Below are 45,653 nucleotides of genomic sequence, written 5' to 3' on the forward strand. Positions count from 1 at the left end.
AATATCGGAACTACGGAATATGACAGACTCGGAGTTAAAGGAATTAGCCAAGCAAAAGAGGATCACCAAAAAGGGAAAATGTAGTCCTACGTCAGATGCTTATCAAGCCCAAAATATATTATGGATCAGGGCAGGTCGACCGTTTGACAGAAAAGAACAGCCAAATGATGATCCATGGGGATTAATTGACAGCGAATAGTAGGAGGTAGAAAAATGATATTTGGGATCATTGTTAATACCAAAATGCGAGATTGTTGTTTTGGGTGGACTTGTAGAGATAAGGCGTGTTTGTTATCTCTTGGTGTGGTGCAAATATTCTTGGCTGTTAAACACCATATTAATTTCCCAATTGATAAGGACGGTGAATAAAATGAAAAATTTAGAATTGACGGTATGCATCAAAGTTGATGATGAAACTGTGATTATAGACAAAAAGAAATTAGACGATAATATTTTGGGGAAAGACATCCAGGAGGCCGCTCAGCACATATTTGATGAGCATTGTTATTTTGAGTATAAAGTAACTGATTCCCAAGGGAAAGATGTTACCGATGTTGTCGAATGATAAATAGAATGCCAAAGCTTAATGAATTTCATTTTGTTGAAACGGAAAAGGGAGGAATTTACTATGGGAAGACCACGAAAAAATAATGACAGCGCATTAACACAGAAGGATATTGATAAGATTTTTACGCCAAGTGAAGTAAAAACAACGAAAGTCAGTCCAGCAGAATTGGAGGCAGTTGTTGCGGCTCAGGGATATAATCGGGCACCGCAAACAATATATCCAAAACTAGACGGCCTTACTTTTGACTACAATATTATTGCTCAACAGACAGATCCCATTTTGTCTTTAACCAATCGGACTGGTAAATACGCTACATTACAGATAAATAAAGCTGCATTTATGCTGCTACATGGCAAAGACCATGCGTTTGTTGGTATAGATTTTACACATCGTTGTTTCATTATTGCCCCTTGTTATGCCGGAGACACCAATTCGATCGAGTTAAAAGAGACCAGAAGCAAAAAATATACAATCCGCATCCGAAAGGACATCAAAATGAAGATGCTGGAAAGCGGATTTGTAAGAGCTGTTGCAGAAGTAAAATGCGGTAATTTACTGTTTAGATGGTAAGGCGGGTGGTCGTATGTATTACATGGGTTATGTGTTTTGTAATCGTAAAGACTGCCGTAAATACCGTATATGTGGAGTATCCGTAGCGGCAGCGGAGATGTGGAAAAAAGACAGCAAAAGGACGGCTGATGACTCACCGATCCAGAGCGAGCCGATTAATTGTGAAAGATATGAAAAGGGGGCGTGGATATGAAATTAGCGAGTAAAGCCAGAGAGGAATCACTAGATCACATGACACAAGGAGATAAAAATATGCTGGACGTAAGCATGGAAAATATACGTAAATCGATCGATACAGCCTGCCTAATGGGACTTAGGTATGCTGTGTTGGATAAGACAGGGATAGATGCAGTAGACGCTGAAATATGCGCCACAGTAGAAGAATCAGGATATAAGATAGCGTCTAATACAAGCAAGATTATTATTCAATGGTAAGGAGTAATTAATATGAAATGCCCGAAATGCGGAAAAGAATTAGAGGTAGTAGATGATATTGGAACCACAGCAACCAATGTTATCAGATTAAAATGTGACGAATGTAAAACAAGTATATTACTTATTGGGCCCATCAAATATTTACGTGATTTAATATTAGATGTAGGAGGACAAGATGATGCGTGATATAAAATTTAGAGCATGGGATAGAAATAAAAAAATGATGGAAAAGGTTGTCTGCATTGAAATGTTGAGCCCCTATGTATATACTAATGTCATTGTTGAATTTAAAGAGCACGGAAGGGTAATAAATGATAATCATCTTATAGGTGGGACGGATGGATGCGATACCGCAATTTTGATGCAGTATGTAGGATTAAAGGACAGTAACGGGAAGGAAATATACGAAGGGGACATAGTTAAATGCACGGGTGACGAGTGGCCAAATGGAATGAATGTCATATATGAAGTTATATATGGAGCAGATAACGATTACCCTGCATTTGACTTAATTGATGAGTACGGGAATAACATCTATATAGCTAACGGGATATTACATTTTAAAAGCAAAGGGACTATTGAGGTCGTCGGGAATCGGTATGAGAATCCTGAGCTACTGAAGGAGCATGAGGATGATAAATAATGGATGAATTGCCAAAAGATTGTGAGAATTGCCGACACTATGACAAACCTTTAAAATTCAGCCCATGCCCGATGTGTAATTGGCAGGCAGCGCCGCCCAGCGTCTGGGAGCCAAAGGATGAGGAGGATGCGGATGACGGCTAAAGAATATTTAAATCAATTGCGGACTATAGATTTAAGGCTGCGAACAATGGAAAGCGAATTAAAAAAGCTGCGCAGTGATATATGTAATTTGCGGGCTACGGATTACAGCAAGGATAAGATAAGTGGCGGTCAGCCCATGGATATATCAGATAAGGTCATTCGTGTCATCGATGAAAAAGACAAGATTACGGCAGAATGGAATGCCTTACTCCTATTACGGAACGAAGCCAGGGGATATATCAACACAATACAAGATTATAGGGTGCGCCATGTACTCATTGAGCGGTATATTGATTGCAGGGCATGGGATTACATACTGGATAGTATGAACATTAGAAATTCAGATGGAGAGTATATAGAGAAATATACTCTCCGGCAAATGTACAGATACCACTCTTTAGGATTAAAAGAAATTCAGGAGATATTAGATAAAAAACAGGGAAATGTCAGTAAATGTCATTGAATGTCAGTGGCTTGACATGGTATGATATAAAATATGAAATGATACACAAAGGACACCGGATATTTCCGATGTCCTTTTTTGCTACCCTAAATCAGGTGAAACCGATGATTCAATGTGATAATCATAAATGTAAATATAATCAGCGCGGGCACTGCGTCAATATGCATCTCACGGTTGAGCGGGAGCGGTGTGTCTGCTTTGAGCTGCGGCAATCACAGCGGCAGAAATATACGCATGAGACAGATATCAACCATGAGCCGGTAAAATATACAAAGCGGAATAGAATTTTGAAATAAATACACTTATTTTGTAAAAAGTGGGGAATTATAGCGCCATTTACAGGGTAAAAGGTACTTCTGGTGGGGGAGTGATCGCACAGGGGTCGGCTGCCCCGCGCGGGTTTTTTAGGTGTGATTTTTTTTTAACCCTTGTTTGTAGTTTTGGAGGAAAAGCATGCGGATAACAAAGAACTTAAATTCATTGACAACAACACAAACTGAAATGGCTAAAATCCTAGGTATTACGCAACAGCGCGTAAGTCAGTTGGTGAAAAATGAAACCCTAATCCGTGATGAAAATGGGAGCGTATTTGTCGTAAAAAGTTTACATAATTTCTACAAGTCACAAACTGAAAACACAGAAAATGCAGATGTTTCGTTTGCGAGAGAAAAAGCACTTCATGAAAAAGCGAATAGGGAGTTAGCCGAACTGGAACTGGCAGAAAAACGGGGTGATATGCACTGTACCGCAGACATTGAACTCACGGTGGGCGGGCTGATTACTGTTTTCAAGAAAAATGTACTGGCCATTCCTTCAAAAATGGCACCTATCTTAGTAGGCAAGACGGCAGAAGATATCAAAGAACTGCTGACACAAGAAGGGATACGGTGCCTTACAGAATTATCTCGATTTGATGCAAATAAATTAGGTGAAGTAAATGACGATGAGGAAGAGGAGCCCTGATATAGACAACAATATACCGGATAAGACAATCCAGCTATTGACGCGGTTGCTTAACATGGTTGCACCGCCACCGGATATGGCCGTATCAGAATGGGCAGAAACCTATCGGTACATTCCAGATGAATACGGCGCCCATCCGGGGAAGTGGAATTCGGATGCGGTCCCGTATCAAAAAGAACCGATGCGGGCGTTTACCCAAAAGGGCATTCATAAGGTAGTTATGATGTGTGCCGCCCAGTTGGGGAAATCGGAAATCATGTTTAATGTGATCGGCCGGTTTATTCATTTGGATCCCTGTCCTATGCTGCTGGTACAACCAACGCTGGGCGATGCTCAGGACTGGTCCAAAGAACGATTGTCGCCGACGATCAGCAAAACGCCTGTATTGGCTCGCCTGGTTCATGAACAAAAATCACGGAACAGTGATAACACTATTCTCAAGAAACTCTTTCCCGGCGGCTATTTGGCCCTGGTAGGATCCAATGCGCCGTCCGGATTGGCTAAACGGTCTATCCGGGTGCTGTTATTTGATGAAGTAGACCGGTTTGAAAAATCAGCCGGTTCTGAAGGAGATCCAGTTGATCTGGGAATTAAACGAACCTCTAACTTCTGGAATCATATCATTGGCCTGTTTTCTACACCGACAGACGTTACCAGTCGAATTTATCGGGAATATCAGTTAGGGACGCAGGAAGAATGGATGTATCAGTGCCCAAACTGCGGTGAATGGCACTGGATCAGTCTGGATCATATGGAATGGGAAGCGGATACCTTTGACGTTAACGGGGCGATATCCTATCAGGTCAAAGATGTGGTGTGGCGATGCCCGGACTGCGGGTTCGCGTTTTCAGAACAGGAGATGCGCAATGCACCGCAGCAGTATATCGCCAAGAATCCCCATGTGCAAGAAACCCGGTCCTTTCATGTCAATGCCTTTGCCAGCCCATGGTTGACCTGGAAACAGATCATTGCCGAATACCTGACGGCCAAAGAAGATGAAGAAACGCTGAAAACATTTGTCAACACCCGCCTGGCGGACATATATAATCCAGCCAGTAATGTGAAAGATGTGGATGCGTTGCTGGCCCGCAGAGAGCCGTATGATGCGGAAGTTCCGGAGGGAGTGTTGCTGCTGACGGCGGCTGTCGATACGCAGGATAACCGACTGGAATATGAAGTTGCCGGATGGGGGAAAGGAGAGGAACGATGGGGAATTCAGAAAGGAACGATTCTCGGTGTACCAGATCAAGACAGCACATGGGACCAGTTGGATGAAATACTGGATCATGTGTACTTTTTTAAAAATGGTATAGGGCAAAAAATATCCCGTACGTTTATCGATCATGGCGGCCATTACTCCGATGCCGTATATAAATATTGTCAGGCAAATGCTATTAAAGGACGATTTGCTATTCAAGGATCCCATTCCTGGGGTGTTCCCGTCGTAGAGCGATTGGTAAAGGCGAAAGGATATCCCGATTTAACGGTAATTCTGCTGGGAGTCAATGATGGTAAACAGTATATCTATCAACGATTGATAGATATCACGGAACCCGGGCCTAAATATATGCATTTCCCAGATCGGGAAGGATGTGGGTATGACCGGGTATATTATAAGGGGCTGCTGTCGGAACGACTGGTGACCAAAATGGAAAAGGGGAAGCTGGTTCAAAAATGGGTTAATATTGCAGCCGATCATCGTAATGAACCGCTGGATTTACAAGTATACAATTTCGCCTGTATGCGTAGTACGACTCGCGAATGGGATAAATGGGAACATGATTTAAAAGAATCTGTATACGTTGCAGAAAAACCATCACCGCCGACGTATGGCTGTTTTAAGAAAGGGGTGTCCGTATAAATGGCAGACGAAAGCATTCAGCAACAGCGCTTACAGCATTATGTAGATGCCGAACAAAAAGCACTGGAAAGCCAGGAGTGGCAAAAAAAAGATTTTAAAAATAGGCGTGCGAATCTTACAGATATTAGTGCCGGCATCAATCAATTATTGGCCGGGACGGGAAGCGGCAGCCGGGTCCGGGCGAAGCGGATTGTGCTAAGGGATGAGTAAATGAAAAGAAACAATCGTAAGATAAAAACAAAAAATAAAGCCCGTATGCCGACAAGTAGTCCTGCTATTCAGCGCCGTATTACCAATACCGGATATTCAGAGACGGGTGCCAGTCACCGGAAAGGCAGCCTGGCAGCATGGAATCCAATCCGCAGCAGTCCGCAATCAGATATTGACGTCAACCTGTCTACCTTGCGGGCGCGATCGGCTGAGTTATATATGGGAACGCCGGTGGCTACGGGTGCTATTCGCACGTCCCGCACCAATGTGATTGGTTCCGGACTGCGTGTGAGCCCACGGCCCAAATACGGCTTATTGGGAATATCCTCTGCAGAAGCGGCGACATGGGCCAAACGGACACAGGAAGAATTTGACCTATGGGCATCATCTAAACTGTGCGATATCTATCGCAAAAACAATTTCTATGATATGCAGGATATGGCCTATATTGATTATTTGGTAGATGGTGACGCCTTTGCTGTGCTTCGGTATCAACCGCCTCGACCCAATATGCCGTATCTGTTGCGCCTGCAGTTGATTGAAGGAACGCGCGTCTGCAACCCTGGAGTACAGGCTTTGATTGGAGCTGTCGTGCCCTGGACCGTGGTGGTTCAAAATCCAGATAATGGCAATCGCATTGTTAATGGCGTGGAAATTGACAGTGATGGCGGTGTGGTAGCCTATCATATCTGCAACCGCTATCCCTATGATCCTACGAATTTATCCCAGAATCCCGATTGGGCCCGGGTAGAGGCGTTCGGCGCAGCAACCGGGCTTCCTAACATCTTGCAGATCAGCCACGATGAACGGCCGGAACAATACCGGGGCGTCCCGTATTTGGCACCGGTGATCGAAGTGATTAAGCAGGTAAGCCGGTATAGCAATGCAGAATTGACGGCGGCCATTATTAAGGCCTTTTTTACGTTATTTTTTACTGAATCCATGCCCCATGCCGATGGCGTGGAGCCGGTGGAAGCGGTGGTCCAGCAATTAAATGGGATACCCCGGCAACCCTTGGACCCGAATTCGATGGAATTGGGACCGGGTACGATGAATACGCTGCCCATGGGATATGATGTCAAAACGGTCGATTCACAGCGCAGTTTATCAACGTTCGAACCCTTTACCAGGGAATTGATTAAGCAAATCGGGGCCGCCATTGGACAGCCATATGAAGTGTTAATCAAATCGTTCAATTCGTCGTATACAGCCAGCCGGGCAGCTCTGCTGCAGGCGTGGTCTGAATTTAAAATGCGAAGGGAATGGTTTGCCCGTGATTTCTGTCAGCCGACCTATGAGGCCTGGATGGCAGAAGCCGTATTCCTGGGCCGGATTGAGGCCCCAGGCTTTTTTGACGATCCGCTGCTGCACAAAGCATGGTGCAATACCGAATGGTATGGCCCGGTAATGGGCGTATTGGATCCAGTAAAAGAAGCGCAGGCCGCCAGTGCCCGGGTGTTGTACGGGTTTAGTACCCGGGAAAAAGAATCCATGGAAATGACTGGAACCAGCTGGGATGAAAACGTGGAACGGCTGTCCATTGAAAAGGCGAAGCTGGAACAGGAAGACCTGCCCGTATATCCCAGCGTACAGCAGGGAGAATCGGCTCAGAACAGCGATCCGGATGATGATGACGAAACAAAAACTAAGGGGGCTACGATATGAAAAAATTCTGGAATTTCCAGGAAAAAAACAAAGATGAACCCGTTGAATTACGGTTGGACGGAAATATTGTCGATGATGACGATACGTGGATCTATGAATGGTTAGGCATGGCGTGTGCGTCGCCCAATGCGTTCCGGACGCAGCTGGAAGGCTATGCCGGGCGGGATATATCCGTCTGGATTGATAGTTACGGCGGCAGCGTGTTTGCGGCGACAGGCCTCTATAACGCGCTGATGAAACATAAAAGTACAGGTGCGAAGGTTGTTACCAATATTGATGGAAAAGCCATGAGTGCGGCAACCGTGCCCTTTATGGCAGGAGATGAACGCAACATATCGCCAGGGGCCATTTTTATGGTACATAATCCGTTAATGGGAATTGACGCCGGCTATGCCAGCGATTTCAGAAAATATGCTGATGTGCTGGACACGGTAAAAGCAGGCATCTTAAATGCGTATCAGTTGGGGACGGGGCTGGATATGAAAACGTTATCCGATTTTATGGACAACGAAACCTATATGGACGCAAAAACAGCGGTAGAAAATCACTTTGCTACGGCTGTTTTATTTATGGGACAAGATCCCACACCAGAAACGGTGCTCAATTTTAGCCGTATGCCTATATACAATGCGGCCCGTACGTCGATGAAAGAGTTTTTTACTATTATGCAAAACCAAACAAGTCAGACACAGAAACAGGAGGATACCAACATGGAAGTCATTAAAAATGCGGAAGAGTTACAAGCCAAGTACCCGGAATTCGTACATACCCTGGTGCAGGATGCCGTTACCAACGAGCGGAAGCGAATTGCGGCATTACAGGCGATGGATGATCCAGAAAATGGGGCCATTCATACGATTGTACAAAATGCTGTCGCACAGGGGGGCACGGCAGAGAGTATTCAATTTGTGGTGGATACAATTCAAACGAATACGCCGAAAAAAGAAGAACCAGTACCGCCGGCGAATACGGGTGCGCAGATGATGGCGCAAATGATCAAAGACAACATAGCATCCGGCGCAGCAGGCGTAGCGGCGACCGGGGGTGCCCAGCAGACCGAGCAGAATGAAAACGCGCAGGCTATCCAGATGATGGCGGCAGTCATTAATCGAAAGAATGGGAGGGCTCAATAATGGCAGAATTAGTGAATGCAATCAACACGTTTACGTATGATAACTTGATCGGTAGTACTGAACCGGCCGCGATCCTGCACAACGAAACCATTGTAAGTGGCTCCGGGAAACTATCTCGCGGCAGTGTGCTAGGGAAAATCACGGCATCAGGTAAGCTTACTTTGGCAAACAGTACCAAGACAGATGGCAGTCAGACCGGAAATTGTATCTTAGCAGAAGACGTCGACGCTACCAGTGCCGACGTGGTAGCGCCGGTTTATGTAACAGGCACCTTCAACCGGGAAGCACTTACTTTTGGCGGTACCGATACCGCAGCTGCTCATGAAGATGCCTTGCGCAATCTCAACATCTATTTGACGTCTATTCAATAAGGAGAGTGACTTACGATGGCTTTAGACTTAAATAACACCTATTTGCTGCTGCAGGCATTGGAACAATCCTATCCGCCGCAGACCTTATTCCGGGATACCTTCTTTCCCAATACCGTGACCTTTCCTACTAAAAGCGTATTGATGGATTACCGCAAGGGATCGCGAGTATTGGCACCGTTTGTGTCGAACGGCTCCGGCAGTGTCAATGTAGACCGGAACGGCTTTCATACCAAAGAATACGAACCGCCCATGATGGCACCGTCCCGGTTGATTACGGTACAGCATATTGACAAACGGGGATTCGGGGAAGCAATGTTTTCCACACAGACACCCGAACAGCGGGCCTTGGCACTGCGGGCACAGGATATGGCAGAACTGCAGGACATGACGACCCGTACGATTGAATGGATGTGTGCCCAGCTCATGATTTATGGAGAATTTGAGGTCTCCGGGTATGCAGAAGATGGGAAAAACAAGATTCAGGATACCGTAACCTATGCTGATTGGACGCAGAAAGCCACCATGTCCGGCAATGATAAATGGGATACTGTAGACAGTAATGGAGCGTATACGGCAGATATTTACGATCAAATCAAGACCGTGGCGCAGACGGTTTCTCGCAATAGCGGCCGCGTACCGAACATTGCCCTTGGGAGTTGGAAAACGTGCCAGTATTTGCTGAAAAACAAAAGTATGCTGGATATTCTCATGATTCCCAGCCGGGATAATGTGGCATTGATGCAATTCCAGCCCAAAATCACCTCTCCGGGCGTGATTCGATACGGGTATTTGTCTGAATTAAACCTGGACATTTACGCCTATGACGGCGTGTATGATGACGGCTCCGGTACGCTGCAGCAATATCTGCCGGACGGCTATTTTATTGTGGCTAATTCCGGCCGGGGTTCGCAGCTCTTCGGATCTATCACCCAGTTAGAAGATGACGGCGAATTTCGTACGTACGAAGGCAAAACAGTGCCAAAAATCTGGAAGGATACAGGGGCTGACTCACTGAAAATCAGGGTGGCCAGTAAATGCGTACCGAAACCAGAATTTATTGACGATTGGTACACGATTAAAGCATTTTAAGGGAGGCATATACCGTGCAAATTTTAGTAGAACGATTTTGTGTCCGGCATAACGGCAAACAATACCAGGCAGGCGATATCATTCCGGACGTAGACGCTGCCGAAGCGAAGAAATTGGTCGCCGCCAGTCACGGAGAACTGCGGCTGTTGCAGCCTGCAGCAGAAACGCCGCGTGAAGAAACAGTTCAGGATGATCCGGACTCCATTGCAGATGATATAGGACTGCAGCTTCCTCCGGTGGAACCGGTGCGGGTTGCCAAACGGGGTACCCGAAAATGAGCCTGCAGGATGACATGGGAACCGAAATGGCCGAATTGCTGTTTAATGCGGACGAATTTGCAGAAGAAGCCGCCTATGTCTCCAAAGGAGTTGAGCAAACCATTTCTGTATTGGCTGATATCGGTACGGCGACAGGCACGAAAAGAAATCCCAAAGAGGTTGATAAAAGTTATGGGGAGGCTACCTTCACTATACGGGAAGCGGACGTACCCCAACCTCATGCCGGGGACTTCATCCTGTATCACGGTATCAAGTATACGTTTGTGGCGGTAGAAGCGTACATGAACGGCGTTTATGACGTTCGGTTTACGTCCGGATTGTCCGGCGTATCGGTGAGGAGGCTGCAGTAATGCAATTACAAATCACATACGAGGATATGGCGACGCCCTATTTGAAGCAGCTGGTTGCAAACAATCCCAAATGGATTGCCAGCGCGCTCAAGTCGGCGGCGTGGAAGTCCCAAAAGGTTATTAAATCGGGCATTCAGTCAGGGGCGCCGGGTGGACAAGCCTATGCCCCAATGATGCCGGACAAGATGCGCAGAGCCCTGGATATCGCCCTTGGGAATACGGGGAAAACTCGGTATCCCCCCATGGGGCGCCTGCAGCGAGCCGTGGGGTACGACAGCAGCCGTGCTAATCAAGGGAGCGTAACGGTTGGGTGGCTTAGCCATTCAGCCGTGTATCTTGGAAGCAAACAACAGGAAGGTTTTTCGACAGAGGTAACGGATAAGTTACGGCGGGCTTTTGCGGCGGCAGGTATTAAATTATCAGCTGATAAGAACCAGTTACACACGGCATCCCGTCCGACGTTCCCGCCTGTGCTGCCAGATGTTTCTGCCGTGGCGGCGCAAGCCATGCAGGATAAATTATTGTCTTACATTATGGGGAATACGCAGCGCTCTGCGGCAAGCAGTGGGCGTACGTATAAGGTATACAGGTAAACCAAATGGAAATGACACTATCGTTATATAAGATTGCCGATGCCTGGATGCAGGCTCTTCAGGGATCGACGGTTATTCAAAATTTTTGTCAGGAGAAATATGGCAAATCGCCCACGTTTTTAATGGGAACAACGCCGCGGCAGCTTCCGGACGAAGACAACTGCCCGTTTATTTTGATAATGCCGGGACATAAAGTAGAAGGAATCGACGAGGGGACGTTTTCGTATATATTGGGGATTGCGTGGGTTATATCCAATGATAAGGTCGCTGCCGATGGTAACATTGTCCCGTTCGATTCGTATCCCAATGCGTCTTTGACAGACATGCTGGGTATGCGGGAGTGTAATGCCTTCGGGCAGCTGATCTATGAAGAATTGCAAGCCTGTGCGGAATCCAAGGGCTGGCCTATATCGCATATAGATTTTGATATTTCACCCTCAGAAGCTATTTTCCCACAGTGGAACGGCGTATTGGTAGCGACGACGAATATCACGCCGTCTATGGGTGAAGAAATAACATATTAGGAGGTAACATATGGCAATGCAAGCAAAAGGCATTAAAACGATTACAAACCTGATGTTTGAATCGACCTATGGTGTACAGCCCTCAACAGGGACGACGTATCGCCATCCGATTAATAAAAATGCCTTAACAAGTAAACAAAATTTAATTGAATCCAACACGATTACGGGCCGCAGGGATGCTACGGCACCGGCTCTGGGACAAATTGATGTGTCCGGGCAAATTGAATCGCCACTGGACGTCCGTAATATTGGAAATGTGTTAAAAGCCGTATTTGGGGCACCCACAACGACGTCTCTTAGTGCAGCTGGAAAGATTGTATCGAGTTCTGCGGTCGGCACGGATATTGCAACATGGAAGGCGATCACCACGGGCTCTTTTTCGGTGTCGATCGATGGCACAGCAAAATCTGTTACCGGAATTACGTTTGCATCCGCAACTACCATGACTAATGTGGCATCGCTGATTCAGACGGCACTACGTGCGGCAGGGACGACGACTGGATTTACTGGCGCGACAGTAACGTTTGATGCAGGAACAAATAAATTTACGATAACATCTGGCACGACAGGGGCATCTTCGGCAGTGAGTGTCCTAACTGCGGCAGGATCCGGGGCAGATATTAGCGGGATGATGAATATGACCGCTGGCGTTATCACGGCAGGGGCGGCGTTGTATCAGCATGTATTTAAAGTCGGCGATACCGTACCGTCTATGACCATTGAAAAAGGTTTTACAGATATTGGCAAATATTTCCGGTATGTTGGGTCTAAAGTGAATAAGTTTTCTGTTACCGGTCAGGTAGGGAACAATGAACAGGCCTATACCATGGATATGATGGCCGCCAATGAAATCGAACAAACAGCGCCAATTACAGCGTCTCCGACGATACTGGAGATTCTACGGTTTAATAATATCGATGCCACCGTTAAGGAAGGCGGGAATATACTAGCTACCTGCCGAAAAATGCAGCTGGATGTAGATAATGGCTTAGAAGGAGATACGTACTGCCTGAACGGCGGCGCTACGCGGCCCAGTATTAACGAAGGTATTGCCAAAGTATCCGGGTCCGTCGAAGTATTATTCACGGACACGGCGTTACTGGATAAAGCAATTAATGGTACGGAAACGTCGTTGGAAATGGTATTTTCCAAAGGTCCGCATAGTTTGAGTTTTAAAATACCGGAAGTATTGCTGGAACGAGCGACACCTACCGTGGATGGGCCTAAAGGTGTGATGGCCACGTTAAGTTATAACGGCTACTATGCCAATAACAGTGATAATTCGGCAATCGTCGTTACCTTAATTAATGATGTTTCGTCGTATGCGGCGTAATGACAGGAGGAATGAGAGAACTATGGCAAATGAATTGACAAAAGAAGAAAAAGCGCAGGAAGTATATGCCAAGCAGCAGGAATATGTGGAAACGTTGATTGCGGACGGTACATTGCCCAAAATCCGTATGATTACCCGCAAACAGCGGAAGGCATTGGATAAAGCGAATTTGAATTATCTGAAGCTTCCGATCACAGATAAACGAAATCCCTTTGCGGTACAGGAAGATTGCTACGATTGGATTTTAGATACGGTGTATAAAGAGCACGATTTTTCCAATCTCCCTAATAATGTATGCCTTGTTTTTGCACGGATGACGTTTGCCTCTACCTATCAGGATGAGTTAGCTGAAAAAAACTAATTAAGGTTTGGCAGTGGGTGTCGGAATGGTCTGCCTATTGTGAAATGTGTCGGGACGAGCATCTGAACACAGATTGTAGTACCTGTGAAGCCCGACCGCCACAGTTGATGCCTGTGAATCGCCGGGTATATCACCTGTGGCTGCACTGCCAAACGCAATGGAATTGGAGCGGCGGGATGGAACCGCTGCTGACGGGATTAGACTATCCTGGCATATATCGGATAGCAGAGATGATGGATGTTGAAATTACGCCCAGCGACCTATATAAATTGCAGGCGTTGGAATGGGATACGATTCAGCGGACTCGTGAGAAAATGAAAAGGAAGTGAGCGTCATGGCAGCAAATGATGTGCAGATTAATATTATTGGAAAAGATCAGGCAACCGGCGCCTTTCAGTCCGTATTACAATCCGCTGAAAAAACGTCCCGGGGCGTCCAGGGATTAGGAACGGGTGTCGGTTCCTTAAATACTAGTTTTAGAGATGCGCAATCCAGTGCCTTGTCCTTTGATTCTGTATTGGCGAGTGCGGGCGGGTATGCGATGGCCATTGCTGGTGTACAGGGATTAGGAGAAGCTTTGCATGCCACCGTCGGTGAAGCCATTGACTTTTATACCACCATGCAAACAGGAAGCATTTCCTTAGCCGGTTCATTAATTTCTATGGGACAATTGAATGGACAGGATTTGACATGGAACCAGTCGTTACTGATGTCTAAAAAACTGATGTCTGATTTAAGTGATCAGGCGTTGGTAACCGGTGCGTCAACAAAAGAAATATCTGACGTGTTCCGCGGCATGATTCCCAACGCATTAAATGCGGGTATGACCTTAGACCAGACTTTAAAATTAGCCGGCACGCTTACCACCACAGGGAAGGCTATGGGGTTAAATGGCAATATTTTAATGCGGGACGTACAGGACTTAATCAGCGGAAAAAATGTGGAACGTACCAAATTGGGGGCGCTCTTAGGCATTACAGGTGAAGATATAGCACAGGCAAAGCAATCAGCCGGTGGCTTATTTGATTTTTTATCCAAGCGGTTACAAGGCGAAATGCAAGCCAATCAGAAGTATTTGGAATCATTCGAAGGACGCTGGAATCACCTGAAAGAATCCATTGCTCGTGTCGGAGGTGTGGGATTAGATACCACATTCAAAGCGGCAACAGATGAAATGGCGGCAATTGCCAATCAGTTTGTGAAGGTGAACAACGAAACCCATCAAGTAGAATTTGTGAATCCGGATATGATTGAAAAGGTTCAAGCTGCCGGTCAAGTTGTCATGAATTTTGGCGGTCAAGTGAAAGAATTTGCCAATGACATCAAGGGAATTGCAATCCCGGCCCTAACTGGATTGGGCGTAGGAATAGATTTCGTATCCCAGCATGCGGCAATAATGGGCGAAGTGCTGATCGGCACATGGGTGGCTCGTAAATTAAATACATACGTGGTAGATTACCAAAATGCGATTCATGGAGCGGCAGAAGCGCAAACATTCCTGGGGCGGGCGGTTATTGATACCCGGAACAAGGTAATGGAAGAAACGGCTGCTATGCAAGCGCAAAGAGCCGCCTATTTACAAAAAGCGCAAGAATCTATGGCGTCTATTGCGGTTGCATCTACCCCTGTGTATGGAAATACAAAAAATATTGCCAATGAAATTGCCCTGGAAGCGCAGCTAGGACGGCAAGTGACGAATACGGCAGCAGCAGAAGCCGGTAAAATGGTGGCTATTAATACCGCCCGCAATGCTTTTGAAGGGGCCAATGCTGCTCTTTTAGCTGGCGAACGTGAACTGGCTATCAAAATACTGGAATCCAATACAACGATGGAAGCTAGAGGTATTGCTGCTGGGACTATGTCGGCTCGGGCAACACAGGCAATCCAGCTTATTCAGATGGGTGAAACAGAACTAGCTCAAAAAATATTGGTAACCAATGCGGCGTTGGATTGGCAGGGAAATGCTGCGGTGTCTTCTGCGGCTAAAGTAACAGAAGGTGCTACTGCAGGGAAACTGGCGCAGGCCGAACTGGCGGCGGTGACCAATACTACGACGGGGGCTACCATTGGCGCCGGCATACAAGCGGAAACCATGGGCAATAAAATGGTGACTGCTGGGAATGTAGCGAAAACCGCAGTGGGGAAATTAGGGACAGCCATATTTGCCTTATCAGGCGGTTGGATTGGTGTTGCTATTGCAACAACTTTGGCGGCGGTAGAGCTGGATAAGTATATGAGTCGCCTAAAAGATTATAACAAAAATCATACTTTTCAAGGCATTGATGGTAAATATTATACGTACACGCAAGATGGACAAGTTGCACCAGCTATGGATCCTAACGGAAGTATATTTGGGGATGGGCACGGTAATGGATATGCAACCTGGAATCCGGGAGCTAGTGGCATGGGGGCCGCAGGTCCTACAGATATTCCCGGTGACGACGTAAAACAAAGCATTTTAGACCAAGAATTGGCGTATGAAGAGCAGAAACATCAGGAAGAAATACAGAAAGCGGCAGATGAACAAAAGCAGCAACAAGAAAAATGGCTGGAAATTCAAAAAAATTTAGCGAATGACCCGCAATATCAAAAAACGCAACAAGAGATAGAAGATATGATGCGGCAGGTTACAGGTAAATATGATGGCGAAGGCTCCGGTAAAAAAACGGCCGCGGAAAAAGCTGCCGAAAAGGCGGCGAAGGAAGCGGCGCATCAGGCACAGCAAATTGCGGAAGCCAATCACCAATACGCCGAAACGATCAAACAAAATGCACAAAAAATTCAGCAGGCCAATGAAAAAATAGCCGGTATTTTAGCGTCTGAAGATGAGAAGTTATTACAATACAACGGGACTCAGCTGGATATCGACTTAGCTAAGAACAAAAAAGACTGGATGGATCTGGCTAAACAGATACATGGTGCGGCGGTAAATCTCAAAACACTCAGCTTCTCCACGGCTTCGCATACGACAATGGGCGGCGGTCTGGGTGCACAGCTCTATTCCCTTGCGGCATCCAAGGACGGTATGCCTTATTTATTGGGTGGCGATGGTATTTCCGCAACGGATTGCGGGAAGTTGTTTGTTGATGGCGTAGCACAAGCGACAGGTGTGACCATTGGACGTACAGTAGACAACATCGAAGACTACGCTAAAAGTAATGGCGCATGGCATCCGGCAGGAGATGGGTATGTCCCGCAAGTCGGAGACGGTGTAGTAGTACTCGACGGGGGCCATATTGTCATGAGCAACGGCCGCGGCGGATATGTGGGCGCCAATAGCTCAACGGGGGTCGTGGAAAAGGACAGTGTAACCGATGATTTTGGACAACCTGTTGGCTATGTGTCGGTATCTCAACTGTTCCCAAACTATGACAACAGCAGTGCTCCGGTACAACCTTCTATTTCGCAGGATACGGCCATGTTGCAGGGACAAAGCCCGGAAGTACAGGCATTGGTACATGCGGCGCAGGAAACCAGTTCCGATATAGGACTTATTCTTGCCATTGCTATGAGGGAATCCGGTGGTGATACCTTAAGCGGCATTAATATGGCTCCTAACGGCGGCATGATGCAAGTTACCGAACAATCCGCAAGCGACTACGGAATTAATGATATATACCCACAATGGCGTGATGATATGGAACAGAACGCATTGGCAGGTATTTACATTTTAAGCCACAAAATAGCCGAACAGGGCGGCGATGTATGGGCTGGCGTAAAAGCCTACAACGGTTCCGGACCTGCAGCAGATGAATACGAATCACAAGTACAGGGAAATTACAATTCCTTGGGAGCCGATGATGCGATAAATTTAGCGCCAACGTCTTTTACCCGGTACGCACCTCCTGGTACACAGGAAGGGTTGGATAAAAATAATAGAATAAAAACATTGGCGGATCAAAAAGCATATCAGGATTGGGCGATCCGATACCGTAAGCAGCAAGAAGAAACCAGTGTTATGATGAATAATCTGGAACTGACGGATGCGCCAGACGGCCGAGAAGCGGCAATACAGACACAGGGACAGGCTGAAATCAATGCGAATAATGATAAATGGAAAGACTATTACAAGGCCAGTGGCGATGAGCAAGCGTCACGGGCCTATTTAAATGCGTTGAATCTAAAATCAGTAGATGAAACGAATACTAAACTCCGTGATAATCGCAGTGCAGAATATGATGAACAGAAACAACACCTTACTAGTTTGGGATATCTACAACGTTCTTACCAGCGGGATATAGATGAACAGCAGCAAGCGGCACTGCAGAATTTTATCAGTACGCAAAAACAGGAATTAGCCGAGATGCAGCTGACTACAGCAGAAAAAACAAAGCTGGAACAGTCGCTGTATGAAAATCAGAAGAGCCTGGACACATTAATGGCGAAAACCTCGTGGAGCGGTGGGCTGGCATCTTTACAACAGGAAATGCGGAGTTATTCGCAGGATATTGGTTCTGCTATGACGGAAGGCTGGAACAATATCACGGGTAGTATGGAAGGTGCGTTTTCTAATTTGCTGACGGAAAATAAATCCTTTGCCGAACGAATGAAAAATCTGTATATATCTATTGGCAATGAAATTCTGAATACAACCATGAAAATTATCATGCAGGGATTAATTATGAACTCTGTCATGAAGGCCATGGGAAGCGGTACCAGTTTTAATTTTGGCAGTGTATTATCTTCCATGGGAATTTCGGGAAATGTAGGCGGAACGTCCTTAGGATTAGATACCGAGTGGAGTTCGGGGCTATCAATGGTCGGAAGTTTTGCTTCCGGTGGTACCGTTCCCAGTGGCTATGCGCTGGTAGGCGAAAACGGTGCCGAATTAATTTACAACAAGACACCCGGGTATGTATACAACGCACGGGAAACGTCTGATATTCTAGGCAAAGTGGCAAATGGGCAGGACGCGGGATCATCCAGTGGGGCGCATTCTGTGAACATGACTTTGGTCAATAAATCTGGCCAAAATTTGCAGGTGTCAAACCCTTCCGTTTCATTCAATGGAACAAAACTGGTGGCTTCTGCTGTAATTGATATTGTTAAAAACAATCGGTATGGCGTACGTACCATGTTGAAAGGAATGGTGTAATTTGGCAGATACAATCACATTTCCCGATAGCCTTATGCAGCCGTCTTTTGGAACAACAGTTGATGTGGAGGACACCTCCATCGTCTCGAAAATGGAAGACGGCTCGGTCATTGGACGACGTAAATTTACTAAAAGCCGGAAAACATGGAAGTTGGTATGGAATGCCATGCCGACGGCACAATACAATACGCTGATGAATTTTTTGCAGAATACTGTATATTTTGCAGCGCTTACTTTTCAATTTACGTCTCCCTTAGATGAGGTAACGTATACCGTGCGGTATGCATCCAAGGAAGAATTTACCACGAAAGAAGTAAATCAAGTGAGCGGCAGTATTACCCTGACGGAGGTGTAACGATGCTATCCTTATCTTCTATTACAAAAGCAGAAAAAAATAAAATGAATACGGATTCTGTGATGCTGATTTTATTGGAACTACAAGTTCCGATTGACGGCGTAGATCCCATACGCGTGTGTTATAACACGGAAGATATTACCTGGAATGGCCAGCAATGGCTTGCTTTCCCTATGGATATTGCGGAATGCGAGGAAGATTCCACAGGAAGCTATCCATCGTTTGACATCAAGCTGGATAATACGGGGCGGGCACTGACATATTATGTGGAGCAATCCAATGGAGCTAACGGCGGGCTGGTAATTCTGCGGGTCGTGAATAGCAAGAATTTAGACAGCACAACACCGGAAATCGAAGAAAAATATGAAGTATCGGAATGTCATGTGGATCAGAATTTTGTCACACTAACGGTGGGCCCGTCGTATTTACCGGATTCCAGACGGCCCATTTACCGGTATTTAAAAAATGGCTGCCGCTTTGAGTATAAAGATAAACGCTGCCAGTGCACGTCCAGTCTAGCAGATTGTCCGCATACGCTGGCAGGCTGCCGGGCTCGCGGAAACAGTGCGCGATTCGGTGGGTTTCCGGGGATTGACCAGGGAGGCATTTATGTGTGATGTCACGTATGCCGATTTAATCGGTGTGCCATTCAAAAATAGAGGACGGGATATCCGTACGGGGTTTGATTGTTACGGACTGGTGATGGAGATATACCGGCGGCACGGCATGATACTGCCGGAATTCACTGCGGATTATGATGACTGCGACAAGGTCAGTCATATTATTCATGGGCAGACGCAAAGTGATACGTGGCAACCCGTATCTGCACCGCTGCCCGTCCCGTGTGTTGTTGCCATTCGATTCGGCGTGCCGGCTCCGCTGGTCAATCATACCGGTGTATATATCGGAGACGGAAAGTTTATTCATATTCGAGAAAAAACAGGTGTTTGTATTGAATCCATTCACAGCATCGCATGGAAACATGTCATTGCTGGTTTTTTTATGTATAAAGGATCTGCTGTATGATTACCATCATTTGCATTAAAAATCCATTCGCTCCCTATGAAGGGCGTGAAATACACAAAATAGCATATCAGGAAGGCAAGCCGGTATCCTGGTACATCGATCCATATCTTACGCAGTATGTTCCGCTGGATAAACTGGTTATAGCGGTTAATTCCGATGAAGTAACTGGCGACAATATTCTCCAAGATGGGGATTTTGTCGTCATATCGCCGTATATCGGCAAGGGCGGACACAAGAACCCACTATTAATAGTTGCCTCAGTAGCATTAAGTGTTGCATCTATGGGGCTCGGTGCCACTGTTGCAGGAGTGTCTTCTCTAGCATCTGCTACAGGGTGGGCCGCTATTGGCGGATATTTGACAGCGGCAGCGGTTATGTATTTGGGTGGGACCTTAATCAACAGGGTATTTGGCACTACAAAGGAAAACAGCACATCGAACCCCACCTATAGTTGGGATGGGATTACGACGACCAGCGGACAAGGCAATGCGATCCCAATCACGTATGGGACAGTCAAGACCGGTGGTCAAACGCTCAATAAATTTGTCATGATCGACGATGATGATCAATATTTATTCTGGCTGCTAGCAGCGGGGGAAGGCTATTTGGATATCAGCGATGTGCAGATTAATGCAAACCCAATTAGCTATTATGAACATATTTACTGCGATATTCGAAACGGACTGTATAATCAGGTGCGCATTCAGAATTTTAATGATACGGTTTCTACGGTGTCCTTAAATCAGGAATTATTGGATTCCGGATGGCGCACCTATGAATTAACAGGGAATGCCAATCAAGGGATTGTAGTGCAGGTAGAATGTACGAGCGGACTATATTATGCCAATGACAACGGCAGCCTGGGTGAAGAATGGGTCAAAATCAAGGCCCAGTATTGTGTAACCGGAACCACCAACTGGGTGACCTTTATTGATTCGGGTGGGGAAGCTCATTTTGATAAAAATAAGTGGTGGGAGGGAGAAACAAGCGATCCTAGCAGTAGTGGCCTATACAATGGAAAAATATCGGCAGCTCAAACCAGTGCCGTCCGCCGGCAATTCCGTATTGATGGATTACCTTCCGGCGCATATACCGTTCGCGTCATGGTCATTGGCCGTGGAGCGGATGTTGGGTCTACGCGCGCCGAAACGCGGATTTGGTGGAGCAGTGTGGCGGGTGTGGTGTACGATGACTTTTCCTATCCGGGTATGGGATTGGTAGGCATTAAAGGATTAGCAACGAACCAATTATCTGGTTCCCCCAGTATTACATTTATAAAAAAGCGTACGACCATTTTGGCATATAATCCGGATACACAGGTCTACGAAACAAAGGATGCGACCAACCCAGCATGGGCGGCATATGATATGCTGCATCGAGCCATTGATATCAACGGAGATCAGAATGAAATTGTTGTGACAGGTGTGCCCGCTGATTTGATCCTCTATGACCGCTTTGCTGCGTGGGCTGCGTTCTGTGACAGTAAAAATCTAAAAATTAACATTGAAATCAATACGGCAGAAAAGATGATGGAAAGCATCAATAAAAACATAGCCGCTGTCGGGTATGGCATTGTATTGATGTTTGGCGTTAAGTTCGGCTGCGTGTGGGATGCTGTTGTCGATACGCCGGTGCAGATGTTCGGTATGGGAAATATCATTGCTGGCACCTTTGAAGAAAAGTTTTTGCAAACCTCTGATCGGGCCAATGCAGTAGAAGTCACCTTTACCAATAAAGATAAAAACTATGAACGAGATACAGTTACCGTGTATGCGGACGACTACGACGACGCAGATGCCTATAACCAATCTACGTCCATAACGATGGATGGCATTACCAGCTATAAGCAGGCGTATCGGTATGGTAAATTCCAACTGTATTGCAATAAGTATCTGATCCGTACGTGCGTTTTTGATGCCGCGATTGACGCCATTGCCTGCAATGTAGGTGATGTAATCGCCGTATCACACGATGTGCCGGAATGGGCGTGCAGCGGAAGAATTACAGCAGTCAATGGCAGTCAAGTGACCGTCGGCGCGCTGTTTGATAACTATGACAGCACGGCGTCCTATCAGTTCCAGTACCGGGCTTCGGCCAGCGATAGTATTCATTTGGTGCCTATATCGGATATGGTGATTCATGATACGGGCGTTACAGTGACCTTGTCGTCTGTTCCGGAAGATGTCCCGTCAGTTGGCGATGTATGCGATATTGCCAAAATAACGATCGGCTCCAAGCTGTTCACGGTAAAGACAATTACCCGGAGTAATGACGGAGAATTTAAACGTACGATCACATGCTTGGAATACAACAAAAATGTATTCAGTGAAAACTATGATATCCCTACGCCAAACTACTCGACAGCACAGCCGAATCAGGCGGAAAACGTCATCAACGTGTCGGCAAAGCAGATACATTGGCTGGCGTCAGACGGGACCAAACATGCGCATTTGTATGCAACGTGGCAGCTGCCGGATGGTACGTATTCCAGTAAATTTGTTGTCTATGCGTCAACAGACAATATAAAGTGGAATCAGATAATGGAAACGGGTGCCATGGCCTGTGACTTTGATACGGATCCCGATACGGTGTATTATCTTAAAATTAAAACGATCACCAATGTGTCCCAGTCGAGCGGCGTTACTGTTACGGTGGACGTGGGAGAAGATGCACCGCCTAATGACGTTACCGGCCTTACGGCAACAAAAATCACATCTAACACCACCCAGGTAAAATTGTCATGGGCAGCTAATACGGATATCGACCTGAAAGGGTACCGGGTGTATGTCAATGGCGTCCTGCATAGTAATATTTTGACAGATACGACCTACACATACACTGCCGATCAATCCGGACAGTACATGTTTGCCGTGGTGGCCGTCGACAACAGCGATAACGAGTCCGCAAACCAGGCGACCGTGACGGATGTGATTACCTGCGAGCCTGCCGACGTGACGGGATTTACCGTACAACAGAGTGATGCGGACCGATCCATTGCCGTATTTAACTGGGCGGCGAATAAAGAAGTCGATCTATCTTACTATGAAATACGAGTTGGTGATACGTGGGATACCGGGACAGTACTTGTTACCAAAACAAAAGCGACCACGGCACGCTATACGCTGCCGTGGTCGGGCAGTTATACGTTTTGGATCAAAGCCAGTAATGCTGAAGGGTTTTACAGTGCCAATGCAGCCCAGATGGGGGAACAAGTCACGTTGGAACCGGATGCGGTCACCGGTCTGGCTATGGCACAATCCACACAGGATAAATCCAAAGCGACGCTGTCCTGGTCGGCACCGGCGGGAGGCGATATTGCCTATTATGCGGTGAAATACGGAACGTCCTGGGATGCGGGCACGTTGGTGGCGAAAACAAAAGAAATCAAGCTTACGGTCGCACTGCCCGGCAACGGAACCTGGCATTATATGATACAGGCAGTTACGGTGGCAGGCTATACCAGTACGATTGCCAGTACAGACATTACGGCATCCATCCAGCCCCTGGACGTCACGAATTTCAAAGCCATACAGTCTGCCACAGATCGGACCCGGATCACGCTGACATGGGACGCACCGGCAGAAGTGGATGTGGCGTATTATATTATCAAAGAAGGCAGCAATTGGGATTCGGCAGTGATCGTTTCCCCCCGGGTTGCGGGCACATTGTATGATGTGGTAGTTGACGACGAAGCGCAGCACACCTGGTTGATCAAGGCCGTCACCATAGCTGGGAATGAAAGTCAATATGCCGCAAGCGTTAGCGGTATCTATGACCTGCGCCCCAATCCTGTTGCCAGCATTCAGGCGTCGCAGGACAGCAACAACCGATCCATCTTAAATATCAATTGGGCCGAAGTTACGGACGGCGACTTATCTGGATACCAAGTAAAGATTGGCGACAACTGGGATGCCGGGGAACCGCTGCCGTTCACGCGGGAACTGTATGCCACCTATACATTAACAGCGTCGGGCACTTTTAAAGTGATGATTAAAGCCATGAATGCTGCCGGGTATTACTCAGATGAAGTATCCATTGCCTGCACGGTACAAGTCGAGCCGTCCAATGTGACCGGCTTGGTGGCATACCAGAATGGCGATACGGTGGAACTTTACTGGGATAAAAGCCCGGACAATGATGTGACAGGCTATGAAATACGGGAAGGGTACAGCTTTGACAGCGGAGCATTGGTATCGACCGGGGTAGCGAATACAGACTACACCATGGCCATTGATACGGCCCGTTTTTATCACTATTTTGTCAAAGCAATCAACAGCAGCGGGAAATACAGTAAAACGGCGGCCAGTGTTTCTTTGACCGTTAGCAACCTATCGCCCCGCAATGTAATCCAAACGTTCGATGAAATTGCGTTGGCCAGTGGTACGCACGACAATACAGAATTTGGGGCTTCACTGATCAATTTCCAGACGATCGGCGGCAAGTGGTCCGATTATCCGACGACAAAATTTTCAGAAGTCGGCGGCAGCAGCGTGTTAAAGCTGGCAAAGGAAGTAACAGGGACATTTTCCAGAAATTCTGTAGCGTATAAAGAAGACGGCACGCAGGTTGCGGCAGGAGTTCCGCGGTTTGGCGCTAACGGACTGCTTATTGAAGAAGGAACAACCAATTATTATGGAGGGCAAACACCATATAGTGTAAGACATGGATCGGCAACTGTTAGCATTACTGAAATAACGACTAATGTCCCTGCCGCAGGACGCTATTGGCAAATAACTGGAGATTCCGTAGATGGAACAACGGCAAATAATTGGTGGAGTGGCATCCAACGAAGTATGCCTGCACTAGGAACATCTTTTACAAAAGGAGATAACATCACTGTCAGTGTTTGGCTTAAGTTCCCCACTACGGCTTTAGGAAAATCTGTATATGTTCAAGTCAATAAATCAGATTGGACAGAGGAATTGGCAACAGGGATTGCTGTTCCTTTGATAAAAGATGGTAAATGGCATAGATATAGCGCAACGCTAACTTTCAATGCAGATTATACGGGAAATCCTATCTTTGATATTTTTCCATACGGGTATGTTACAGATCAAAATTTCACATATTATGTAGGAGGATATCAAGTAGAAAAGAAATCCTCCGCAACGAGTACCGTTCCGGCATCTTTTACGCGTGCGGTAGAATCACTGACTGTTCCGGGATCCGTGTTTTCTGCGGAAGAAGGGACGCTAGAATTTACGATAAATCCATTAGTAGTTGCTTCGTACAACAACTTTTTTAATTTCTATTCAGCCGGTGGTCGATTCTTGATATGGTTTGATAATAATAAAAATGTGAATTTCGATTGTGGTGCTACTAATTCAGGATTTGCGATTCCACAATGTGCAGAAGCGAATACCAATTTACATATAGCGGTATCTTGGTCTGCAAGTGCTGGTAAACGATCTTTAGTAGTAAATGGACAATCTACGCAAGGTGATTGGTCCGCATTAGACGGCTTTTCTGCCCCCAGTGCAATTTACGTAGTAAATAATTATAGCGCATGGATTAAAAATATACGGTTTAGTAATACGGCACATTCGGTGGAGAAAATGGTTGCGGATGCATCGTTGTCTGCGCTTCCCGTGGAAGAAGATACGACGTGTCTGCTGCGTTTGTCGAATACTCTTGACATGTATTATGGGTCAGGCATCTATACGTCAGCGGTCATTGACATTGCATCAATTATTACTTGTAACGTAACCACACTATTCACATCTTCGGTCAATTTAAAAGGTGGTAGTGCAGCACTGCAGGTGCGTACTTCGCAGGATGGGACGACATGGCTGGACTGGGAAGGATTTAAGCCGATACAGCGGACATTTCGATACATTCAATTCCGTATCCTGCTGGGAACGACAGATATCACGAAGACGCCGGAAGTCAATCAATGTATCGTGTCAATTGATGTGCCGGACACCGATATTGCCTTAACAGCGACGATTAGCACCGGCGGTACAACGGTACAATATGGGCATACCTATTACACGATTCCAGCGGTCGTTCCGGCAGCGATCGGGGAAAACCTGCATGCCGAATTGATCAGCAAAACCATGAGTGATTGCGTAATCAAAATTAAAAATGCATCCAATACAGACGTCGGCGGTACCGCGGATATCCGTATCAAAGGATACTAACGCCGTAGGGCGTTTTTTTATTGAAGAAAGGAGCGTGATGATATGGCATATGACAGCACAAAACCGGCAGACGACGAGTATTTATCTGCGTTCCCTGCGGAGGCGCGGGAACAGCTGCGGGCGATCATTGAGGATCAGATTGTCAATGCCTTGAAGCTGCAGGGGTTGGTTCCGGGTAATTCATCCGGGCAACTGCCTGTCAGCAATGGCAATGTTAATGCAAATTTAAATGCGGATCAGGTAGACGGGAGAGATGCCTCTTATTTTTCACCGTCTACGCATGTGCACTCTGATGCCACACAAAATGCCGACGGGTTTATGAGCAAAGCCGATAAAACCAAGCTGGACGGCGTGGCAACAGGCGCGGAAGTGAATCAATATGCGTTTAGCAATGTGGCTGTCGGCAGCATTACGATTCAGGCAGATGGCAAGCAGGATACGTTGACGATCGCGCAAGGTGCCAATATTACGATTACAGCGGATGCCACCAATGATAAATTGACCGTCGCCGTATCAGGGACGGTTCCGAATGCCACCAATGCGGCAACTTGTACTGGAAACGCAGCGACAGCCACAAAATGGCAGACCGCACGAAAAATAGGCGGTGTTAGTGTAGATGGTTCTGCTGATGTAGATTTACCAGGTGTCAATACAGCCGGCACGCAGGATACATCCGGTAGCGCAACAAAGCATGGCGGCTACACCGTAGCGCAGTTATTTGATTATTTTCATCCTGTCGGCTGCATTTATGAATCTACTAGTAGCACCAATCCAGCTGATATATGGGGTGTGGGTACATGGGAAAGTTACGGCGTGGGCCGCGTACTGGTAGGTGCAGGTACAGCCGATAGTGGTACCACATATACAGTAGGTGGAACTGGCGGGGAAGAATCGCACAAACTCACTACTGATGAATTGGCAGCCCATAGTCATACTTTTAGCGGAAACACTTCGTCCAATGGTTCGCATAATCATGGCGTTTATACTGTTAAGGGATGGGATAATCTTGGTTATTTTGCTGGTAGCGGTTATAGTTCTAATAACCAAACATTATATACTAATAACGCTGGAGACCACCTCCATTCATTCAGTGGTACCACAGGTAACGTTGGTAACAATAAAACGCATGAAAATCGGATGCCTTATCAGGTCATTTATCGATGGCGCAGAACAGCTTAGGTACCTACTGATGAATTGGCCAGCCATAATCATGTGGCAGCAAATGCAGGGGATCATTCCCATACTGTTACAACTTTTAATGGCTTTGGGAAAGTAAACGGGAACAATTATGATGGCTATTGTACTGGAAGTACCAATAGGACCACCAGTACGGCCGGAGATCATCAGCATAGTCTTAGTATAGATAATACTGGCGGTGGTGCAGCCCACAACAATATTCCTCCGTATCAAGTGTATTATTGCTGGCAACGTACAGCGTAAAGGAGCAGGAAATTTATAGATAAAGGCGGTGAATCATGGGTGAACATGATTTTCAGACAGAATTGCTGGGGCGGCTCAGCAGCATGGAATCTAAAATAGACATTATGTACGAAGAGTTGCGCTCGCTACAGGCTGACGCGAGGAAATCGAGTGTAGACACTGCGGATGCATTGACGTCGGCAAAGTCAGCACATAAGCGCATTGACGGAATTAAAACAGATGCAATGTTATTGGGAGCAGTCATTTCATTCTTCGTTACACTTATATTCAAGCTACTTGGAAAATAGAAAGGCGGTGATCCTGTATCTGATCAATTAAAAGGAGGTAATATAGATTGTTGAAAAAAATACAAAATGTGTTAGTCGCGGCATTATCCAAAACAGATAAGCTGCAGATACGAGGTATGCCAAGATTGATGGTATATCTTTTTTTATTGCTGGTGATTATATGTATGCTATTGTTTATGGCCGCGTGGAGCTGGCAGTGGAATACGACCGGCAAAGCGGACCTGGCTATTATGATCCAATTCATTACGGCAATTACGTCGGTGTCGTTTGTTGCAGCCGTCGGATTTTTCGGCAAAGCGATGGTAGACAAAGACAATGACGGCATTCCAGATGAATGGGAAGGAGAACATAAATGAAATATGGGATTGACGTAAGCTATGCTCAGGAAGATTTTGATTTTAATCAGGCGGTATCCAATGGAAAATCATTTGCGGTCGTAAAAATTGGCGAACATGATTATATGGACGATCTATTTGCTGCCAATATCAACGGGGCGTTGGATGCGGGGATGGACGTAGGCGTATACTTCGTGGCACGTGGGAAAGACGCTGACAGCATCAAGCAGGAAGCGCAATTCATGGCGAATTTGATCAAGCAGAATATCTCAGCAGAATTGAAGTGTGGAATATGGCTCGATATAGAAGAATGTTACTACGATCAAAAATTAACCGTCCAGCAGTTGACTGATTTGGTATCCGCATTTATCATCGTCATGAACCAGAACGGGTTTGATTGCGGGATTTACGCATCTTACAATATGCTGAATCAAATGGACGTTTCGCAGTTTGCGGATTATGTAAAGTTTTTCCCGGCAAACTATGGAGCGTCTTGTGCTTTTAAGGACGAACATCCGGAAAAGAAAGTTGTACTTTGGCAGTATTCGGACAGCAATGGACAATTAGATTTAGATGTAATGTACGAGGAAGGGGAGTAATAATTATGGCAGAAGAAAATGGACAGACAACACCGGCAACTGATATTCAGCAGGATCAGGCCGTGGATACCACGCAGGCAGTTACGGCAACTACGGAACAGACTGATATTGAAAAGCTGGACGCTAAGATTGCAGACTTGGAAGCAGACGGCGCGGAGGTGTTTGCTGACGCTATCCAGATTTTGAAGGATAAGCGTGACGCCTTGATTGCCCAGGCAGAGGCAGAGGCAGAGTCCAATTCTATAGGGAGTGGAGTAATAACCCTTGAAACGTCTTTCAGGCAGAAATACGGAAACGATATCATGAACGCAGTTGAAATTGTTGCCCTGGCGGCGATTGTTTACAGACTGTTCTTCTTTTAAGCGCAAAACGGCCGGCGGGAAATTCCTGCCGGCTTATTTTTATATATGGAGGCGTACCATGACGACAATTATAAATTTCATCAGTACTCATAAAAAACAGATTGCTTGCGTGACGATCATAGCCATTTTACTATGTGTGGGCATATACTTTTACCTGCAGCATGTCAAAACAGCACAGGGAGCCGCACAGGTAGTGAAATATGAAGATACCACCGATCAGAATAAAATCAAGAAAGATTTAGCTGTAGACCGCACCACGGCGGGGCAGATTGTCAAAGAAATCCAGTATATTCACGACGGGACGACGACGCCGACCGTTACGTATTACGTACAATCGCCAACCGTTGAAAAGGCGGCAGAGCAGACTGCGGATGCCATTAATAAAAATGATATTTCATTACCTGCAGCGGCTACAGAAAAAACAGACCGAACTGTCGTTACAGCAAATACGGATCAGCAAAAAGTAGACGTATACAAAATTAATCTTCGAAACAATCACAAGATCAAAGCTGGAGTATTGTATGCGGACGACAACGCATATGCTGGCGTTGGGTATCAGGCTGGGCGGGTGGAAGCCATGGTATACATGCGTGCTGACGGCAAAAAAGCTGGGGCTGTGAATTATACGGTGAAGGAATGGTAAAAAAAAAGAAGGAAAATATAAAAAAATATCGAATGATTATTAATAATGAATAATTTGACTGTAAATAAAATATATTAATGATGCAAGCTGGTAACATTAAATAAATTTAGATCGGAGGATTAAAAATGACACAGGTAATTGTATATGAAATTGAACAAAAAGAAAACTATAGCTTGCAGCAATTGGTAAATAGTTTTTGTGATTTTGGGACAGTGGATGATCAAGGAATAATAGTTAATGAGTATGATAGTAAATTTATTAAGGCGACTTATTGGAAACAAAAAGTAAAAAGAGAACGTAGATATAATCTTGAAAAAAGAGATTTTGAATTTATTGAGGAACAGATTGTAGATGTAGCAGATTTTGTGATACAACTTATGGATAAAAAATTATTAGTACTTGGAAACAAGCAAATGGCACAACGTATTATTACATTGATTGGGATTACTTCAGATAATTCATATATCATTTCCGAATACATTATTGATATAGAAAAAATTATAAATAAAATTTGTAATGAAACTGAGATTTACTTATTAAAAGTGGAATTAATGGATATCCCTATCGAAAAAGACATATTAGTAAATTGCAGTGTGAATTTAGAGATTCATGATAATCCGAAATCAATAATTCTTAAGTATGTTAAAAATACAACTGTAATATCGTTTATGATTGCGGGGCTGGCTACACCTATTAATATATATAAACATGGTAAATTTTCAATAGGTAAAATTGATGAGGATGATAAGGATGAGATAATTCAAAAGATTATAAAGATGATGTGCTAAAAGGAGAGATTGTTATGGGAGAACAAGCTAGAAAAATAGGCGAAAAACTTGAAGGGTTTGGCGAAAAATTATTTAGAGGTTTTGGCTGGAACGAGTTAGGAAGAGATATTGAAATAAAATGTGAAAGGAAAAGCTCTCATGACAAAAAAACTCATGGATTAGATTTATTAATGAATTTTGATAACCCGTATTTAGGAAGGAAGCAGGGAATAATTATTGAATGCAAGAATAGGAAGATGCAATCTATTACTCTATCCGAAATCAATCATTGGGTTAGTGAACTTATCAATAGTATTGAATGCGCAAGTTCTGCAATTGAACTGGATAAAATTGAATTGGGAGATTGTAATTTGTGTACGGGACTTTTGTTGATTCATGCGAATGATCAATTTGATAAAAAAAAATTTTATGGATATTTAAAAAGTATAAATATTAAGTCTCGAAGAAGTGCAATAAATATATTTATTGCTGGAAATGATATGATAGATAAATGGAATTCCCTATTAAATAAATTACAAAATGATTATAACGACGGCTTTAAATTTATTTATCCGAGTATAGAAGGTTCCAATATGAAAGAGGGAAATTTTATAACAATTAATCAATTATATTCTAAATATATATTTGCGCAGGATTATGTTCAAGTAGATTGTACAAATGATGGGAAATTATATAAAATGCCAAAAAAAAGAAAAATACTAATTTCTTTTGATGAAATATCAATAAATAGCTTTAAATACATATGGAGCATGTTCAAGTATTATCAACTTCAAGACGCAGCAGAATTGGTTTTTATTTTTTATCCCCAGAGAAAAGATGATGGTAGCTTTATAAAAAATAATTTTATAAGTACATTAAGTAATATACAACATCCAATTGATGAAGATATACGTCAGAAAATAAAAATTGATTATATTGATAATCGCAATTTATCCCCAGTTGATATAGGGAGGATATAGCATGATTACAGAATATGTGGATTGTACAGAATTAAAACGTCTTATTGTAGATAAAAAATTAAAAACATCTGCATTTAAAGCTTATTTAAAACAAAAAGGTATTATTTTTACTGCAAGTAATGCAGAACAATTTGCAGAGCAAATCTATACTGTTTTTTTGGGATCTAGTGAAATATCAGAAATACGAGATATCATGATTAATGATAATAATTATGAAAAATCTTTAGTTATGAATTTATGTTTAAAGTCAAGCACCGATGGAAATATTTTAGACATTATACTTGATGAAATAAATAAATATAAATCAGAAAAGGTAAAAGATTATACACTTGAAATGCCTGTAAAAGAACAAAACAGCATAAGTGTTCAGTTTTCATATCAAAGAAAATCGCCAGGTCGTAATAGATTGTTAGAATATGAAAAAAGATTTTTGAAATTGAATATTAGAAAGATATCAGATAAAAAAGTAACTATTGATATAAGACAACCTTCATCAATTGATTCTAAACATGCGGTAGAATTTATCCAAAAGATAGCAGGAAATAATGAATTTCAAATTGAGCATATAAATTTGAACTCATTAGTAACATCTAATAAAGTGGAATTTTTTGATCAGATTGCAAAACATAAATTTGAGTCTTGGAGACTTAAAACGATAACAGGGATAACTGTAAAAAGAGGGAATTCTGATGATACAAATGAAGAAGATGATGAAGGTGAAATTATAGATGATGAAGGACAAGAATCGCAGGCATTATCAGGTATAAATCAGGCTATTTTAAATGGGAATGAACTTAGATTGAATAAATTTGTGCAGGACTCTATTGATAGGGGGTATTACATAGCCGCAATGCGCTATAGGTATGAACATACAAGAGAAGCAACAGAATTTGCTATTAATTTAAGTTTTAAAAATAATGATTTGAAAGTTGAAATTGACAAAACATATTGGGAAGAAGATGGGAGAATATCTGTTCAACCATTTTTAAAAACGGAACAAAATGGTATAATAATAGAATTTCAAAATGTTGCTGATGAAGTATATCAGGAATTAATTTCCCACCAGCATGATTAAATGAAGCGGTAAAAACAATGATAGATGTCCTAGCATTATAATGTTTTTATTATGGAAAAGAACAAATGTTCGACATATTGCCCCGGTCGTGCTACAATATTACTAGACTAGTCAAATCTATTATTATGAGGTGGTTGTAAACGAACGAAAAGTTTTTAAATCAGATTATATGTGGTGATTCTATAGAATTGCTGCAGCAGCTTGCAGATAATTCTGTTGATGCAGTTATCACAGATCCGCCATATTGCAGCGGTGGCCAAACAGCAAACGCACGAGCTCAAACTCCGTCCAGCAAGTATGAACAATCTTCTAACGTTATTGTCCATCGGCCGGATTTTGCAAGTGATACGATGGATCAGCGGTCTTGGATGCATTGGTGTGCATTGTGGATCAATGATTGCCAGCGCATTTTAAAGCCGGAAGGATACTTCTTGATGTTTACGGATTGGCGGCAGCTTCCCGCAGCCTCAGACGCCTTACAGATGGGTGGACTGATTTGGCGGGGCATTGTTGCATGGAATAAAGGATTGGGAGCGAGAGCACCGCATAAAGGCTATTTTCGGCATCAATGCGAATATATCGTATGGGGTACAAACGGAAAGTGTCCCAAGGCTAAACATGCGGGACCCTATCCTGGTTGTTTTGATTTTCCAGTAAAACAGAAGGATAAATTTCACTTGACCGGAAAGCCGACGCCGCTCATGGAAGAACTGGTTCAGATTGTCCCGGAAGAAGCTGTTATCTTGGATCCATTTGCTGGCAGCGGCACAACGTGCGTAGCAGCGAAGAAGCATAATCGACAGTACGTTGGATTTGAGAAGACAAAAGTGTACTACGATATCGCTGAAAAAAGAATAAAAGAAGTTGGATAAAAAAGCGCCGATCTGCTCTGATGAGTGGTTCGGCGCTTTGGCTATTTAATTATTTTTAGTTTTGTTATAATTATTTGGAATTCATGTCGTGTTTCATTGTAGGATGATTCATTGTTTGGTGATCCATATGCATTGAATTTTGCGGTGGTACATATCCGGCAAGCCGTGGATCAGCCATGCCAAATACCATTGCGAAATGGGTAAAAACAACAAATAGAATTAAGAGAATTGCATCACGTATATTTTTCTTTGTGAAGTCCAACTGTTTGCCAATGATACCTAGTGCTTGCAGTAATAATAATACAGCAGGAATGACTGCCAACATATAAGAGAAAACGGCAATATAATCGATTGGGCCACGCCAATTAGTAATCGATGGTACATAAAAAACAGCTAAATAAATAGTAGCCAAAATAAAAAATATTCCTAATGTAATGGTACTTTTTCGTCCCCATGACTGCCAACGGGTACTTTTCTCATTTTTATAAATGAGACCAAAAATTGCACAAGCTAGGATCGTTTCAGCTAAAACGATTGGCACCAGCATAAATAAAATTAAAAACCACGGCTGATGTAGTGATAATAGTTCCATATAATGAGTCATAATCATTTTTTTATACCTCCTCAGGCTTTTGTATACATTATATATGAAAGATGTGAGCAAAATATGAAGAAATAATGAAGAAAATGTGAAGATACATATAGATGATAACATTAGAATTTTGATTAGTTTTTGAAGGATAATTTTTTATTCTTTCGTTTTCCATATCTTGCTAGATATATAAACCGTAATCTCCTTTCCCTGAACCGTTAAACTGATTATTATCTTTTTGGCAGTTGGGGTAATATAAAGAGGATTCCATAACCAGAGTCCTCTTTTGTCGTCAAAAAATCGTCAAAAATAAATAGATAAACCTGCATTAATCTGAGTAAGGTATTACTATAGCACTTTACCACAAAGCCCTATTTTATGCCGTTTTGAATGAATTTGAATGAATTAAAATGGCTATTAGATATTTGTATTGTAAATAACGCCGACTGCCGAGGCACTGTAGCCGATGAGCTGCTTGTCACTGTCGATCCAGCCCTTGACCAGTTTATCTGCCCCGGCCGGCGTGTACGACGCGATTTCCCCCTTTTTCTTCATGGCAAGACCGTCCGACCAAGAGGCCAGAATGACCACATCGGCGGCGGGATTGGATTTTTCCGCTTCCAGACGGGCCAGAATCTCACCTGTCGTGCCTTGGTACTTTTCGACCTTGATGCCGGTCTTTTTTTCAAAACCGTTGGCGATTTTGTCAGAAAGGCCTGCCGGTGACGGCATGTAGACCGTGACCTTGCCGCTGTCAGCTTTTGCCGGCGCGCTGTTGGCGCCGATATCGGTATGGGTGCCGCAGGCGGCGAGACTCAGACATACACAGGCGGCAAGAACTGCGGAAACAAGTTTTTTCATTTTCATTTGCGTTCCTCTTTTCACTGGTTTTTATAATTCATAAAGAAATGACATCATGCTTGTCGATATAGATAGGAAAATCAGTTCCGGCCGGGATTTTGACTGGAGATAAATAAGTCCAGTCCGCGTTTCCGTATTTTAAATGAATTTGATATACGCGGCCTAAAAATAAACTGGAAACAACGCGGACGGAAAATGCTTGTCCCGCTGGCAGTGGCTGGATGCAGGCTTTTTCCGGACGGAACATATGATGATCGTCAATCCAATTGGAAGAGCCAACAAAACGAGCTACGAAAGAAGTCGCAGGATGATTGTAAATTTCTTCAGGAGGATCATATTGCTCGATATGACCACCGGAGAATACGGCGATTTTATCGCTCATGCTCATGGCTTCGGCTTGATCGTGCGTAACAAACACTGCCGTAATACCCCGCGTGGATACGAGCTCGCGCAGTTCCAAACGCATTTCCGCACGCAGCAGGGCGTCAAGCGCGGATAAGGGTTCGTCGAAAAGGATGCACTCGGGCTTGATGACGATCGCTCTGGCAAAGGCGACGCGCTGCTGCTGGCCGCCGGATAACTGATGCGGATAGCGGTTCGAAAGCGTATCCAGCCGCACCGCACGGAGCGCGTCATGGACCTGCCGGGATATGTTTGGAGTATGACCGGAGGCGCGCAGGCCAAAGGCCACGTTTTCGAATACTGTCATGTGCGGCCACAGGGAAAAATCTTGAAATACAAAGGCCAGGCCGCGTTTTTCCGGCGGCACACAACGGCGTGCGGCGGCTGAAAACATGCAGTGCTCACCAAAATAAATTTCTCCCGAATCGGGTGTTTCCAAACCGGCAATCATGCGCAGCAGCGTCGTTTTTCCGCAGCCAGACGGACCCAGCAGCGTGGTAAAGCTGCCGCCGGCTACCGTTAGGGATATATCGGTGATCACCGTTTTCTCACCGTATGTTTTGATAATGTGACGAAGCGAGATTTCCATAAGTACCTCCTGATGTACATCCTTTTTCATTTTATACAGGCAACATGAAAAACAGGTAAACCGTACGTAAGGACTATGTAAAGACAATTCAGCCCGCCATATTGCGCCGCGGCAGGAAAAAAAAGAAAGAGAACACATGTTTTCAGTGGATACAAAACCGGATTTGGTATATAATAACGTTATAAAAGATTAAAGAATATACAAAACAGCAAATTTTATGCAAAGGGTGGAGAATTCATGATTTTGTCAGGCAGGGAAATAGTAAAGCATCTTGGCAAGGAAATCGTTATTACGCCGTTTCATCCGGAACGGGTCAATCCCAACAGCTACAATCTTTCGTTATATAATCAGCTGATGATATATGACCAGCATGAATTGGATATGGCGAAACCGAATACCGCTTCGACTATTTTGATTCCGGAAGGCGGCTACATGCTGAAGCCCAATACGCTGTATTTAGGCCGTACCAATGAATACACCAAGACTGACGGATATATTCCCATGCTGGAAGGGCGTTCCTCTGTAGGTCGTCTGGGTGTCTTTATTCATGTGACGGCCGGCTTTGGCGATGTCGGATTTGCCGGATACTGGACGCTGGAAATATTCTGTGTCCAGCCAATCCGTATTTACCCGAATGTGGAAATCTGCCAAATCTATTATCATGATATCGATGGCGAATACGATACGTACCGACGCGGTAAATATCAGAACAATACAGGCATTCAGCCGAGCATGCTATGGAAAGATTTTCAGGGAAAGTGATACTTTCGCACGGCTTGACCGTACAGGTCGGCACACAAAAACAGCCATCGGAGCTTCGGCTCTGATGGCTGTTTTTTTTAAGGACTTATGGTGATGGCGGCTGGTGATGTGTCTGGGGGGAAGACTTCAGAGAATCATCAGAATCGTCGTTCAGATGGGAACATACTCCGATGGCAATCGCTGCGAGGATGAGTACAATGATTTCCTTTGCCAATTCAGTATTCATATATACCACCTTCCTGTGTATTGTATATTCCCGGGATATGCTGGCTGCCGATGCCATAAAAGAAGCGGTATAAACGGAGCCGCCATGTATGGGATACATACATCATACCGGCTGGTAATACATAAAGCAAGGAGGTTCACAAAGTCTATATGGTAATGTGAATAAACTGTGACAGAGAGGATGCTTTCTGTTGTCAAACTGTAACAAAAGGGAGCGCCGGCAATATGTATGAAGAAATAGCTGCAGTGGTGATTGCCGGCGCCGGTTCATACGACTCAGACCCAGCAACATAAACTATTACAGTTGTGTGAAGACAATGTTACAATTCAGTGTAATGTAGCGCAAAGCAATAGACATGCGGAGCAGAACGAATTATACTTTTTGTGTGCATATAGTTGTAGTATTAACATAAGAAGAGGTGATATCAAATGAAGAAACTAGTCAGTACCTTGCTTTTGGGTGCCGTTGCAGTATCGTTGAGCTGCGTTGGCATCACGGATACGTATGCCATGCCGCCGCGGGGCCCGCAATGGCAGCAGCGGGATGACCAATGGCAGAATAATCATGATCGCAAGTGGCAGAAGCACGAACAGCAATGGGGCGAATATGACCGCCAATGGCAGGCACACGAGGGCGACCGGGATTGGCAGAGAGAGCATGCTCATAAATGGAAGGACTGGTATCAATGGCATCACGACAACGGTGACGACGGCTTCAGCGAATTTCTGGCCGGAGCCATTGTAGGAGCGGTGTTAGGATCCATGACATAAGGCCTATAATATAGAAAAAGAGCCCGCCGCCGCTGAATTATACCGGTGCAGGCGCATGGATGATATGTCCCAAAAAAGCTTGCCGTCCCGGCGATTTTTTGGGACATATTTTTCAGTAAAAGATATGTATCGTAATCAAAGGACCGCTTATTTTTTGTTTTGATTTTCCAATGCTGCCTGAATGCATACGGTGACAGAGGTGGCAATGGTTATTTTTAGAATTTTGGCGACCGCATTGTAATCTCCATATTGAACCGCCTTGGCTATTTCCTTGCAGTCCGCTTCCAGGGGGGTATTTGCGAGAGCCTGAGAGCAAATCGCATACATTTCTTTTTCTATCATATTATACACTTCCTATCCGTATCATGAATTAAGAAAATTACTATATGTTATAACAGCGAGCAATAAAAAAATACGCCGCACCACATCCTTCCAGTTATTACTGATAAATAAAAGTTATTTAAAGAAATTATACCTCTTTTAGATAAAATTTGCAATTTTATTAATTAAAAATGCATGTATTAACAAAAAAACGATTCAATAAAATAACTGTATACAAGGACTATCGGATACTAATTGGATGCTGGCGGCCATACGCCGTTTATAAAAACAACATATAGAAGGAACGGCTATGTCCTTCTCGTTGAAGGCGGAACATAGGCCGGGTCAGATTATGGCAGGCAGGATATATGCTGCGCTTGAAAAGAAGAAAAATATATGATGCCTATAAACAATGTATTGGATATGGATTAAAAATGATATTTCTATCCGAATAAGAAAAAGGAATCCTCTATGGGATTCCTTTTTACTGTTCAAATTCGCTGAGGCAATTGACTTATGCTGCATTTTCCTGTACATTTTATATGTATATGGTGTTGGTGAAGCGCTGCGGCATCCGCTTATATTACCAGAAGAAATACATCCACAGCAGTGTTCCGATAATACCGATGCCGATATCGAGCAGCTTGTTGACGATTTTTTCAGATAGATAATACCGTTTCCAGAAAAAGGAAATTTTGTAGGTGTGCAGATAAATGTGTGACTGAGAGCTGTATATCAATCGTACCAGCGTACCCAGGGCAACGGCCAGCAGCACAATCATGCTGGCTGCGCTGATGTCCCAGCGCAGCGGTGAAGCGGCCGGCAAGACCGTGTGGGCGAGAAAAAATACGGCCGTACAGATGATCGGGATCGGAATAATGGCCCGGGCATCAATTTGCAGGAGCGGGCTGGTGTGCTTGGACAATATGCGGATGAGTTCATCAGAGAGCCCTTCCAGCTTGTAAGAGTAAAAAAAGTATATATGTGTAGAACCGGCGATGTGTATTTCGAAGTCCAGAGAAGGAGCTTCGATCGTTATGCCGGATAGCTCCTTGATAGACAGCGTATCCGCGAGTTGGAGCAGTTCCTCCCATGTTCGGCCTTCATAATAATCGGGATTGCTGCAAAAGGAATACAGTACGTCAGGACTGTATTTCTTCAATGTAGTATCTATTTCTATTATATCGGTTATATTCAGGCGCACGGCATGAGGAATAGTCCGTACTGCCCTTTTTTGTGTATTTGGCATACCTCTTGGCTCCCTGTTATGAATTTCAAGTTAAGTATACCACATTTTACCGGTGCAGGCAGTCGGCTATGCATAACAACGGCTTTTTTATGAATACTTTTTGAGACTGGAAAACAGGAAAAGGGATACACAACGGTGATAGCGGCAGGCAAGATGCAAATGAGCCTGCATAAAGGAGGCATATAGTGAAGAAAATAAGACTGCAGGATATGACGGGATTTTATGCCGGAAATGCGGAAAATAAGGAAGGCGGTACAGGCTGTACGGTCATTCTCTGCCCAGATGGCGCGCCGTGCGGCATTGATGTGCGCGGCGGCGGTCCTGCCGGCAGAGAAACAGAACTGCTCAAGCCGTCGGCAGCGGCGGAAAAAATTCATGCCGTGCTGCTCAGCGGCGGCAGTGCCTTTGGCCTGGATGCGGCAGGTGGCGTGATGCGGTATTTGGAAGATCACGATATCGGCTTTGCGACGCGGGTATGCAAGGTGCCCCTTGTAGCGGCCTCTTGTATTTACGATTTGGGCTGCGGCGCCAACGTCCGGCCTGATGCGGCTATGGGCTATGCGGCTTGCGAGGCGGCGGAACAAAATCAGCTGCAGGAGGGCAATCATGGCGCCGGTACCGGCGCTACCGTTGGCAAATTATGCGGTCCGGCGTATATGATGAAATCCGGCCTGGGAATCTGCGCACTTCAGATCGGCGAGCTGCAGGCCGCGGCAATTGTAGTCGTCAATGCCGTCGGGGATGTGTATGATGACCGCAATGAAATTATAGCCGGGATGCGTAATCAGGACGGTACGGGCTTTGCCGGTACGCGCCGGGTCATGCTCGAAGAATATGGTGTGACGCCGACGCTCTTTTCGCAGCGTGCGTCAGGCACGACTAATACGACCATCGGCGCCGTATTGACCAACGGGGCTTTTGATAAGACTTGCTTGACGAAAATTGCGGCCCTGGCGGGTAACGGTATTGTCCGGACCATTCGTCCCGTCAATACGACGGCGGACGGTGATTCTCTCTATGCCCTGAGCATAGGCACGGTCCCGGCAGAAGTAAGCGTCACTGGCACGCTGGCAGCCTATGCGGTGGAATGTGCTGTCCGACGGGCCGTACTGGCAGCAGAGCCGGCCTACGGGCTGCCGGCGGCAGCGCGGTAGTGCGTTGTTATAACAAAATGCAAGCGGGTATGTCATACTACAGTAGTGTGGCATACCCGTTTTTTGTCGTGTCCAAATTACCCAATCCTATGAAAGGACATGCATCTGCGGGCTTTATTTCCTTTTTACGAGAATTAGCCGGAACCTTTACATTGGGATGCCTATAATACCTTATCAAATGAAAGGAGAATAGCAATGGTACCCATATTAGCATCCTCCACCCTGATGTGGAATGCCTCACTGAAAGAAATGTTCTGTCAGATTGTCGAAAACGGCCTGGCCGGTATGGAATTTTGGGCACAGCATTTTTTTTATCAGGAATATGATGAAACCGAATATGTGCGTCTGGCCGGCCAATACCCAATGCAGACGGTGATACACAGCTGCAGCTGGGATCTGAACCTGTCATCTGTCAACGAAGGAATACGCCAGACCTCGGTCAAAGAAGTTATTGCGTCTATGGAACTGGCCCGCAAGCTGGGAGCGTCGGAAATAACCGTCCATCCGGGTCATATGACGACGACCTGCTGCCGCAGCGAATGTGCCGTCATTATGTATGACTCGTTTCAGGAAATTGCCGGCGCGTCTGTTCGTCTGGGAATTCCCGTATCTCTGGAAATCATGGAAAAGACACCCAAGGAATTTGTCACTGATATCGAAGTGATGCAGGAGGTCACGCGGGATCTCTTTGATTTCTTTTCCTATACCCTGGATGTAGCGCACTGTGATAACGAAGAAGAAGCCTTGTATATATTGGACCATTTGCCAAGCATCTCCAAGCTTCATATCAGCAACCGGCAGGGCAGCCGGTATCATACTCCGCTGTCAGACGGCGATTACGATTTTGTTTCGTTGCTGCCGGTATTATGCGCGTACGGCCTGCCTATGGTAGTGGAAGGCTACGATCCGGGCAGATATTTTCATGTACTTCATCAAAATATCGCATTTTTGCAGAGTCAGGGAGGGATTTAACCAATGAAAAAATGGACGAGGCAGTTCTGTATGCTGGCGGCGGCAAGTGTGATCATGCTGACCCTGTTCGGCTGTTCCGGGCAGGGTGGGGAATCTCAGGATGAAAGCAGCGGCGTGTCAGGCGAGCTGGTGTTATATACATCACAGCCAGAAGCAGACGCCCAGAAGCTCATAGAAGTCTTCAACAAAGAACATCCGGACGTCAAGGTCAGTATCTTCCGCTCCGGCACGGAAGAAATCGTCAGCAAGGTGCTGGCCGAAAAAAAGGCCGGCGCAGTCCAGGCTGATGTGCTGCTGGTAGCGGACAGCGTGACCTTTGAAACGCTGAAGGAAAAACATATGCTCGAAGCATATGCCTCGCCGGAATTAAAGGGAATACCGGCGGCCTACATCGATCCGGATCATATGTATACAGGTACCAAGGTGATTACAACGGGGATCATGTATAACACGACGCGGGTCAAAAGCAGTCCCTCGGGCTTTGCCGATTTGACGCTGGCGCAGTACAAGGGAGAGGTCATTATGCCAAGTCCCCTGTATTCCGGCGCCGCGGCCTATACTGTCGGCGTTATGAGCCGGACCCGGGGGCTGGGATGGGAGTTTTTTCGCAATCTGAAACAAAACGGCATTACCGTGGATAAAGGCAATGGTGCTGTACAAAAAGCTGTTGTATCAGGCGACAAGGCCTGCGGCATCATTGTGGACTATATGGCCAACCGCTCCCAAAAAGACGGCGCACCTGTGGCATTTGTATATCCCAGGGAAGGCTCTCCGGCCATTACGGAACCGGTCGGCATGCTGAAAACCGCCAAAAATAAAAAAGCGGCCCAGGCCTTTATCAATTTTGTTCTATCTGAAAAAGGCCAGCAGCTCGCTTCCGATCTCGGCTATACACCCGTTAAGGAGGGCGTGGCGGCACCGGGAGGCCTGAAGTCTATTGCCGGAATTACGGCTATGGATGTGGATATCAAAACCTTGTACCAAAGCCGTGAAGCCGATAAAACGCAATTCAGCACGATATTTCAGTAAGAAAGGAGAACCGGATAATGCAATGCAAAAAAATCCGGGCCCGGGCCGGAACGATTCTTCTGTACGGCTTGCTGTTTGTGGTCTTTGTGGCGCCGCTTCTGCGGCTTCTGCTCATGAGCCTTGCCGGTCCGGGCGGGTACGGTATGTCCAATTTCATCCTGCTTTTTCAGGATAAACACACCCTCGATGCCATCGGTAACACGCTGCTCATTGCCGTTGCGTCGACCGTAATGGCAGCCGGTATCGGCAGTACCCTGGCACTGATCGTGGCGTATACGAATATCAAGCGTAAACGCCTCATAGAAATGCTGATACTTATGCCTTTTATTATTCCATCCTATATTATCACCCTGTCCTGGAGCGGTCTCTTCAGTCAACGGGGTATGCTGAATCAGTTTCTGGAGAGCTGCGGTGCCGGGCCGGTCAATATCTACTCGACCGTTGGGATTCTTCTGGTCATCGGCATCTGTAACGTTCCCATTGTGTATCTGAGCGTGATTCACATGCTGCGCCGCATTCCCGCCGATATGGAATGGGCCGCCCGGGCCTGCGGTTTTGGCGTATGGCAGACCCTGCGGAAGGTAGATCTGGCAGAAGCCAGGCCGGCTATCCTCAGCGGCAGCCTGCTGTCCTTTCTGGCAGCTGTCGATAATTTCTCCGTTCCGGCCTTTTTAGGGATATCCTCTCATATTCCCGTACTGAGTACCTATATTTATGAGAAAGCCATCAGCTTCGGTCCCGATGCCTTTCCCATGGCGGCGGCCCTGTCAGTGATACTGTCAGGTATGGCGGCAGCCGGCACGTTGCTGGAAGGCTGCCTGCTGAAAAAAGGCGATGCGCTGGAAAGCATCAAGGAAGATCATTCCGTGCGGATACCTCTGTCAATGCGGTGCCGCCGGCTGTTGGAATGGGGGCTGATCACTATTCTGGGACTGATTGATATAGTGCCCCTCGTATCCATGACCGCCAGCGCTTTTTTGAAAAATTACGGATTGGCTATAACAAGCGCCAATCTTTCTCTCAAAAACTTTGCTTTTGTATGTACCAATGCCGGCGTTCTTTCGGCAGTACGCAACAGCCTGATGCTGGCGGTAGTCACGTGCGCTGCTTGCATTCTTATCGGTACGGCCATGGCCTATATGAAGGTACGGAGACACAGTCGCGTCACGGCTGTGGCGGAAAAATGCGCGTCCCTGACCTATGCTATTCCGGGTATCGTGTTGTCGCTGGCCATGATTTTTCACTGGGCCGAACCGCTGCCGGGCGTACACCCCGGCATATACGGCACGATCCATATTTTGATTATCGCCTATATTACAAGATATCTGATCCTGCAGATCAAAGGCAGTACGACGGCGCTGCTGGCCGTCAATCCCGAGCTGGAGGATGCTGTGCGCGCATCAGGCCGGGGCCCGCGGGTCCTGTGGCAGAAGATTTTGATTCCCTTGCTGGTTCAGCCCGTATTAGCAGGATCCTTTCTGATTTTTGTATCGGCCCTGACGGAATTGACCCTGTCATCTATGCTGGCCAGCGCCGGAACGAAAACCATCGGCCTGACGATTTTCAACTTCCAGCAGGCCGGTGATTACAGCTTGTCGGCCGCCATGTCGGCGATCATTGTCATACTCGTGCTGGGCGGCTACGGCATGACCCGGTTTACATCGGGACAAAAAGAAGGGGAAACAGAAAATGAGCCTGTATCTCGAACACATCGCAAAAAAAGTTTGGCCCGGCATGGGCACTCAAGGACATTAATCTGACTATTGCGCCATCTGAATTTATTGCCGTTTTGGGACCCTCCGGCTGTGGTAAGACGACGCTGCTGCGGTCGGTCGGCGGCTTTATTGAACCAACGGACGGCATCATCCGCCTGAACGATCAGATATATTCCGGGCAGGGACACATGGTGGCCGTGGAAGATCGGGATTTGGGTATGGTATTTCAGTCCTTTGCTCTGTGGCCTCATATGACCGTGCGGGAGCATGTGGAATTTCCCATGAAAAGCAAGCGGCAGAAACACCTGTCCCGAGAGAAAAAAAAGAAAGCCGTCGAACGGGTCATAGAAAGCCTGGGGCTGGCACCCTATGCCGATCGCCTGCCGGGACAGCTCTCCGGCGGTCAGCGGCAGCGCGTTGCGCTGGCTCGCGCTATTGTGGGCAGACCCTCGATTCTGCTCATGGACGAGCCCTTGAGCGCTTTGGACGCGGAACTGAAGATCAGCATGCGGCAGGAAATCCAGAATATACACCGCCGTACAGGCGCGACAATTCTTTATGTCACTCATGACCAGAGCGAAGCCCTGGCTATGGCGGACCGCATTCTCGTTATGCGGGAGGGCGCTATCGAGCAGATAGGGACGCCGCAGGACATGTATGCTCATCCGGAGACGGAGTTTGTGGCCTCCTTTGTCAGCCAATGCAATATGGTCAAAGGGCGGTGGGACCGGCAGGTTTTTAAAGTAGCAGACTGCCCCTTGGTCTATGATGGGCATAGGGTGGCGGATATTTTTAAGCAAAAAGGCCTGTATCCTGTACGGCCGGAACAATTCAAAATCGTCCGCGGCGGCGACGGCTTGCCGGCAACCATTATCAACAAGCAATATAACGGCAGGGAAATACAGTATTCCCTCCGTTGCGGCACTGATCGCTTTACAGTTTTTGCCGGCTGTGATGAACAATTTGACCTTGGTGAAGACGTGTATCTGATATTTGACGTGTAACAGCGCTGCCGCCGCCTGTTATGACGTGTTTCGTAACGTTGTAAACGAAAAGAAAGCAAACCCCAGGAAAACTAAAATAAACCGCAGATGCACCAATCCCGTCCGGGAAAATACCGGACGGGATTTTCATTTGTCCATATGGGGGAGAAATATATCCCATGTATATAGAAGGAACAACCGGTATACGGAACCGGCCTCGTATTATATTGCATGGGATCATTTAAAAAAATCATTTTCTCAAAACAGACGAAAAACAGCACGCATAGTATGTTTTATCTATACTATTTTGAAAAAATGTCCAAACGGATCATTTTTATGTCCGAATGGAGTAGAAGGATTGGGCTGTATTTGATATAATGGCAAACAGAAAATGATTACTAGTATCGAAAATAGATGCTATGTGGAAATGGAGAAGCCTTATGAAATACAAAGTAGCAAGAATGCCTCGTCGTGCCTGGTATGCGGGACTGTCCTGCGC

The 45,653-nt window shown here is 45.6% G+C and carries 50 protein-coding genes; 44 read left to right on the plus strand and 6 right to left on the minus strand.

All coding sequences use genetic code 11. The features are described 5' to 3' along the window. The 37 genes from AB840_RS17800 to AB840_RS08200 all read left to right on the plus strand — a co-directional run. Positions 1–199, plus strand: a 199-nt coding sequence (locus AB840_RS17800; RefSeq protein WP_048514320.1) for a hypothetical protein, incomplete at its 5' end; no start/stop codon positions are given. A 171-nt stretch (positions 200–370) separates the two neighbouring features. Beyond that, positions 371–565 (plus strand): hypothetical protein, encoded by a 195-nt coding sequence (locus AB840_RS08030; RefSeq protein ID WP_048514321.1) that lies wholly within the window; start codon positions 371–373, stop codon positions 563–565. A gap of 63 nt (positions 566–628) precedes the next feature. After that, on the plus strand, positions 629–1,138 hold the full coding sequence (locus tag AB840_RS08035) for a hypothetical protein (RefSeq protein ID WP_048514322.1): 510 nt from the start codon (positions 629–631) through the stop codon (positions 1,136–1,138). Between the two features lie 13 nt (positions 1,139–1,151). Further along, entirely contained in the window at positions 1,152–1,331 is a 180-nt protein-coding gene (locus tag AB840_RS17095) for a hypothetical protein (RefSeq protein ID WP_048514323.1), read from the plus strand. Continuing rightward, complete coding sequence (locus tag AB840_RS08045; RefSeq protein ID WP_048514324.1) at positions 1,328–1,573, plus strand: hypothetical protein; 246 nt, start codon at positions 1,328–1,330, stop codon at positions 1,571–1,573. Before AB840_RS17095 ends, AB840_RS08045 begins: the two co-directional genes overlap by 4 nt. A gap of 12 nt (positions 1,574–1,585) precedes the next feature. Further along, entirely contained in the window at positions 1,586–1,759 is a 174-nt protein-coding gene (locus tag AB840_RS17100; RefSeq protein ID WP_160300564.1) for a hypothetical protein, read from the plus strand. Beyond that, the gene (locus AB840_RS08050; protein WP_082146006.1) at positions 1,749–2,216 is read left to right on the plus strand and encodes a YopX family protein; all 468 of its coding nucleotides are present in this window, start codon (positions 1,749–1,751) and stop codon (positions 2,214–2,216) included. The genes AB840_RS17100 and AB840_RS08050 overlap by 11 nt, the downstream gene beginning before the upstream one ends. A 132-nt stretch (positions 2,217–2,348) precedes the next feature. Next, entirely contained in the window at positions 2,349–2,822 is a 474-nt protein-coding gene (locus AB840_RS08055) for a DUF1492 domain-containing protein (protein ID WP_048514326.1), read from the plus strand. 453 nt (positions 2,823–3,275) lie between these two features. Beyond that, on the plus strand, positions 3,276–3,785 hold the full coding sequence (locus tag AB840_RS08065) for a hypothetical protein (RefSeq protein ID WP_048514328.1): 510 nt from the start codon (positions 3,276–3,278) through the stop codon (positions 3,783–3,785). Then, positions 3,766–5,646 (plus strand): phage terminase large subunit family protein, encoded by a 1,881-nt coding sequence (locus AB840_RS08070; protein ID WP_048514329.1) that lies wholly within the window; start codon positions 3,766–3,768, stop codon positions 5,644–5,646. The genes AB840_RS08065 and AB840_RS08070 overlap by 20 nt, the downstream gene beginning before the upstream one ends. Next, on the plus strand, positions 5,647–5,856 hold the full coding sequence (locus AB840_RS08075; protein ID WP_048514330.1) for a hypothetical protein: 210 nt from the start codon (positions 5,647–5,649) through the stop codon (positions 5,854–5,856). Beyond that, positions 5,857–7,521 (plus strand): phage portal protein, encoded by a 1,665-nt coding sequence (locus AB840_RS08080; RefSeq protein ID WP_048514331.1) that lies wholly within the window; start codon positions 5,857–5,859, stop codon positions 7,519–7,521. Continuing rightward, the gene (locus AB840_RS15785) at positions 7,518–8,654 is read left to right on the plus strand and encodes a head maturation protease, ClpP-related (protein ID WP_053078150.1); all 1,137 of its coding nucleotides are present in this window, start codon (positions 7,518–7,520) and stop codon (positions 8,652–8,654) included. The genes AB840_RS08080 and AB840_RS15785 overlap by 4 nt, the downstream gene beginning before the upstream one ends. Continuing rightward, positions 8,654–9,025 carry a head decoration protein gene (locus tag AB840_RS08090; RefSeq protein WP_048514332.1) on the plus strand — a complete coding sequence of 124 codons (372 nt, stop codon included), beginning with the start codon at positions 8,654–8,656 and terminating at the stop codon, positions 9,023–9,025. The genes AB840_RS15785 and AB840_RS08090 overlap by 1 nt, the downstream gene beginning before the upstream one ends. 15 nt (positions 9,026–9,040) lie before the next feature. Beyond that, the gene (locus AB840_RS08095; RefSeq protein ID WP_048514333.1) at positions 9,041–10,114 is read left to right on the plus strand and encodes a major capsid protein; all 1,074 of its coding nucleotides are present in this window, start codon (positions 9,041–9,043) and stop codon (positions 10,112–10,114) included. 14 nt (positions 10,115–10,128) lie between these two features. After that, the gene (locus tag AB840_RS08100) at positions 10,129–10,392 is read left to right on the plus strand and encodes a hypothetical protein (protein ID WP_048514334.1); all 264 of its coding nucleotides are present in this window, start codon (positions 10,129–10,131) and stop codon (positions 10,390–10,392) included. Then, a complete protein-coding gene (locus AB840_RS08105; protein ID WP_048514335.1) occupies positions 10,389–10,742 on the plus strand; it encodes a head-tail joining protein in 354 nt (117 codons plus the stop codon). Before AB840_RS08100 ends, AB840_RS08105 begins: the two co-directional genes overlap by 4 nt. After that, positions 10,742–11,335 (plus strand): hypothetical protein, encoded by a 594-nt coding sequence (locus AB840_RS08110; RefSeq protein WP_048514336.1) that lies wholly within the window; start codon positions 10,742–10,744, stop codon positions 11,333–11,335. Before AB840_RS08105 ends, AB840_RS08110 begins: the two co-directional genes overlap by 1 nt. Positions 11,336–11,340: 5 nt before the next feature. Continuing rightward, a complete protein-coding gene (locus AB840_RS08115) occupies positions 11,341–11,859 on the plus strand; it encodes a hypothetical protein (RefSeq protein ID WP_048514337.1) in 519 nt (172 codons plus the stop codon). 10 nt (positions 11,860–11,869) lie between these two features. Continuing rightward, the gene (locus AB840_RS17105; RefSeq protein WP_053078151.1) at positions 11,870–13,192 is read left to right on the plus strand and encodes a phage tail tube protein; all 1,323 of its coding nucleotides are present in this window, start codon (positions 11,870–11,872) and stop codon (positions 13,190–13,192) included. A 22-nt stretch (positions 13,193–13,214) separates the two neighbouring features. Continuing rightward, a complete protein-coding gene (locus tag AB840_RS08125; RefSeq protein ID WP_048514338.1) occupies positions 13,215–13,553 on the plus strand; it encodes a hypothetical protein in 339 nt (112 codons plus the stop codon). Between the two features lie 17 nt (positions 13,554–13,570). After that, positions 13,571–13,882: a DUF1799 domain-containing protein gene (locus tag AB840_RS16055; protein ID WP_078791708.1), complete on the plus strand. Its 312-nt coding sequence runs from the start codon at positions 13,571–13,573 to the stop codon at positions 13,880–13,882. A gap of 5 nt (positions 13,883–13,887) precedes the next feature. Further along, positions 13,888–18,648: a transglycosylase SLT domain-containing protein gene (locus AB840_RS08130; protein ID WP_048514339.1), complete on the plus strand. Its 4,761-nt coding sequence runs from the start codon at positions 13,888–13,890 to the stop codon at positions 18,646–18,648. Position 18,649: 1 nt separating this feature from the next. After that, complete coding sequence (locus tag AB840_RS08135) at positions 18,650–19,003, plus strand: hypothetical protein (RefSeq protein WP_048514340.1); 354 nt, start codon at positions 18,650–18,652, stop codon at positions 19,001–19,003. Positions 19,004–19,005: 2 nt separating this feature from the next. Next, the gene (locus AB840_RS08140; protein ID WP_048514341.1) at positions 19,006–19,620 is read left to right on the plus strand and encodes a DUF1833 family protein; all 615 of its coding nucleotides are present in this window, start codon (positions 19,006–19,008) and stop codon (positions 19,618–19,620) included. Further along, on the plus strand, positions 19,613–20,029 hold the full coding sequence (locus tag AB840_RS08145; protein WP_048514342.1) for a C40 family peptidase: 417 nt from the start codon (positions 19,613–19,615) through the stop codon (positions 20,027–20,029). Before AB840_RS08140 ends, AB840_RS08145 begins: the two co-directional genes overlap by 8 nt. Continuing rightward, complete coding sequence (gene gpJ, locus AB840_RS08150; protein WP_048514343.1) at positions 20,026–26,169, plus strand: TipJ family phage tail tip protein; 6,144 nt, start codon at positions 20,026–20,028, stop codon at positions 26,167–26,169. Before AB840_RS08145 ends, gpJ begins: the two co-directional genes overlap by 4 nt. Before the next feature lie 42 nt (positions 26,170–26,211). Continuing rightward, positions 26,212–27,348: a phage baseplate protein gene (locus tag AB840_RS08155; protein WP_048514344.1), complete on the plus strand. Its 1,137-nt coding sequence runs from the start codon at positions 26,212–26,214 to the stop codon at positions 27,346–27,348. 296 nt (positions 27,349–27,644) lie between these two features. Then, positions 27,645–27,896 carry a hypothetical protein gene (locus tag AB840_RS08160; RefSeq protein WP_048514345.1) on the plus strand — a complete coding sequence of 84 codons (252 nt, stop codon included), beginning with the start codon at positions 27,645–27,647 and terminating at the stop codon, positions 27,894–27,896. Positions 27,897–27,943: 47 nt separating this feature from the next. Further along, on the plus strand, positions 27,944–28,252 hold the full coding sequence (locus AB840_RS08165) for a hypothetical protein (RefSeq protein WP_078791709.1): 309 nt from the start codon (positions 27,944–27,946) through the stop codon (positions 28,250–28,252). Further along, entirely contained in the window at positions 28,249–28,830 is a 582-nt protein-coding gene (locus AB840_RS08170; protein ID WP_048514346.1) for a GH25 family lysozyme, read from the plus strand. The genes AB840_RS08165 and AB840_RS08170 overlap by 4 nt, the downstream gene beginning before the upstream one ends. A 5-nt stretch (positions 28,831–28,835) precedes the next feature. Further along, positions 28,836–29,192, plus strand: a complete 357-nt coding sequence (locus tag AB840_RS08175) for a hypothetical protein (RefSeq protein WP_048514347.1) — start codon at positions 28,836–28,838, stop codon at positions 29,190–29,192. A 58-nt stretch (positions 29,193–29,250) separates the two neighbouring features. Next, positions 29,251–29,835 carry a hypothetical protein gene (locus tag AB840_RS08180; protein ID WP_053078152.1) on the plus strand — a complete coding sequence of 195 codons (585 nt, stop codon included), beginning with the start codon at positions 29,251–29,253 and terminating at the stop codon, positions 29,833–29,835. A 125-nt stretch (positions 29,836–29,960) separates the two neighbouring features. Then, a complete protein-coding gene (locus AB840_RS08185; RefSeq protein WP_048514348.1) occupies positions 29,961–30,623 on the plus strand; it encodes a hypothetical protein in 663 nt (220 codons plus the stop codon). 14 nt (positions 30,624–30,637) lie between these two features. Further along, positions 30,638–31,582, plus strand: coding sequence for a hypothetical protein (locus AB840_RS08190; RefSeq protein ID WP_048514349.1), 945 nt, complete (start codon positions 30,638–30,640; stop codon positions 31,580–31,582). 1 nt (position 31,583) lies between these two features. Then, complete coding sequence (locus AB840_RS08195; protein ID WP_048514350.1) at positions 31,584–32,657, plus strand: hypothetical protein; 1,074 nt, start codon at positions 31,584–31,586, stop codon at positions 32,655–32,657. 188 nt (positions 32,658–32,845) lie between these two features. Further along, complete coding sequence (locus AB840_RS08200) at positions 32,846–33,529, plus strand: DNA-methyltransferase (protein WP_200809924.1); 684 nt, start codon at positions 32,846–32,848, stop codon at positions 33,527–33,529. 70 nt (positions 33,530–33,599) lie between these two features. On the opposite strand, the gene AB840_RS08205 is transcribed toward AB840_RS08200, so the two are convergent. The 3 genes from AB840_RS08205 to AB840_RS08215 all read right to left on the minus strand — a co-directional run bounded on the left by AB840_RS08205 (position 33,600) and on the right by AB840_RS08215 (position 35,973). Continuing rightward, complete coding sequence (locus AB840_RS08205) at positions 33,600–34,139, minus strand: DUF6803 family protein (RefSeq protein ID WP_048514352.1); 540 nt, start codon at positions 34,137–34,139, stop codon at positions 33,600–33,602. A gap of 399 nt (positions 34,140–34,538) precedes the next feature. Continuing rightward, positions 34,539–35,006: a substrate-binding domain-containing protein gene (locus AB840_RS08210; protein WP_200809925.1), complete on the minus strand. Its 468-nt coding sequence runs from the start codon at positions 35,004–35,006 to the stop codon at positions 34,539–34,541. 13 nt (positions 35,007–35,019) lie between these two features. After that, positions 35,020–35,973, minus strand: coding sequence for an ABC transporter ATP-binding protein (locus tag AB840_RS08215; protein ID WP_048514353.1), 954 nt, complete (start codon positions 35,971–35,973; stop codon positions 35,020–35,022). Between the two features lie 237 nt (positions 35,974–36,210). Between AB840_RS08215 and dcd the strand changes: the two genes are divergently transcribed. Continuing rightward, positions 36,211–36,735: a dCTP deaminase gene (gene dcd / locus AB840_RS08220; RefSeq protein ID WP_048514354.1), complete on the plus strand. Its 525-nt coding sequence runs from the start codon at positions 36,211–36,213 to the stop codon at positions 36,733–36,735. Positions 36,736–36,820: 85 nt separating this feature from the next. Here dcd and AB840_RS16720 read toward each other — a convergent pair whose 3' ends face one another. Further along, the gene (locus AB840_RS16720; RefSeq protein ID WP_143742763.1) at positions 36,821–37,060 is read right to left on the minus strand and encodes a hypothetical protein; all 240 of its coding nucleotides are present in this window, start codon (positions 37,058–37,060) and stop codon (positions 36,821–36,823) included. 329 nt (positions 37,061–37,389) lie between these two features. On the opposite strand from AB840_RS16720, the gene AB840_RS08225 reads away from it, so the two are divergent. Further along, the gene (locus tag AB840_RS08225) at positions 37,390–37,731 is read left to right on the plus strand and encodes a hypothetical protein (RefSeq protein ID WP_048514355.1); all 342 of its coding nucleotides are present in this window, start codon (positions 37,390–37,392) and stop codon (positions 37,729–37,731) included. A 147-nt stretch (positions 37,732–37,878) separates the two neighbouring features. On the opposite strand, the gene AB840_RS08230 is transcribed toward AB840_RS08225, so the two are convergent. Both AB840_RS08230 and AB840_RS08235 read right to left on the minus strand, forming a co-directional pair. Further along, entirely contained in the window at positions 37,879–38,073 is a 195-nt protein-coding gene (locus tag AB840_RS08230; protein ID WP_048514356.1) for a hypothetical protein, read from the minus strand. Positions 38,074–38,635: 562 nt separating this feature from the next. Then, complete coding sequence (locus tag AB840_RS08235; RefSeq protein ID WP_048514357.1) at positions 38,636–39,301, minus strand: hypothetical protein; 666 nt, start codon at positions 39,299–39,301, stop codon at positions 38,636–38,638. Between the two features lie 185 nt (positions 39,302–39,486). On the opposite strand from AB840_RS08235, the gene AB840_RS08240 reads away from it, so the two are divergent. From AB840_RS08240 to AB840_RS08260, 5 genes are all read left to right on the plus strand, one after another. After that, complete coding sequence (locus AB840_RS08240; protein WP_078791710.1) at positions 39,487–40,455, plus strand: P1 family peptidase; 969 nt, start codon at positions 39,487–39,489, stop codon at positions 40,453–40,455. Positions 40,456–40,650: 195 nt separating this feature from the next. Continuing rightward, a complete protein-coding gene (locus AB840_RS08245; protein WP_048514359.1) occupies positions 40,651–41,427 on the plus strand; it encodes a sugar phosphate isomerase/epimerase family protein in 777 nt (258 codons plus the stop codon). Between the two features lie 3 nt (positions 41,428–41,430). Next, on the plus strand, positions 41,431–42,456 hold the full coding sequence (locus tag AB840_RS08250) for an ABC transporter substrate-binding protein (protein ID WP_078791711.1): 1,026 nt from the start codon (positions 41,431–41,433) through the stop codon (positions 42,454–42,456). A gap of 17 nt (positions 42,457–42,473) precedes the next feature. Beyond that, complete coding sequence (locus tag AB840_RS08255) at positions 42,474–44,216, plus strand: ABC transporter permease (protein WP_072061801.1); 1,743 nt, start codon at positions 42,474–42,476, stop codon at positions 44,214–44,216. A gap of 29 nt (positions 44,217–44,245) precedes the next feature. Continuing rightward, positions 44,246–45,175, plus strand: a complete 930-nt coding sequence (locus AB840_RS08260) for an ABC transporter ATP-binding protein (protein WP_143745063.1) — start codon at positions 44,246–44,248, stop codon at positions 45,173–45,175. Positions 45,176–45,653 lie beyond the last annotated feature (478 nt).

Origin of the sequence: Megasphaera cerevisiae DSM 20462, assembly GCF_001045675.1 — a bacterium.
Taxonomy (GTDB): Bacteria; Bacillota; Negativicutes; order Veillonellales; family Megasphaeraceae; genus Megasphaera; species Megasphaera cerevisiae.

Bases quoted from the DNA above. Each gene is read 5' to 3' on its own strand.
- AB840_RS08030 (WP_048514321.1), top strand. From the start codon at position 371: ATGAAAAATTTAGAATTGACGGTATGCATCAAAGTTGATGATGAAACT.
- AB840_RS08035 (WP_048514322.1), top strand. From the start codon at position 629: ATGGGAAGACCACGAAAAAATAATGACAGCGCATTAACACAGAAGGAT.
- AB840_RS17095 (WP_048514323.1), top strand. From the start codon at position 1,152: ATGTATTACATGGGTTATGTGTTTTGTAATCGTAAAGACTGCCGTAAA.
- AB840_RS08045 (WP_048514324.1), top strand. From the start codon at position 1,328: ATGAAATTAGCGAGTAAAGCCAGAGAGGAATCACTAGATCACATGACA.
- AB840_RS17100 (WP_160300564.1), top strand. From the start codon at position 1,586: ATGAAATGCCCGAAATGCGGAAAAGAATTAGAGGTAGTAGATGATATT.
- AB840_RS08050 (WP_082146006.1), top strand. From the start codon at position 1,749: ATGATGCGTGATATAAAATTTAGAGCATGGGATAGAAATAAAAAAATG.
- AB840_RS08055 (WP_048514326.1), top strand. From the start codon at position 2,349: ATGACGGCTAAAGAATATTTAAATCAATTGCGGACTATAGATTTAAGG.
- AB840_RS08065 (WP_048514328.1), top strand. From the start codon at position 3,276: ATGCGGATAACAAAGAACTTAAATTCATTGACAACAACACAAACTGAA.
- AB840_RS08070 (WP_048514329.1), top strand. From the start codon at position 3,766: ATGAGGAAGAGGAGCCCTGATATAGACAACAATATACCGGATAAGACA.
- AB840_RS08075 (WP_048514330.1), top strand. From the start codon at position 5,647: ATGGCAGACGAAAGCATTCAGCAACAGCGCTTACAGCATTATGTAGAT.
- AB840_RS08080 (WP_048514331.1), top strand. From the start codon at position 5,857: ATGAAAAGAAACAATCGTAAGATAAAAACAAAAAATAAAGCCCGTATG.
- AB840_RS15785 (WP_053078150.1), top strand. From the start codon at position 7,518: ATGAAAAAATTCTGGAATTTCCAGGAAAAAAACAAAGATGAACCCGTT.
- AB840_RS08090 (WP_048514332.1), top strand. From the start codon at position 8,654: ATGGCAGAATTAGTGAATGCAATCAACACGTTTACGTATGATAACTTG.
- AB840_RS08095 (WP_048514333.1), top strand. From the start codon at position 9,041: ATGGCTTTAGACTTAAATAACACCTATTTGCTGCTGCAGGCATTGGAA.
- AB840_RS08105 (WP_048514335.1), top strand. From the start codon at position 10,389: ATGAGCCTGCAGGATGACATGGGAACCGAAATGGCCGAATTGCTGTTT.
- AB840_RS08110 (WP_048514336.1), top strand. From the start codon at position 10,742: ATGCAATTACAAATCACATACGAGGATATGGCGACGCCCTATTTGAAG.
- AB840_RS08115 (WP_048514337.1), top strand. From the start codon at position 11,341: ATGGAAATGACACTATCGTTATATAAGATTGCCGATGCCTGGATGCAG.
- AB840_RS17105 (WP_053078151.1), top strand. From the start codon at position 11,870: ATGGCAATGCAAGCAAAAGGCATTAAAACGATTACAAACCTGATGTTT.
- AB840_RS08125 (WP_048514338.1), top strand. From the start codon at position 13,215: ATGGCAAATGAATTGACAAAAGAAGAAAAAGCGCAGGAAGTATATGCC.
- AB840_RS08130 (WP_048514339.1), top strand. From the start codon at position 13,888: ATGGCAGCAAATGATGTGCAGATTAATATTATTGGAAAAGATCAGGCA.
- AB840_RS08140 (WP_048514341.1), top strand. From the start codon at position 19,006: ATGCTATCCTTATCTTCTATTACAAAAGCAGAAAAAAATAAAATGAAT.
- AB840_RS08145 (WP_048514342.1), top strand. From the start codon at position 19,613: ATGTGTGATGTCACGTATGCCGATTTAATCGGTGTGCCATTCAAAAAT.
- gpJ (WP_048514343.1), top strand. From the start codon at position 20,026: ATGATTACCATCATTTGCATTAAAAATCCATTCGCTCCCTATGAAGGG.
- AB840_RS08155 (WP_048514344.1), top strand. From the start codon at position 26,212: ATGGCATATGACAGCACAAAACCGGCAGACGACGAGTATTTATCTGCG.
- AB840_RS08160 (WP_048514345.1), top strand. From the start codon at position 27,645: ATGGGTGAACATGATTTTCAGACAGAATTGCTGGGGCGGCTCAGCAGC.
- AB840_RS08170 (WP_048514346.1), top strand. From the start codon at position 28,249: ATGAAATATGGGATTGACGTAAGCTATGCTCAGGAAGATTTTGATTTT.
- AB840_RS08175 (WP_048514347.1), top strand. From the start codon at position 28,836: ATGGCAGAAGAAAATGGACAGACAACACCGGCAACTGATATTCAGCAG.
- AB840_RS08180 (WP_053078152.1), top strand. From the start codon at position 29,251: ATGACGACAATTATAAATTTCATCAGTACTCATAAAAAACAGATTGCT.
- AB840_RS08185 (WP_048514348.1), top strand. From the start codon at position 29,961: ATGACACAGGTAATTGTATATGAAATTGAACAAAAAGAAAACTATAGC.
- AB840_RS08190 (WP_048514349.1), top strand. From the start codon at position 30,638: ATGGGAGAACAAGCTAGAAAAATAGGCGAAAAACTTGAAGGGTTTGGC.
- AB840_RS08195 (WP_048514350.1), top strand. From the start codon at position 31,584: ATGATTACAGAATATGTGGATTGTACAGAATTAAAACGTCTTATTGTA.
- AB840_RS08205 (WP_048514352.1), bottom strand. From the start codon at position 34,139: ATGATTATGACTCATTATATGGAACTATTATCACTACATCAGCCGTGG.
- AB840_RS08215 (WP_048514353.1), bottom strand. From the start codon at position 35,973: ATGGAAATCTCGCTTCGTCACATTATCAAAACATACGGTGAGAAAACG.
- dcd (WP_048514354.1), top strand. From the start codon at position 36,211: ATGATTTTGTCAGGCAGGGAAATAGTAAAGCATCTTGGCAAGGAAATC.
- AB840_RS16720 (WP_143742763.1), bottom strand. From the start codon at position 37,060: ATGTATCCCATACATGGCGGCTCCGTTTATACCGCTTCTTTTATGGCA.
- AB840_RS08225 (WP_048514355.1), top strand. From the start codon at position 37,390: ATGAAGAAACTAGTCAGTACCTTGCTTTTGGGTGCCGTTGCAGTATCG.
- AB840_RS08230 (WP_048514356.1), bottom strand. From the start codon at position 38,073: ATGATAGAAAAAGAAATGTATGCGATTTGCTCTCAGGCTCTCGCAAAT.
- AB840_RS08235 (WP_048514357.1), bottom strand. From the start codon at position 39,301: ATGCCAAATACACAAAAAAGGGCAGTACGGACTATTCCTCATGCCGTG.
- AB840_RS08245 (WP_048514359.1), top strand. From the start codon at position 40,651: ATGGTACCCATATTAGCATCCTCCACCCTGATGTGGAATGCCTCACTG.
- AB840_RS08250 (WP_078791711.1), top strand. From the start codon at position 41,431: ATGAAAAAATGGACGAGGCAGTTCTGTATGCTGGCGGCGGCAAGTGTG.
- AB840_RS08255 (WP_072061801.1), top strand. From the start codon at position 42,474: ATGCAATGCAAAAAAATCCGGGCCCGGGCCGGAACGATTCTTCTGTAC.